At 66.2% G+C, this 57,671-nt stretch carries 43 protein-coding genes and 1 pseudogene (2 of these 44 only partly in view); 24 read left to right on the top strand and 20 right to left on the bottom strand.

The window, feature by feature from the left end; all coding sequences use genetic code 11:
* From ACOYYX_RS39280 to otsB, 7 genes are all read left to right on the top strand, one after another.
* Window positions 1–100: the final stretch of an aldo/keto reductase gene (locus ACOYYX_RS39280; protein WP_422931820.1), read on the top strand. It extends 1,112 nt beyond the left edge of the window; 100 of the gene's 1,212 nt are visible here — the last part of the coding sequence; its start codon lies beyond the left edge, outside the window; it ends in the stop codon at window positions 98–100.
* 427 nt (window positions 101–527) lie between these two features.
* Window positions 528–1,475 carry an IS1595 family transposase gene (locus ACOYYX_RS39275; RefSeq protein ID WP_422931819.1) on the top strand — a complete coding sequence of 316 codons (948 nt, stop codon included), beginning with the start codon at window positions 528–530 and terminating at the stop codon, window positions 1,473–1,475.
* Window positions 1,476–1,604: 129 nt separating this feature from the next.
* A complete protein-coding gene (locus ACOYYX_RS39270) occupies window positions 1,605–3,257 on the top strand; it encodes an ATP-binding protein (protein WP_422931818.1) in 1,653 nt (550 codons plus the stop codon).
* The gene (locus ACOYYX_RS39265) at window positions 3,250–3,903 is read left to right on the top strand and encodes a response regulator (RefSeq protein ID WP_422931817.1); all 654 of its coding nucleotides are present in this window, start codon (window positions 3,250–3,252) and stop codon (window positions 3,901–3,903) included. Before ACOYYX_RS39270 ends, ACOYYX_RS39265 begins: the two co-directional genes overlap by 8 nt.
* A gap of 607 nt (window positions 3,904–4,510) precedes the next feature.
* Window positions 4,511–5,011, top strand: a complete 501-nt coding sequence (locus ACOYYX_RS39260) for an FHA domain-containing protein (RefSeq protein WP_422931816.1) — start codon at window positions 4,511–4,513, stop codon at window positions 5,009–5,011.
* A gap of 129 nt (window positions 5,012–5,140) precedes the next feature.
* Entirely contained in the window at window positions 5,141–6,709 is a 1,569-nt protein-coding gene (locus ACOYYX_RS39255) for an alpha,alpha-trehalose-phosphate synthase (UDP-forming) (protein ID WP_422931815.1), read from the top strand.
* The gene (gene otsB / locus ACOYYX_RS39250) at window positions 6,672–7,517 is read left to right on the top strand and encodes a trehalose-phosphatase (protein ID WP_422931814.1); all 846 of its coding nucleotides are present in this window, start codon (window positions 6,672–6,674) and stop codon (window positions 7,515–7,517) included. The genes ACOYYX_RS39255 and otsB overlap by 38 nt, the downstream gene beginning before the upstream one ends.
* Window positions 7,518–7,849: 332 nt before the next feature.
* Here otsB and ACOYYX_RS39245 read toward each other — a convergent pair whose 3' ends face one another.
* Together ACOYYX_RS39245 and ACOYYX_RS39240 are read right to left on the bottom strand one after the other, a co-directional pair.
* A complete protein-coding gene (locus tag ACOYYX_RS39245; RefSeq protein WP_422931813.1) occupies window positions 7,850–8,317 on the bottom strand; it encodes a hypothetical protein in 468 nt (155 codons plus the stop codon).
* Window positions 8,318–8,512: 195 nt separating this feature from the next.
* On the bottom strand, window positions 8,513–9,340 hold the full coding sequence (locus ACOYYX_RS39240) for a spondin domain-containing protein (RefSeq protein ID WP_422931812.1): 828 nt from the start codon (window positions 9,338–9,340) through the stop codon (window positions 8,513–8,515).
* A gap of 477 nt (window positions 9,341–9,817) precedes the next feature.
* On the opposite strand from ACOYYX_RS39240, the gene ACOYYX_RS39235 reads away from it, so the two are divergent.
* The 4 genes from ACOYYX_RS39235 to ACOYYX_RS39220 all read left to right on the top strand — a co-directional run bounded on the left by ACOYYX_RS39235 (window position 9,818) and on the right by ACOYYX_RS39220 (window position 14,470).
* A complete protein-coding gene (locus ACOYYX_RS39235; protein WP_422931811.1) occupies window positions 9,818–10,462 on the top strand; it encodes a sigma-70 family RNA polymerase sigma factor in 645 nt (214 codons plus the stop codon).
* Window positions 10,463–10,466: 4 nt separating this feature from the next.
* Window positions 10,467–10,835 carry a hypothetical protein gene (locus tag ACOYYX_RS39230; RefSeq protein ID WP_422931810.1) on the top strand — a complete coding sequence of 123 codons (369 nt, stop codon included), beginning with the start codon at window positions 10,467–10,469 and terminating at the stop codon, window positions 10,833–10,835.
* Between the two features lie 281 nt (window positions 10,836–11,116).
* Window positions 11,117–12,766 (top strand): hypothetical protein, encoded by a 1,650-nt coding sequence (locus tag ACOYYX_RS39225; RefSeq protein WP_422931809.1) that lies wholly within the window; start codon window positions 11,117–11,119, stop codon window positions 12,764–12,766.
* Between the two features lie 93 nt (window positions 12,767–12,859).
* Entirely contained in the window at window positions 12,860–14,470 is a 1,611-nt protein-coding gene (locus ACOYYX_RS39220; protein WP_422931808.1) for a hypothetical protein, read from the top strand.
* Between the two features lie 211 nt (window positions 14,471–14,681).
* On the opposite strand, the gene ACOYYX_RS39215 is transcribed toward ACOYYX_RS39220, so the two are convergent.
* The 8 genes from ACOYYX_RS39215 to ACOYYX_RS39180 all read right to left on the bottom strand — a co-directional run bounded on the left by ACOYYX_RS39215 (window position 14,682) and on the right by ACOYYX_RS39180 (window position 23,637).
* Window positions 14,682–16,376, bottom strand: coding sequence for a ferric reductase-like transmembrane domain-containing protein (locus ACOYYX_RS39215; protein ID WP_422931807.1), 1,695 nt, complete (start codon window positions 16,374–16,376; stop codon window positions 14,682–14,684).
* A gap of 45 nt (window positions 16,377–16,421) precedes the next feature.
* Window positions 16,422–17,405, bottom strand: coding sequence for a protein-methionine-sulfoxide reductase catalytic subunit MsrP (gene msrP, locus ACOYYX_RS39210; RefSeq protein ID WP_422931806.1), 984 nt, complete (start codon window positions 17,403–17,405; stop codon window positions 16,422–16,424).
* Window positions 17,406–17,584: 179 nt separating this feature from the next.
* Entirely contained in the window at window positions 17,585–18,442 is an 858-nt protein-coding gene (locus ACOYYX_RS39205) for a DUF1223 domain-containing protein (RefSeq protein ID WP_422931805.1), read from the bottom strand.
* A gap of 97 nt (window positions 18,443–18,539) precedes the next feature.
* The gene (locus ACOYYX_RS39200) at window positions 18,540–19,301 is read right to left on the bottom strand and encodes a peroxiredoxin-like family protein (RefSeq protein ID WP_422931804.1); all 762 of its coding nucleotides are present in this window, start codon (window positions 19,299–19,301) and stop codon (window positions 18,540–18,542) included.
* Between the two features lie 109 nt (window positions 19,302–19,410).
* Entirely contained in the window at window positions 19,411–20,070 is a 660-nt protein-coding gene (locus tag ACOYYX_RS39195; protein ID WP_422931803.1) for a hypothetical protein, read from the bottom strand.
* 79 nt (window positions 20,071–20,149) lie between these two features.
* A complete protein-coding gene (locus ACOYYX_RS39190; protein WP_422931802.1) occupies window positions 20,150–20,413 on the bottom strand; it encodes a hypothetical protein in 264 nt (87 codons plus the stop codon).
* 220 nt (window positions 20,414–20,633) lie between these two features.
* Entirely contained in the window at window positions 20,634–22,541 is a 1,908-nt protein-coding gene (locus tag ACOYYX_RS39185; RefSeq protein ID WP_422931801.1) for a sigma 54-interacting transcriptional regulator, read from the bottom strand.
* A 259-nt stretch (window positions 22,542–22,800) separates the two neighbouring features.
* A complete protein-coding gene (locus tag ACOYYX_RS39180) occupies window positions 22,801–23,637 on the bottom strand; it encodes a transposase (protein ID WP_422931800.1) in 837 nt (278 codons plus the stop codon).
* A gap of 280 nt (window positions 23,638–23,917) precedes the next feature.
* Here ACOYYX_RS39180 and ACOYYX_RS39175 point away from each other — a divergent pair, with 280 nt between their 5' ends.
* Window positions 23,918–25,429 (top strand): RNA polymerase sigma factor, encoded by a 1,512-nt coding sequence (locus ACOYYX_RS39175; protein ID WP_422931799.1) that lies wholly within the window; start codon window positions 23,918–23,920, stop codon window positions 25,427–25,429.
* 221 nt (window positions 25,430–25,650) lie between these two features.
* Here the strand turns inward: ACOYYX_RS39175 and ACOYYX_RS39170 are convergent, their stop codons facing one another.
* The 3 genes from ACOYYX_RS39170 to ACOYYX_RS39160 are packed head-to-tail and all read right to left on the bottom strand — an operon-like array spanning window position 25,651 to window position 27,250.
* Window positions 25,651–26,625, bottom strand: coding sequence for a reverse transcriptase family protein (locus ACOYYX_RS39170; RefSeq protein ID WP_422931798.1), 975 nt, complete (start codon window positions 26,623–26,625; stop codon window positions 25,651–25,653).
* Entirely contained in the window at window positions 26,625–26,942 is a 318-nt protein-coding gene (locus ACOYYX_RS39165; RefSeq protein ID WP_422931797.1) for a helix-turn-helix domain-containing protein, read from the bottom strand. Before ACOYYX_RS39165 ends, ACOYYX_RS39170 begins: the two co-directional genes overlap by 1 nt.
* A 41-nt stretch (window positions 26,943–26,983) precedes the next feature.
* Entirely contained in the window at window positions 26,984–27,250 is a 267-nt protein-coding gene (locus tag ACOYYX_RS39160) for a hypothetical protein (protein WP_422931796.1), read from the bottom strand.
* Between the two features lie 571 nt (window positions 27,251–27,821).
* Here ACOYYX_RS39160 and ACOYYX_RS39155 point away from each other — a divergent pair.
* Complete coding sequence (locus ACOYYX_RS39155; RefSeq protein ID WP_422931795.1) at window positions 27,822–28,874, top strand: linear amide C-N hydrolase; 1,053 nt, start codon at window positions 27,822–27,824, stop codon at window positions 28,872–28,874.
* A gap of 216 nt (window positions 28,875–29,090) precedes the next feature.
* Here the strand turns inward: ACOYYX_RS39155 and ACOYYX_RS39150 are convergent, their stop codons facing one another.
* Together ACOYYX_RS39150 and ACOYYX_RS39145 are read right to left on the bottom strand one after the other, a co-directional pair.
* Complete coding sequence (locus ACOYYX_RS39150; protein ID WP_422931794.1) at window positions 29,091–31,025, bottom strand: Ig domain-containing protein; 1,935 nt, start codon at window positions 31,023–31,025, stop codon at window positions 29,091–29,093.
* Between the two features lie 370 nt (window positions 31,026–31,395).
* Window positions 31,396–32,010: pseudogene (locus tag ACOYYX_RS39145) on the bottom strand (FG-GAP repeat domain-containing protein); the annotation flags it as partial.
* Between the two features lie 666 nt (window positions 32,011–32,676).
* Between ACOYYX_RS39145 and ACOYYX_RS39140 the strand changes: the two are divergent.
* The 3 genes from ACOYYX_RS39140 to ACOYYX_RS39130 all read left to right on the top strand — a co-directional run bounded on the left by ACOYYX_RS39140 (window position 32,677) and on the right by ACOYYX_RS39130 (window position 37,500).
* Entirely contained in the window at window positions 32,677–34,263 is a 1,587-nt protein-coding gene (locus ACOYYX_RS39140; protein WP_422931793.1) for a TIGR02996 domain-containing protein, read from the top strand.
* Window positions 34,264–34,577: 314 nt separating this feature from the next.
* The gene (locus ACOYYX_RS39135) at window positions 34,578–36,371 is read left to right on the top strand and encodes a HEAT repeat domain-containing protein (protein WP_422931792.1); all 1,794 of its coding nucleotides are present in this window, start codon (window positions 34,578–34,580) and stop codon (window positions 36,369–36,371) included.
* Between the two features lie 160 nt (window positions 36,372–36,531).
* On the top strand, window positions 36,532–37,500 hold the full coding sequence (locus ACOYYX_RS39130; protein ID WP_422931791.1) for a threonine ammonia-lyase: 969 nt from the start codon (window positions 36,532–36,534) through the stop codon (window positions 37,498–37,500).
* 186 nt (window positions 37,501–37,686) lie between these two features.
* Here ACOYYX_RS39130 and ACOYYX_RS39125 read toward each other — a convergent pair whose 3' ends face one another.
* Window positions 37,687–41,625: a beta strand repeat-containing protein gene (locus tag ACOYYX_RS39125; protein ID WP_422931790.1), complete on the bottom strand. Its 3,939-nt coding sequence runs from the start codon at window positions 41,623–41,625 to the stop codon at window positions 37,687–37,689.
* A gap of 281 nt (window positions 41,626–41,906) precedes the next feature.
* Here ACOYYX_RS39125 and ACOYYX_RS39120 point away from each other — a divergent pair, with 281 nt between their 5' ends.
* Entirely contained in the window at window positions 41,907–42,524 is a 618-nt protein-coding gene (locus ACOYYX_RS39120; protein ID WP_422931789.1) for a TetR/AcrR family transcriptional regulator, read from the top strand.
* 155 nt (window positions 42,525–42,679) lie between these two features.
* Here the strand turns inward: ACOYYX_RS39120 and ACOYYX_RS39115 are convergent, their stop codons facing one another.
* Window positions 42,680–46,654 (bottom strand): Ig-like domain repeat protein, encoded by a 3,975-nt coding sequence (locus tag ACOYYX_RS39115; protein ID WP_422931788.1) that lies wholly within the window; start codon window positions 46,652–46,654, stop codon window positions 42,680–42,682.
* Between the two features lie 921 nt (window positions 46,655–47,575).
* On the opposite strand from ACOYYX_RS39115, the gene ACOYYX_RS39110 reads away from it, so the two are divergent.
* The 5 genes from ACOYYX_RS39110 to ACOYYX_RS39090 all read left to right on the top strand — a co-directional run bounded on the left by ACOYYX_RS39110 (window position 47,576) and on the right by ACOYYX_RS39090 (window position 53,321).
* Window positions 47,576–47,818: a hypothetical protein gene (locus ACOYYX_RS39110; RefSeq protein ID WP_422931787.1), complete on the top strand. Its 243-nt coding sequence runs from the start codon at window positions 47,576–47,578 to the stop codon at window positions 47,816–47,818.
* A 182-nt stretch (window positions 47,819–48,000) separates the two neighbouring features.
* Entirely contained in the window at window positions 48,001–49,545 is a 1,545-nt protein-coding gene (locus ACOYYX_RS39105; RefSeq protein WP_422931786.1) for an AAA family ATPase, read from the top strand.
* A 525-nt stretch (window positions 49,546–50,070) separates the two neighbouring features.
* Entirely contained in the window at window positions 50,071–50,574 is a 504-nt protein-coding gene (locus tag ACOYYX_RS39100; protein ID WP_422931785.1) for a hypothetical protein, read from the top strand.
* A 452-nt stretch (window positions 50,575–51,026) separates the two neighbouring features.
* Window positions 51,027–51,317 (top strand): hypothetical protein, encoded by a 291-nt coding sequence (locus ACOYYX_RS39095; protein WP_422931784.1) that lies wholly within the window; start codon window positions 51,027–51,029, stop codon window positions 51,315–51,317.
* An 81-nt stretch (window positions 51,318–51,398) separates the two neighbouring features.
* Entirely contained in the window at window positions 51,399–53,321 is a 1,923-nt protein-coding gene (locus ACOYYX_RS39090; protein ID WP_422931783.1) for a hypothetical protein, read from the top strand.
* A gap of 363 nt (window positions 53,322–53,684) precedes the next feature.
* Here the strand turns inward: ACOYYX_RS39090 and ACOYYX_RS39085 are convergent, their stop codons facing one another.
* The gene (locus ACOYYX_RS39085) at window positions 53,685–54,314 is read right to left on the bottom strand and encodes a hypothetical protein (protein ID WP_422931782.1); all 630 of its coding nucleotides are present in this window, start codon (window positions 54,312–54,314) and stop codon (window positions 53,685–53,687) included.
* A gap of 355 nt (window positions 54,315–54,669) precedes the next feature.
* Between ACOYYX_RS39085 and ACOYYX_RS39080 the strand changes: the two genes are divergently transcribed.
* A complete protein-coding gene (locus tag ACOYYX_RS39080; RefSeq protein WP_422931781.1) occupies window positions 54,670–54,900 on the top strand; it encodes a hypothetical protein in 231 nt (76 codons plus the stop codon).
* A gap of 234 nt (window positions 54,901–55,134) precedes the next feature.
* Here the strand turns inward: ACOYYX_RS39080 and ACOYYX_RS39075 are convergent, their stop codons facing one another.
* Window positions 55,135–55,821 (bottom strand): hypothetical protein, encoded by a 687-nt coding sequence (locus tag ACOYYX_RS39075; RefSeq protein WP_422931780.1) that lies wholly within the window; start codon window positions 55,819–55,821, stop codon window positions 55,135–55,137.
* 971 nt (window positions 55,822–56,792) lie between these two features.
* Window positions 56,793–57,104 carry a helix-turn-helix domain-containing protein gene (locus tag ACOYYX_RS39070; protein ID WP_422931779.1) on the bottom strand — a complete coding sequence of 104 codons (312 nt, stop codon included), beginning with the start codon at window positions 57,102–57,104 and terminating at the stop codon, window positions 56,793–56,795.
* Between the two features lie 547 nt (window positions 57,105–57,651).
* On the opposite strand from ACOYYX_RS39070, the gene ACOYYX_RS39065 reads away from it, so the two are divergent.
* A protein-coding gene (locus ACOYYX_RS39065) for an Hsp20/alpha crystallin family protein (protein ID WP_422931778.1) crosses the window boundary here: on the top strand, window positions 57,652–57,671 show its 5' portion. 415 nt of this gene lie beyond the right edge of the window; 20 of the gene's 435 nt are visible here — the first part of the coding sequence; its start codon is at window positions 57,652–57,654; its stop codon lies off the right edge, out of view.

The following is a 57,671-nucleotide window of genomic DNA, read 5'->3' as shown; positions in this document are numbered from 1 at the left end:
CGGCACGTCCTGCGTCGGCTGCGGCGATTGCCTGCCGGCCTGCTCGCAGGGGATCGATATCGCCGCGAAGCTGAGGGACGTGCACCGGCTCCTGGGCTAATGACCGTCGCGGCCCCCTCGCGGACGATCCCCCGACATCCCCCTCGCTCCCCTCGAGGAGCGAGGGGCCTCAAGGCCCGCCGCGCCGGGTCGTCGGCCGCCATCGATTCCGCCCGGCCCCGTCGGGCCGATCGAGGGCCATACTTCGCCAGGAGCCCGAGGATGGCGCCCTTGTCCGGGCTCGCGATGGCATCAATAGATATGCGAACAAGACCAGTTTCCGCGCCGGCCGCGAGGAAAACCGCGGTCGATTCCAGATTTGACGGGTATTTGAGTAGACTCTCGTGCAACGACGTGATGATTTCATCATTCTTCGATGGCTCAAGAGGGATTCCGGGGTGATGAGGAATTCGTCGTTCGGCTCTGCTAGGATCGAGGGCCTTGGACCTCTCTGACCGACATCGCGATCGGTACCGCGAGCCCCCATCATGGTGAACATCCGGGACCTCTTCGACGACGCCAAGTGCTTCCCGACCGTCCGCGATTTGCGGTGGCCCGATGGCGTCGCCTGCCCCTCGTGCGGTTCGGCCTCGGCCGTCAGGAATGGCCGCGACGACACCCAGCCCGACCGCCGGCGGTACGAGTGCCATGGCTTTCGCAAGCGGTTCGATGACCTCACCGGCACGAACTTCGCCGGCCACCATCAGCCGCTGCGGACCTGGGTCGCCTGCTTATATCTCATGGGCCTGAACCTCTCTGGTTTGCAGGTCGCCCGCGAGCTCGGCGTCGACAAGTCCGACGCCCGCGACATGATCACGACCCTCCGCCGGGGGATCGTCGCAGGCACTCCACCGGAGACGCTCTCCGGCGAGGTCGAATGCGACGAGGTCTACGTCGTGGCCGGGCACAAGGGCCATCCCGAGGCGGTCAGAAAAAAAGGGCGGCTTGGCCGACGGCGACGCCTGAGAGGGGCCCCGGGGCGGGGGACGCTCGAGGAGGTGAAGCCGCCGATCTTCGGCATGCTGCAGCGCGGCGGGCGGGTCGTGATCCGGATGCCGGAGGACGTGAAGCAGGCGACGATCCGGATGCTGATCGATGCGACGATCGCGCCGGGGACGCTGGTCCACACCGACGAGGACGACATCGACAGCCGGCTGGAGGGGTGGGGATATCGGCATAAGACGGTGTGTCACGGGAGGGGCAGATACGCCCGGGATGAGGACGGCGACGGCTTCCATGAGGTCCACGTGAACACGATGGAAGGGTTCTGGTCGCTCCTGCGGAGTTGGCTCCGCCCGCACCGCGGGATCCCGCAGGAATCGCTGCCGTTGTACCTGGCATTCTTCCAGTTCGTGCACAACGCCCGTGCCCGCGGGAGGGCACTCCTCGGTGCCCTCATCGCCCAATTGCTGGCACCACCCTGGAATCCATCTTGAGCCTCAAGCTTTTCGAGGTGGCTGGGTCCCTTTAGGGTCGTCCAGGGCGCCCGGGCCGGAGGCAAGCACCGGTCAGTCGCTTGATGGGCAAACCGACTGCATCAGCTTTGAATCCCTCATGAGCCGCCAATGATAGGGTTGAGCGAGATCCGGCTGCGTCAGAGGCCTATCGTGGTGCGATATGCGGCGTCGGCCGTCTTCGTCGGGCTGGCAGTGCTCGCCCGATGGGCCCTGGCGCCGATCCTGAGCGACCGGCAACCATTCCCCACATTCTACGTCTCCGTGACCGCGGCCGCCTGGTGGGGGGGCCTGCGTCCCACGCTCTTCGCCATCGTTTTGGGCTACCTCGCGGCCGACTGGTTCTTCATCTCGCCTCACAACGCATTCTCGGCATTGAATCTCGCCAACACAGGCATCTACTTCTTCGTGGGCCTATCCATCGCCTTCTTCACTCAGATGATGCACCTCGCCCAGGATCGGGCCGAGGTGAACGCGGCCAGGGCCAACGAGAGGCAGAGCGAGCTCGAACAGGAGATCGTCGAGCGGCGCAGGGTCGAACTGGAGAGGGAACGCCTCTTCGATGAGCTGAGGAACGCTCAAGAACGACTCGAGGCGGTGCTGCGTCAGATGCCGGCCGGCGTGATCATCGCGGAGGCTCCTTCCGGCGACATCATGCTCACCAACGAGCAGGCGGGGCAGATCTGGCGGGGGCCCCTCGCCATGACCGAGGGCGGGGGAGGTCACCTGATCGACGAGCTTCGCGCCAAGGACGGCCATCCCTATTTGCGGCACGAATGGCCGCTCTCCCGGACGTTAGCCACCGGCGAGGTCGTCAGCAACGAGGAAGTGCGGTTCCCGCAAGGCGACCGCGGGTGGGGAACCGTGCTCGTCAGTTCCTCCCCGATCCGTCATCCTGACGGCTCCATCGTGGCCGTCGTGGCGGTCCTCTACGACATCACGGCCCGGAAACGCTCCGAGGATGCCCTGAGAATCGCCCATGAGGAACTGGAGACCCGCGTGGCCGAACGGACCGCCGACTTGGCCAAGGCGAACGAATCGCTCAGGGCCGAGGTCATCGAGAGGCGGCTGGCCGAGCAGACGCGGAATGACCTGCTCCGCCGCCTCGTCACCGTGCAGGAGGAGGAACGCGGCCGGATCGCGCGCGAACTCCACGACCAGATGGGCCAGCAACTGACGGCCCTCAAGCTCGGGCTGGAAGCCCTCGGCCCGCTCGATGATCCGCCAGTTGATGCGCCGGATCGCCTGCGTAATCTGCTCGAGCTCACTCGCCAGCTCGGGCATGATATGCACAGGATCGCCTGGGAGTTGGGGCCGGCGGCCCTGGAAGAGCTCGACCTCCCGACGGCCCTCTCGATCTACGCGGATGAATGGTCGGGGCTCTCTCGGGTCGCGGTCCAGTTCCAATGCCTCGGCGAATGGGAGGGCCGCCTCTCCACCCAGGCCGAATCGACGCTATATCGGGTCGTCCAGGAGGCCCTGACCAACGTCGCCAAGCATGCTCACGCCGGCCGGCTCAGCCTCATCCTGGACCGACGCGACAATGAGGTCCTGGTCGTCGTCGAGGACGACGGGCTTGGTTTCGACGCCGAGGCCTTGAACGAACCCTCGGCATCGGAGAAGCGACTGGGCCTGATCGGGATGAAGCAGCGTGTGGACGCATTGGCCGGCGTCTTCCAACTCGAATCCGTGCCGGGCGGCGGCACAACGGTGTTCGCCCGAATTCCCCTCCTCGACGCGACCGGGAGAAGGCTCGGTGAATAAGCTGCGAATCCTGCTCGTCGACGATCATACCGTCGTGAGAGAAGGCTTGAGGTCCCTCATCAACGGGCAGGCCGATCTCGAGGTCGTGGGAGAGGCCGCCGACGGCCATGCCGCCTGCGCGAAGGCGATGGAGCTGTTGCCGGATGTCATCGTCATGGACGTCTCCATGCCCGGGTTGTCGGGCGACGAGGCGACGGAACGATTGAAGCGGGAGAGGCCGGAGGTCCGGATCCTCGCCCTGACCGTGTTCGAGGATAAGGGCCACCTCAGGAAGTTGCTCAGGGCGGGGGCCTCGGGCTATATACTCAAGCTCGCCACGAGCGAGGAGCTGATCCGCGCGATCCGCGTCGTCGCCTCGGGCTCCGTCTACCTCGACCCTGTCCTGGCCGGTAAGGTCGTCGACGACATCGTCCAGGATGGGCACGAGCCGAGGAAGGGCGACGCAACCCGGCTGACCGAGCGAGAATCGCAGGTCATCCTCCGGGTGGCCCAGGGCTTCAGCAACAAGGAAATCGGGGCACAACTCGAGATCAGCGTCAAGACCGTGGAGACCCACAAGCTCCGCTCCATGGAGAAGCTGGGGCTGAGGAGTCGCGCGGAAGTCGTCCAGCACGCCCTCCGCCAGGGTTGGTTGGGTAGCAGCTGATCCCTCGGGCGCATGATTGCCGCAATCGCGAGCCCCGGTTCCTCCGCGGGACATCAGGGAATTCCCTGAGTCGTGTAAGCCATCGGCCTACTCTTCGCCTCGCGGAATACTCAGGCATTTCTCGCATCCTGCCGATCGCCCCAACCTCGCCCCTCCCGGATACTTAATTGGAGAGCCCGAGGGCACCGAGGGTGGGCCGGCTCAAGGCGTACTTTTCGCCGCCCGGCCTTCCCGCTCGGGCCAGTGCCCTTCGACGCGCGTCCACTTCTTGATGAATGCAGGCCCCGGCCGCGTGCCATTCCGATCACCTTGCGGAGTGAATGACTTGCTTGATCACAAACTCCATGATCTTTGAATCTTAACCCGGCGGGCGATGCCGCCCGTCGGCCGGCCCCGTGTTCCCCTCTCGTCGGCTATCCGGCCCGCACCTTGAACGCGCCGGCGGAGGGGACACGGCGGCCATCGCCCGGTCATCGCGATCGGGACGAGCCGACCGCCCACATCCATTTCTAACGGGCGCCAACCGAGGAGGACTGGCATCGGCCATCTCACTTCGGATCGTTCCTCGGCGATGGCCCCGGTCTCCTCCAGGAGTCGAGCCAGTACCATGAAACTCATCATCAATCGCGGAAAGGCGAGCGGAAAGGCGATCACGATCACCTCGAGGAGCTTCCTCATCGGCCGCGACTCGGCATGCCAGCTCCGCCCCCTGAGCGAGGAAGTCAGCCCGCGTCATGCCGAACTCCGGATACGGCCCGGCCTCGCAATGATCGCAGACCTCGGCAGCGCGAACGGCACGCGGGTCAACGGGCGACGGCTCACCGGCCCGGTCTCGCTCCGGAGCGGCGATCGCATCGAGATCGGCCCCTTGTCGGTGACCGCGATGCTGGAGGAGCAGGGTCGGCCCTGGCGCAAGAGGGGACTCTCCGAGGATCAGATCGCGGCATGGCTATCCGACGAATCAGAAGGGGCCGAAGAAGACCCGGGCCTCGAACCCGGGGCTGAAGGGAGCCGGCCCCAATCCGCGCGCGGAGATCGCCGGGCCGCCGCCGAGGCCGACTCCGCCGCCTTCGACCTGCTCAAGGAAATGTCCGTTCGCCGAGGATAAAACGCCTCCCGCCCGAATACCGGCCTGTAGCAGAACGGCCCGTGCGGCCGAGCAGCCCCGCCTCGACGCGGCCGCCCCATGGCGGCCGCTCCGAACAAATGCCGGCCCAAATCTCCGGAGTCGAAATTCATGTGGAATCGGAGCCTCCTGCACGAGTTGATCGCCGGCGGCCTGAAGGGCCAGCGGCTCATCGTCGTTGCCAATCGCGAACCTTACATCCACCGATATGTCGGGGATGTCGTCGAATGCATGCGCCCGGCCAGCGGGATGGCGACCGCGCTCGACCCGATGATGCAGGCCTGCGGCGGGACCTGGGTGGCCCACGGCTCGGGGGACGCCGATCGGCTGACGGTGGACGCCGACGACCGCGTGAGGGTGCCCCCGGAGAGCCCTCGGTACACGCTGCGGCGGGTCTGGCTGACCAAGGAGCAGGAGGAAGGCTATTATCACGGCCTGGCCAATAGCGGCCTGTGGCCCTTGTGCCACGTCGTCTTCACGCGGCCGAGCTTCGATCCCGCGCACTGGCGGGCCTATCGGGAGGTCAATGAGGTCTTCGCGGAGGCCATCCTGCGCGAGGCGGACGGCGGCCCGGCCATCGTCTTCATCCAGGATTACCACTTCGGCCTGCTGCCCCGGATCCTCAAGCGGCGCAATCCGCAACTGACCGTGGCCCAGTTCTGGCACATCCCCTGGCCCAACCCCGAGACATTCCGGGCGTTCCCATGGAAGGAGGAACTGCTCGACGGGATGCTCGGCAATGATCTCCTGGGATTCCACCTCGGCTATCACTGCCAGAACTTCCTCGAGACCGTCGACAGGAACCTCGAGGCCAGGACGGACCGCGAGGTGATGGAAGTGCTGCGATCGGGGCACTCGACCAGGGTCCGGCCGTTCCCGATCAGCATCGACTTCGAGAGGCAGGAGGCCCTGGCGTCGAGCGCCGAGGTCGAACACGAGGCCATCCGCTGGCGTCATCGCCTGAAGCTCGAGAGGAAGGTCCTGGGACTCGGGATCGAACGCATCGACTACACCAAGGGGATCCCCGAGCGGCTCAGGGCCATCGACAGGTTCCTCGAGACCGCGCCGGAGTATCGCGGGCGGCTCGTCTACTTCCAGGCCGGGGTGCCCAGCCGCGGCCACATCCGCGCCTACCAAGACCTCGACGACGAGATCGATAGCCTCGTCGAGCAGATCAATTGGAAGTGGGGGGCGGGCGCCTGGCGGCCGATCGTCTACGAGAAGCGCCACTTCAATCAAACCGAGATGATCGCGCTCCATCGCCTGGCGCATTTCTGCATCGTGAGCTCCCTGCACGACGGGATGAATCTCGTGGCGAAGGAGTTCGTCTCCAGCCGCGTCGATGAGGATGGGGCCCTGATCCTCAGCCGGTTCACCGGGGCGGCCCGCGAGCTGACCGACGCCATACAGGTCAACCCATTCGCGATCGAGGAGATTACCGGCGCGATCCGAGATGCCCTGGACATGCCCCGGGCGGAGCGGGTCCGCCGCATCCGGCGCATGCGCGAGATCGTCGCGGAGAATAACGCCTACCGCTGGGCCGGGAAGATCGTCTCGACGCTCCTGCGCCTCGACGCGGACGAGGCCAGGCCCCCCGCCGCTCGTCGGGAGGTCGACTACTCATCTCTCAACGGGGAGCCCGATGTCAGGACCATCTCCTCTGTCCGAAGCCTTGGATGAGATCCGCGAGACGGTGCGCGCCTCGGATCGCATCTTCCTCTTCCTGGACTTCGATGGGACCCTCTCGCCCATCGCGCCGACGCCGGATGCCGCGCGCCTCCCGGAGGGGACTCGCACAATCCTGGAGGAATTATCCAGGCGACCCGACTATGTCATCGCCATCGTGAGCGGTCGCGGCCTCGACGACGTCCGAGACCGCGTCGGGATCGAGGGGCTCTTCTATGCCGGGAATCACGGGCTCGAGATCCGCGGGGGCGGGATGAGCTTCAACGAGCCGTCGGCGTCGGAGTTGCGTAGCCGGCTGGCGCTCATCCATCAAAAACTCAAGGGGCGCCTCAGCTCGATCCCGGGCATCCTGGTCGAGTCCAAGGGGCTATCGGCATCGGTCCATTATCGCCAGGCCTTCGCGATGCACTTCCGGGAGATCGAGGATTCGATCCGGGCCTTGGTCTCCGAAGGCCACCCGGATTTCGCGGTCTCGCCGGGGAAGATGGTCTGGGAGGTCCGCCCCCGGGTCGGATGGCACAAGGGTCGCGCCGTGCGATGGCTCCTCGAGCAGCTCTGGGCGGAAAAAAGCATCACGATTTACATCGGCGATGACGTCACGGACGAGGATGCGTTCAAGGAAGTAGGGCCTCGATTCAGCATCCGCGTCGGCGAGGACCGTTCAACCGAGGCCGCTTATTGCATCCGAGACACAAAGCGTGTGGCTAGCTTCCTTCTCTGGCTCTCGATCGTCTCGCGGAGGGAGGACGGTCGTGGACTACGACGATCCGGCCCCTCTGCAGATCCCGAGGCATTCGGATAGTCGAAGTGCGTTCGGTTTGGCGATGTCGCGACGCGGTGAATTTGCGGTCCCGCTCAAGACGATCGCGGAATCGGTCGTGCAAGAAGGCGTTCCTCCGCGGCGACCCATGCAACCCACCCTGTCCGAGCTCGCACAGGAGCGTGCAAGAATAGGAAGAGATCATGGAGCCTTTCCCCGAAGATCTCCTCGCATTCATGACTTTGAATATCGAGTCGGTCGAGCAGCTCGAGATCCTGCGACTCCTGGGAGAAGACCTGGCCAGGGACTGGGACGCTGCCTCATTGTCCATCCGGTTCCAGGCCACACCCTTTCTCGTAGGGCGTCATCTCACATCACTGACCGCGCGGGGGTTGATCCATCCCTCGACGAGGGTTGGATTGTAATACAATGATTTCTCCCATTAGATAGTCATCGCTCCAGCCGCATCCACGACGCTTCATCGCCACGCTCTCGCGCCCGGGGTGCCGGTTCAGCAGCAACAAGCTGAATCGGTTCAGCCACGCCAGGTTCTCGCGAAGGTGCCTCTCCCGCACTCGTGACTCATCCTCGCGGTACGTCACGTCCAGGGTCCAGTAGCAGCCGTTCTCCACGCCCCAATGCGATCGGACCTCATGCGAGAACGCCTTCGCGTCCGCGCCCACCGGCATGCCGTTGGGCAGCGGCAGGACGGAGACGAGGAGTCCCTCCTTGATCTCGGCCCACCTGGCGATGGCCATCGGCCCGGAGGCCCCGGCCAGGACGGCGATGCGAACGCAGAGTGGGGGGATGCGACCCGCATGGCGAACCTCCGGGGTGATCACTGGTCGAGTCCACCGGTCTCAACCAGGGATGCCGGGCGTCCAGAGAGCAGTCACTTCGGCCCGCTTCCCTCGGGCCGGGCGAGCAGGGGGCGTGCGGGTTCGCACTCGGGCCCGCACGAGGGCGCGGAGATGCCCTCGGGCCTTCGCTTGTGCCGCGAAGGCACGAGGGCTCCTTTCGAGATGAGGGGGGATCGATCAGGGGATCGACCGCCTCCCGGGGAGGGCCTTGCGCAGCATGGCCATGATCCCCAGGCCGAGCACGGCGAAGGTCGAGGGCTCGGGGACGGCGGAGATCTGGATCGTGGCGATCAGGTCGTCCGACGAGATCAGGTGGGAGATGTCGTAACCCTTCGGTGTGGCCTTACCGAGGATGCTATTCAGGTAGGCGCTCGGGTCGGTCGCCCCGCCGAAGACGGGCGAGATGACACCGTTCTGATCCACGTGATCCGCGGCGTTGTCGCCCACGACGAACGCGGCGCCGAACTGGATGTTGTTGACCTCGGTCCCCGCGTCCCAGACGTTGTGGCCGAAGATCTGGATCGTCGTGGGTCCGACGAAATGGCCGCCCGCGTCGAAGAGCTGGAAACCCTTCGCGTCGGAGTTGCCTAGGAAGAAGTCGTTCGACGGGACCACCATCGCGCCGAAATTCAGGTAGCGGTCGGTCGCCGGGTTGGCGACGTCGAGGACCGTCGAAGCCGACGACCCGGGCGTCAACTGCGTCGTGCCCGCGAGGGCCTGCGAACCCTGGCCGGCGAATGCGGCCGACAACTTTGAGGAGTCCCCCAACTCGGCGAGGGCTTGCAGGGAAGACGAGGCCGTCGACCCGGGGCTGAACGTCGCAACGCTCCCATCCTGGGCGGCGAGCCAGAGCGGCGACAGGGCGAACCCGCCCGGGGCCTGGTCGTTCGTCACCGTGATCTGGAGCGGGGCGGCGGACCCCGTGCGGGATGCGGCCAGGGTGACGACGAAAGAGGCCGAGAGGGCGGCCCATCGGGCTCGCCTGGTGCGGACGCTGTTGATCATGGCGTACTCCTTTCGAAAAGGCGGTGGCGGGAGATCCCATTTTCGAGGGGAAATCGCAGGTGCCGGCCGCTCCTCGGCCGACGACGGGCGATTAGTCGTCGGGACCTCGCCAATCTGTCCGAATAATCCCCGGAATCGTGAAAATCGGAACCCAGAGCTGAATCGAGTGGACATGGGTATCGTCCAGGCCCTCCCGAAGGCGTGAGGTGCCCACGAACATCCCACGGCTGTTCGTGGCCGCCACGAAGGGGCGTGGGAGATGGCCGGGGAGCAGGGGGGTGGCTCCCGGCCCGGGGCGGCGGTTTTCCTGTTATCCCGCGCCGGGCTCCGCGACTAACCGAGGAATCGCTCGAGATGTCCTCGAATGAAACGGCGAGGTCGGACGTCTAGAGTTCGTCGGGAGGCGAATAGGCGTTGAGACGTGAACGGATCTTCAAACAATCAATGCCTTGCGTTATCTGGGGTGGGCCACAAGCGATGGGGAATCGATCGGAACTCGAGCCCGAGACCTGGGTGGAGCGGCACGGCGACAGCCTCTACCGGTTCGCGATCCTGCGAGTCGGGGACCCGGAGGTCGCGGCCGACCTGGTGCAGGAGGCCTTCCTCGAGGCGCTCCGGACCCGGGACGCCTTCGGCGGCCGATCGTCGGTCCGAACGTGGCTCATCGCCATACTCAAGCATAAGATTCTGGATCACCATCGGAGGTCGGGCCGAGAGCGTCGCCGGGAGTCTCGCGAGCCGCCCGAGGGGGGAGCGACGGCATCCGGGCCCTTCGACCGCCGCGGCTCGTGGCGGCCGGCGCCGTCGGCCTGGAAGAGCGACCCGCTCCGGGAATACGAGCGGCTGGAATTCTGGGAGGTCCTGGGGGGATGCATCGCGGAGATGCCCCCCCACCTGGCCGACGTCTTCCTCGACCTCGAGGTCGAGGGGGCGAGCCGGGAATCGATCTGCGATGACATGAACATTTCCATGGAAAACCTGTCCGTGCGGCTCTACCGGGCCCGCCTCCTCCTCAGGCGCTGCCTGGAAATCCGCTGGTTCCAGGGACGGACGGAGGGTCGCGGGAGCCCCGCGCCCCTCGCCTGGTCCGCCCCCCCGCAACACGCGCCCGAAAGGATCTGAAGACGTGGAGAATCGCGACGATCGAGATCGCAAATCCGGGGCCCTCGAGGCCCTCTCCTGGATGTGGGCCTCCTGCGAACGCGTGGCGAAATCCGAGGCCGGGTCGCTGGACGGGCCACGACCCCTCTGGGAGACCTGGTCGGTGAATGCCCATCAACTCTATTGCCCGGGATGTCGGCGATTCCGGAAGCAGTCCCGGTCGTTGACGAGGGCTCTCCGCCTACTCCGCTCGAGGGGGGAGGGGGGCGAGAAGCTCGCGGCGTTCTCGCTGCCGGCGGATATCCGCCACCGCCTCGAGGTGGCACTCAAGGACGCGGACGATTCCTGCCACGGCCCCGACGCCTCGGGACCCCCCGCGACGCCCCCCTACTGAGGGCCTCGGGAATCGCACCGCGTTGACGACGCCGAGATTCGTCGAACGGGAATTTATCATATCTCTATCATAAAAGTCCGCTAGACGCGACGAAGCCTCGCCCCCGAGGCTTCGTCCCCGACCACCGCGCGCATTTCGCAAGCCGCTCGCCATGGGCGCGAGGCCGGCGAGGGGGGCGTCCGCCCGGGGATCAAGGCCGCCGTAAGACGGCCCGGGGAGACGCTGCGCCCCGGGGTTGCAGCCAGAGATCGGGATCATTATATGAGCAAGAGGATCATATCGTGAAGAAATCAGTGAAATTTTACGTGAAGAGGGGCCTCGGGCTCCTCTGCGGCCTGGGCCTCGCCGCCCCGGTCGCGGGGGCCGAAACACCCTCGCGACCTCTTTCGGCCCAGTTGACCGGGCTGGGGCGTCAGGCCCTGCTCGCCCGCAGCGACGAGGACGCCGAGCGGTTCTTCCGCAAGGCCCTGGAAATCGACCCGGGGAACGGAGAGGCCAGTCGGCAGCTTCAAGCCCTGGTTGGGACGCGGCTCGCCTCGTCCAAAACAGGGCAGGGGACCGAACCTGCCCAGGGCTCGGCCACCATCGAGGAAGCTGAGCGCACCGCCGAGGTGATGCGGCAGCAACTGGCGGCCGACATCCGCCAGCGCGAGCAGGCGGCCCGCGACCTCGTCGCGGCCGGCCAGCCCGAGGCCGCCCTCAACGCCCTCCGGCTCGCCCAGACGGTGGTCCGGTCCTCGACCGCCGTCGGCGAGCCGGATCGCCTCGCCCTCGACCGCGAGATCCAGGCCCAGCTCATCGCGACGGTACGGGCTGAGGAGCGGATCGTCCAGGATCGCGCCGAGAGGCTTCGAGTCGAAGCGGCGGCCGAGCAGCAGGTCCGAGCCCAGGACCTGCTGACCCGCAACCACGACACGGTCAGCACCATCATGATCCAGTTCGACAGCCTGATGGCCCAGGGCCAGTACAACGTCCTGTTCAACGGCGGCACCGGCGACATCGTCGCCACCACGGCGCCGTTTTACGAGGCCCGCCTGCTCGCCCAGAAGGCCCGCGCCCTCGTGCCGGACGACCCGACCCCCCGGGCCGGCGTCTTCGTCGCCTCGACGACCGGGTTCCTCGCCCAGGAATTGGCGTATGAACAGCTCAAGGAGTTCCGCTTCATGCTCTCGATGCAGGACGCGGAGCGAGCCGCCGTCCCGTTCCCGGACACGATCACGATCGAGTACTCCGACGCTGACATCTGGCGGACCCTCTCGGAGAAGCGGATCAGGCGCTACGGCAAGGCCGTCGACTTGCTCGACCGCGACCCGAAGACGAAGAACATCATCGAGAAGCTCAACGAGCCGATCACGATGTCCTTCCCGAACGAGACGCCGTTCGAGGAAGTCCTGAAGTACATCAAGACGGCCACGACAGGGGCCAATGACGCGGGAATCCCGGTCTATGTCGACCCCGTCGGCCTGCAGGAGGCTGAGAGGACGATGTCCTCGCCGGTCACCCTCGACCTCGAGGGCGTGCCGCTGAGGACGACGCTTCGCCTGATCCTCAAGCAGCTCAGCCTCACGTACACGGTCAAGGATGGCCTCCTGACCATCACCTCCGAGCGCGCCGAGGACACCCCGACGGAGATCCGGGTCTATCCGGTCGCCGACCTCGCCATCATCCCGATCTCCCTCATCCGTGGAGGCGGCGGCGGCGTGGGCGGGTTCGGCGGTGGCGGCGGCCTCGGCGGTGGCGGCGGCCTCGGGGGCGGCGGCGGCCTCGGCGGCGGTGGCGGCGGCGGGCTCGGAGGAGGAGGAGGCAACTTCGGCGGATTCCAGTCGGTGCCGCCCGGCGGACGAATCTCGCGTCGATCCCCGGCGCCGGCTGCTTCAGAGGGTGGGGGCCCAGGATCGGCCATCACGAGATCGGACCTCAAGGTCAATTGATCAATACCTACGTGCGAACGTGTTCGAAAACGACTTCGTTTCGGGTGAAGGTATGCCGTGCCTCTGATTCACGGCAAACGAAAGGGGGATGTTATGCGTCCGATGCTCGCGAGATTGCTCGGAGTGACCGGCCTGGGTTTCGCCCTGTCGGGTGTCATGCCGCCGAGTCCCGCGAAGGGCGTCGAGCCCGCGAGGGAAGCCGTCGCGAATCCTCCGGCGGCGGTGGACCTCTTCGACGGGGTCCGTCGCGGGGCGATCACCGTCAGCGCGGAGGGCTCGGGTGATGGCCAGATGACCCTCTCCGTCACGAACCGCTCGTCGCGATCGCTCCGCGTCGTCCTGCCTCCGGGCCTCATCGCCTCGGGGGCGAGCGGGCAGTTCGGCGGCGGCGGATTCGGAGGGGCCGGCGGCGGCGGCGTGGGCGGTGGAGGTGGCGGCGGCGGGTTCGGGGGTGGAGGCGGCGGCCTGGGAGGTGGCGGTGGCGGCCTGGGAGGTGGCGGTGGTGGAGTTGGAGGCGGTGGCGGCGGGTCTGGCGGCGGAGCGAGTACGCTTCCCGCGTCGACCGGCATGCTGATGCTCGGCCGCCTGATCATGAATCTCGTCGGCGATCGCGATAGCTGGGATATGCAATCGTTGAACTCATCGGGGGCGCTCGGGGGTGGTCTCGGCGGCGGCGGCCTCGGGGGCGGTGGGGTAGGAGGGGGAGGCGCAGGCGGCGGATTCGGCGGAGGGTTCCGCTCGTTGCCCCCCGCCGGCCCGGCCTCCGCGGTGATTCGACCGGGGCAATCCCGCAGGTTGCCGACGCGGCTTGTGAGCCTCACCGGCCCCGGTGCCGACGCTGGCCTCGTCTCGCCCAGGCGGGGGGAGCCCCTCCGGATCCTCGATGTCGACGCGGTGGAAGGGATCAACCCCAGCCTTCGCGAGGTCATCAAGCGCCTGGCCGAGGAGAAGACGCCCGAGACGGTCGCTCAACTCGTCCTCTGGCATCTCGGCCAGGGGCTCGACTGGTCCAGGTTGGAGGAACTCGCCGAGGGCTGGGCCAACCGGAATGAACTCACACTTGCGCGACAGATCGTGGATCGCCTGAAGTCTCGGGGAGGCCCGCGCCCGGACCTGGAAACGGCCGTGTCCTACTTCGAGATCGCCTCGAAGTTGCCGGGGGATCGACCGTCGGTCCTGGGGCTCCGGAAGGTCCTCCAGGGCAAGACCATCCTCGGGCTCGCGTCCCGCGAAGGGATTCCCGACAGGCCCGAAGGGCCGGCCCTGGCCAGCCGCGTCGAGGTCGATGGGTGCGCGGCGTCGGTGCGGATCCTCGCGGCCGATGAGGCGGGGAACGCCTGGGTCGAGATGGGCGAATTCTCCATGCCCCTCCTCGCGGAGGACGGGACCGCGCGAGGGGCCGCGGAACTGGCCGATGCCTGGGCCGAGCTTCTGCTCTCGCGGATGGTCCGGGCCCAGTTCGTGCGCGGGGCGAGTGGCAAGGATCATGATGTGATCCGGATCGAAAACCGGAGCCCGATGGTGCTCAAGGGGCTGACGCTAGACGGGCGGAAGGCCCCGCCCGGGGCCCGACCCTCGACCCTGATCGGGATCAGCCTGCCCCCCAGGAAAGGGATGAGCGTCTCCGTGAGTGCCGAGGTGGTGCGACGCCTCGGGCTCAGGCAGGGCGTCCACGTCTCGGCCGCGAACCTCAGCGGCCTCTGAGAGTCCTACGGGTGCGCCTCGCGGCTTCGAGGATCACGAGGATTCGGACGGGGTCGGCGAGGTGGGCCTCCGGGGACGGATCATGGTGAAAGTCATCATTCATGATCCGTTCACGGAGGCCTTCTTTGAGCCTTGCAGTCGTCCAGGGAAGATCCCGCCACAACTCATGAACCGAGCCGCGCTCGTCCGAGATCGGGGCGATCCCCGGCGGTCACGCATCGACCACGACGTCGTCGACGCGATGGGCCTGGCAGCTCAGGATCAGGCCGTTCGCCCGGTCGGAAGGGTCGAGGGCGTCCTCGGCGTCCATGACGACTCGGCCGGAGAGGAGCCGGATCTTGCACTGGCCGCAGATGCCGGCCCGGCAGTCGTAGTTGATGGCGACCCCGAGGGCCTCCGCGGCCTCGAGCACCGTCCGAGCGCCGGGCACCGGGGCCGATTTCCGCGAGCGGCTGAACGTGATCGTGGCGCCGGAGGAATCAACATCGAAGACCTCGCGGGCCTGGCTCTCCGGCTGGTCGTCGGCGACAACGCGGCCGGGGGACGCGAACGACTCCGTCCGGATCGAATCGTCGGGCACGCCCAGCTCGAGGAGCATCCGACGGGCCGGGTCGGTCATCTCGGCGGGGCCGCAGAGGTGGACCCTTCGCGAGGCGATCTCCGGCACGAGCCGGGCCAGCATGTCGGGATTGATCCGCCCTCGCTCGCCGGCCCAGGCCGGGCCCTCCTCGCGGGTCAGGGTGACGGCGACATGCAGGTTCGGGTGGCGGCGCCGGAGGGCGTCAAGCTCCTCGCGGAAGATGATGTCCCGCTCCGTCCTGGCGGAGAAGACCAGGTGGATCTCGCCCGGCCAGCAGAGGTCGGTCAGGTAGCGAATCTTGGACATCAAAGGGGTGATGCCGACGCCCCCGGCGATCAGCACGAGGCCGGCGGACTCGGCCCCCGTGAACGTGAACCGGCCGGCCGGGGCGATCACGTCCAGCAGGTCGCCCACGCGGACGGCGTCGTGCAGGTGGCGCGACGACAGCCCAAGGTCCTCCCGCTTGACCGTAAGCTCGCAGTAGCCGACCCGGGTCGGCGGCGAGGCGATCGTGTACGACCGGCGCACCTTGCGGCCGTCGATCGTCAGCGCGAGGTTCAGGTACTGACCCGGCAGGAAGTCGAACGGCAGCCGGGGCCCGTCGGGGGAGGTGAGCCGCAGCGTGCGGACACCGGGGGTCTCGTCGAACACCCCGGCGACGCGCAACGATCCCTCCCAGGGTTTCGACCGCGCGAGGGGAGCGACGGGCGGGGATGCGTCCCGATATTTGCGAGCGTCCGAGCGCAGTTGCCGGTAATGGGCGACCAGGCGATAGAGGAAGAGCAACCCCAGTACGACCCCGAACGCGGCGGGCCGGCTGAGGTCGGCCTTGACGAGCATGGCGAAGTGCAGGACACCGGCCGTCGCCGCGAGGTAGGCCAGCCGGTGGAGGGCCTTCCACCGCGAGGGCCCGAGGCGCCTGATCATCGCGTCGGTCGAGGTCGCCGCCAGCGGGATCATCAGGACGAGGCCGACCATCCCCACGAGGAGGTACGGCCGTTTGACGACCTCCGAGGCCGTGTCGGCGAGGCTCCCGTCGCGGTCGAGCGCGAAGAAGAGGAGGAAGTGAAGCGCGGCGTGGAAGAAGGCGTAGAGGCCGAGCATCCTCCGGAACTGGCCGAGCCACCCTTGGCCGGTGAGCCGGCTCACCGGAGTGACGGCCAGCGACAGCAGGAGGAAGATGAGCGAGAGGATCCCGGTCGTCCGGATCGCGAAGTTGACCGGATTGGCGCCAAGGTGTTTGTTCCAGGCGTCCCAGCCGAGGAGGATGACCGGCACGGAGCCGTTGAGCAGGACGACGGTCCTGGTGAATCGATCGACTTTCAAGGGCGGCGTCCCCTCCCGGCCCGGACGCATCCGGGTATTTTGATGCTAGAAGTCAGCCCGAAGGTCCATCCCGGCGTAGAGGTGGGCGACCTGTTTGGCATAGCCGTTGAAGAGGAGTGTCTTGCGCCGGCCCCACTCCCCGATCCGCTGCTCGGTCGCCTGGCTCCACCTCGGGTGGGGGACGGCCGGATTGACGTTGGAGTAGAACCCGTATTCGGACGGGGCGAGGGCGTTCCAGGTCGAGGGGGGCTGGTCCTCGGAGAGCGTGATCTTGACGATCGACTTGATCCCCTTGAAGCCATATTTCCAGGGGACCACCAGGCGCAAGGGGGCGCCGTTCTGCGCCGGAAGCTCCCGGCCGTAGAGGCCGGCCGCGAGGATGGTGAGCGGGTGCATCGCCTCGTCCAGCCGCAGGCCCTCCACGTACGGCCAGCTCAGCACCGAGCTCTTCTGCCCGGGGAAGCGGTCGGCGTCGACCAGGGTCTCGAACGCGACGTACCTGGCGTTGCCCATCGGCTCCACGCGGTCGAGGAGCCGGGAGAGCGAGAACCCGTCCCAGGGGATCACCATCGACCAGCCCTCGACGCAGCGCATCCGGTAGACCCGCTCCTCCAGCGCCCCGAGCTTGAGGATCTCGTCGAGGTCGAAGACCTTCGGCTTGCGGACGAGGCCGCCGACCTCGACCGTCCAGGGGCGCGAGACGAACCCGACGGCCGCCGCCGCGACCCCCTCCTTGTCGGTCGTGAACTCGTAGAAGTTGTTGTAATTACCGACGCGCTCCAGCGGCGTCTTCGCCTCCTCCGTGCGGAAGCCGCTGGCGAGATCGTCGGGCTTCCCGGTGCCGGCCGCCAGGTCGCGGAGGGGGGCCGTCTCGATGGACTCCGAACCCGGGCGGTTCAGCCTCCGGTAGACCGCGGCCGTCGTCGCCAGGCTGGCCGCGGCGGCTCCCGCCCGCATGAAGGCGCGGCGGTTGAAGTAGGCCTCGGGCGGGGTGATCTCGCTGGAAGGGATCCGGTCAGGTCCCGGCATGGATGGAACCTCGATTCGGGGATGGGCGGCGACCGACGGACCGATCGACGATATCAGGGGCGTTCGAGGGGCCACGCCCGCATCGCGCCCCCGCCGGGCCTTGCCGTGCGGCTCGTTGTTGGCATCCATCGGTCCGGAAATGGCGATGGGCCTTGCGTGAGGCGTCGGTGACCGGGATCTCAACGCGCCGGGGCCGCACGATCGGCACTCGAACCCGTCGTCTTCGCGGCGGTCGCGTTCGGCGCCCAGGGGAGGTCGGCCGCCTGATAGACTACGCCGGTTCGCTTGTCCTGGACGAACGCGGCCAGGCGGAGGTTCGAGGGCTTCCACGCGGGCTCGATCTCGAACGCGAACTTCTGGATCGAGGCCGCGTTCCCGTCCAGCTCGATGAACGCGTACTTCGTCCGACGCGCCGGGAATCGGGCGACGAGCGACTTGCCCTTGTTCTCGCCCGAGGGGATATCGGTGACCACCCCGTCCTCGCGGAGCACCGCGCAGACGAGGAGCGGCGCGTTCTCGACCCTGGGCGACTTGCTCGTCACCTTGATCGAGGCCGTCCCCGATCGCCCGTCCCCCTTGACGTCGAGCGTGACGTCGAGCCCGACGGCGGGCTTCTTCGACTGGGCCCGTCGGATCGCCGCCTGGGCCGCGGCCGGGTCTCGACCGTTTATGGTCTCGACGCCGTCGATCATGAGCATGGGCGTGTAATAAAGCCCGTACTCGGGATTCTTGGGCCCTTTGTAGATGTCGTTATAGGTCATCTGCCGCTGGCTGTAGAGCGGATCCGAGAAGACGTCGACCCAGGGGTCGTTGAAGTAGTCGACGTGGAACGCGATCGGCACGACGCGACGATCCTTCTCGGCCAGGGCCCCGAGGATTTTCTCGGCCGCGGGGCACATGTCGCACCCTTGCGACGTGTACAGCTCGACCAGGACCATGCGCCTCGGTTCGGCCCGGCCCGACTCCTGGCCGGAGACGCCCGTCCCGAAGACGACCAGCGATAGCATCGAGTAGAGCAGGGGGTTGGCGACCCTCACTTTGGCGTACTCCCGTGTTGGCGATGTCGGACCAGGGGGGGCGGCAGCCCGGGGCGCACGCCCCGGGCTGCATCGAGACTTCGACCCTCGAGCCGGGTCAGGGCTTCTTCTCGAGTCTTCGCAGGGCGGCCAGCACTTCGGCGGGCTCGGCCCTCTTCCGGTAGTCGGCGTCCACGAACGCGTAGCGGATGATACCCGAGCCGTCGACGATGTATGTCACGCCGAGGGGAAGCTCGCCCGAATCGTCGCCGTTGTGCTTCGCCAGGTCGAGCCGGCCTTTGAACTGATCGGCGACGACCTTGGGGAGCTTGTAGGCGATCCCGAAGGCGCGGGCGACCTTGTTCCCCCGGTCGCTCAGCACGTCGAAGTCGAGGTGGTTCTTCTCGGCCGTGCTCAGGCTGTTATCGGGGGTCTCCGGCGAGATGGCGACCAGGTTCGCGCCCGCCGCGCGGATCTCGGGCAATCGCTTGTGGAAACCTCGCAGGGCGATGTTGCAGTAGGGGCACCAGCCCCCCCGGTACCAGGTGATGATCACCGGGCCTCGGGCGAGCAGCTCCGAGAGCTTGACCTCCTTGCCCGTCGCGTCGGGAAGCTCGAACTCCGGGGCCCGGTCCCCGACCTTCAACGCCTTCTCGACGATACCCGCCTTGCGCAGCTCTTCGATCCCCTGCTCGTAAACCCGGATCCGTTCCGGCGGGGCGTTCTTGGCCGACTTCTCTCGAAACTCATCGAGTTCCTTCCGCACCGGGGCACCGCCAGGAGCCGCGCCCGGCTCCTGGGCGGCGAGGGTTGCGGCGGTCGCGAACGCGGCGACCGACGCGAAGAGGGTCATCAAGATCGTCGGGGTGCGACGGCTCATGTAGGTTATTCCTGGATATTTTCCTATATCGATTCTGGCGCGAGGTCATGGGCTCTCGCGCCAACGGTCTAGATTCGAGGCGGGAGGCCGCATCCTGCCGGCCACAGCATCAGGGGAGGAGTTTCCCGCGCTCGACCAGCAGGAAATGGCCCGGGAACACCCGCGCCTTCACCTCGACGTTCTTGAAGTGCGTCCCATCGCCGAGGAAGGCCTTCTTGCCGTCGCCCGTCTGGACGTAGTGGTAGAGCTTGCCGTCGTTCGCCTCCAGGTGATGGAGGTGGCCGAGGGTGCAGGAATGGGGGAGTTCGGCGACGTTCAGGCCGCACTGGCACTTGTTCACGCCGACAAGCGTGGCTGGCTTCCCGTCCTCGTCCCGGTATCGCAGCAGGTCGACCCCGACGTCACCCTTCGCCCCGGAGAGCGAGTCGATGTGCAGGAGCGAACCCGACACGAGCAAGCGTCCCTTGATGGACACCGGGGTCCCCGGCTTCACGTCCTTCAGGAACCGCTGGTTCTCGGGCGTCTCCAGGAACGCATAGACCCCGTCCCTGGTGACGAGCGCGCGGGCGGCGACCTCCTTGACGGTCGCCCTGGCACGCGCCTGATCGGCGAGTTTCTTATCCTTGAGGGCCCGAGGGAAGAGATCGAAGACGTCGGCGACCACCCCCTGTGCCTCGAAAGGCTTGACGAGCGGCCCATCGGCCGCGTTTGCGGACTTGAACGAGAGGGCGAGAGTCAGGGCGATCACTCCGCCGAGGAGGCGCTTCATTCGGCTTTCCTTCCGTCATTGATGTGCATCGAGAGTGGGGGAGAAACCTCTGGCGTTGCCGCGGGGCGACCCGCATCCGTTACTTCGCCCCGTCCATCTTGCCTTTCTCCATGGAGCCGCCTTCCATCTTGCCGTCGCCCATGCCGCCGTCCATCTTGCCCTTCTCCATGGAGCCGCCTTCCATCTTGCCCTTCTCCATGGAGCCGCCTTCCATCTTGCCTTTCTCCATGGGGCCGCCGTCCATCTTGCCTCCCTGCGGTTCGTCGGTGGAGCAGCCGGGCATGACGGCGAGAGCCAGCAGGAGCGTGGCGGCCAGGGGCTTGAGTCGAGAGGAGAAAAGCATCGGGTCATTCCTGTGGAAATGTGAGTCAGGGTGCGAGGATGCGACCTGTATCCAGAGTACGGGGAATTTTTTAAGGCGATTCCCATACCGCACGCCGCAGAGACGCTGACTCAAGCACGCAAACCCTTACCAGGACGAGGAATGGAGTTTCCTCGCCGGCCGAACGTCTCATCAGAGATTTGATGGGAAAGGGGGGCAGACCCACGAAGGTTCGTGGGTGCTACGAGGGTTCGTGGGGAGGCCGCGAGAGGCCGAGCTTCTTCAGCCGGCTCCGCAGGGTGTTGGGGTGGAGCCCGAGGACGGCGGCGGCTCCTCGAGGGCCTTCGATGACCCACCGGGCCTGGCGGAGCGCCTTGAGGATGTGACCGGTCTCGACCTCCTCGAGGGAACTGAGGGAGCCCGAGGTTTCCGCGACGGGTGCCGGATCGGGGAGGCCGAGGACCTCGGGATCGAGGTCGAGCGTCGGGCCTTGCGCGAGGATCACCCCCCGCTCGATGACGTTCTCCAGCTCCCGGATGTTCCCCGGCCAACGGTACGCCCCGAGCCTGGCGAGCGTGGCCGGCTCGATCCCCTCGAATCGCTTGCCGACCCGGCCGGCGTATTTCTCGAGGAGGAACCTGGCGAGGAGCGGGATGTCCGAGGCACGATCGCGGAGCGGCGGGAGCTGGATCGGGAAGACGCCGAGGCGGTAGTAGAGGTCCTCCCGGAACTTCTGCTCGCGGACCGCCTTCAGCAGGTCGCGGTTGGTCGCGGCGATGACCCGCACGTCCACCCGCCTCGGCTCGGCCCCGCCGACCGTGTCGAACTCGTGCTCCTGCAGGACGCGCAGGAGCTTGGCCTGCGTCTCCAGGGGCAGCTCGCCGACCTCGTCGAGGAAGATCGAGCCGCCGTCCGCCAGCTCGAACCGGCCGACCCTCCGGGCGATCGCGCCGGTGAACGCCCCCTTCTCGTGGCCGAACAGCTCGCTCTCCACCAGCCCGGCGGGAAGCGCCGCGCAGTTGATCTTGATCAGGGGCTTGTCCGCGCGCCGGCTTTCGGAATGGACCGCGCGGGCGATCAGCTCCTTGCCGGTGCCGGTCTCGCCATAGATCAGGACGGTCGCATCCGTGGGGGCGACGCGGCGGACCTTGTCGAGCACGGAGATCAGCGCGGGGCTCCGGCCGACGATCTCGTCGAAGTTGTGGGCCGCCTTGATCTCCTGCTGGAGGTACCGGTTCTCCTCGGCCAGGCGGGCGCGCTCGGCCTCGGCCAGCAGCCGGTCGGTGACGTCGATCCAGGTCGAGTGCACGGCGCGGATGGCCCCGTCGTCGCCCCGCATCGGCCGCATCCAGAGGTTGACCCAGAGCGGGGCCCCGTCCCGCCTCCGCATCTCCAGCTCCAGCCCCGAGATCTCCTCGCCGGCGAGCCCGTCCCGGAAGGCTTCCTCGGCCCTGATGCGGCCGCTGGGCGTGTCCGCGAAATGCTCCATGATGCCCGAGCCGAGCAGCGATTCGGCGGGATAGCCGAGCAGCTCCGTCGCGGGGCGGTTCACGCTGATCGTGCGGAGGTCCGTCCCGAGCGACATATAAGCATTCGGCGCCTCTTCGTACAGCTCGCGGTAGCGGCGTTCGCTCTCGACCAGCCGCCGCTCGACGCGCAACCGCTCCAGCTCGACGGCGGCCCGGGCGGCGAAGATCCTGAAGATGAAGAGGCGCCGGGGCTCGGGCGGCATGGGCCGCTCGTCGAACACGGCCAGGTGCCCGAGGACGTTCCCCTCGCCGTCGAGCAGCGGGACGCCGAGGTAGCTCTCGATCCCCAACTCGGTCAGCCCCCGATCCTCGGGGAACTTCCCCCGGACCCCGAGCGGATGGTGGCAGAGCCCCCCGCGCACCACGTCCTCGCAAGGCGTCCCCGCGAGCCCGAATTCGATGTTCGGGAGGATATCCCCCCGACCCCAGTACGCGAGGGTCCTGGCTCGCGTCGCGGACCCGGCGAACTCGGCGACGAAGGCGAAGCTGACTCCGATCGTGGACGCGAGGTGCTTGACGAGGGAGCCGAAGAAGTCCTCCCCCGTGCTCCGCGCCGTCCCCTCGACGATGGCCCGCAGCGCGGCGATCTCGTCGTCAATGGCCGGCGGAAGCGTCTTCATCCCGTCTTCCACCATCAGGCCGCCGGCGATCGCTCGGATGCGACCGACATCGCTCACGCAGGCGCCGACCCGTTACCGGCGAATCGTTCCCTGATCCGAAGACGAGTCGAGGCAGCCCTTTATTCGATCCGGGCGCGAAACACCCGCATGTTCCGCCTCGTGGACGACCTCCGCCACGTCAAGTTGGGCCGTTACGGTGAGGACTGCTGAGAGTCCCACCAACGCCCCGCGGCGACAGATTTGCGGTCGAGGGCACGCGTCAGCTCTGCTTCAACGACGAGGCCCCATGGACTCCGCGCGGCCTCCACCCCCTCGCGGGGCTTGGGCCGGCGGCCCCCTTGGCCCGCGGCCGGCCCAAGCCGCCGTAGGGAGGCGGGGGCTCGAAGAGGTTGGCCTCGGGGTGGAGCTCGCTCACCGGCGACAGCCGGGACCTATGGCGATGGCAGAGGCGCGCGACCTCGTGCGAGCCGTAGCCCGAGTCGCCGACGAAGACGGAGCGTCGGCCGGGGAACTCCATCATCAGGGCCCGCAGCAGCCGGCACATGAGCCGGGCCGGCGTGCGGTGCGGCCGGCCGCGTCGGCGGTCGTCCTCCTCGGAGCGATACAGGTCCACGATCACCGGCAACGCCCAGGGGCGGCTCGTGCCGGGCAATCGGACGAGGACCGCCAGGACGACCCGGCGGTGGCCGTATTCCCGGGCGGTATAGGCGTGGGAGGAGCGGACCGGGTCGCGGTGTCGGGCCTTGCCGTAGAGGCACCGGCCTGGGTGGCCGTCGACGGTGTCGTCGCCGACGAGGAATACGGGCCCGCGCGGGTGGAGGCGATCGAGGATCAGGCGGGCGAGGGTGCAGCCGGGCCTCAGGCCCGACCACGGTGCCCGCGAGAGGACGCGCTGATAATCGATGCGATGCCCCGGTGCGAGGTCGCCTACGGTCCGCAGCGGCTGGGTGAGGATGGCGGTCAGGAGCAGGACGACGAAGCGTCGATCGTCGTAAAGACCGAGCCCGAACCTGCTCGAGCGGTTGTGGTGACAGGGAGCCGTAACGGGGGAGGCGAACCTACGTCTGATAACGGCAAACTTCTGTAGTAGACACAATACCTTTAGGAGCCAGGGTTTCTTGGCATCTCAAGGTCTGGTAATGGCGCTTATGTTCGGTTGTGGTTGAAAATTTACAGATCGTGCAAGGTTTAAGCTTCGCAACTACCCTGGAGATCGTCCGGAGGGATAGACTCGGGGCTTCACCTGAATGTTGCGAATGAGGCGGGCGATGAGGCGGGCGGCGCTTCCCGAGAATTTTTTCGAATGAGTCAGATTGGCCGGCCATCCTCGCGCCACTACTCGCAGAATTCGCGGTTCGACTGGGGAGCGACAACCCGTGGCGAGAGGAAGCAAGATCGTCGTGGAGGCGGAGCTTCGGACGCTGTTCGAGGCCGGGAGCGTCGCGGGGCTCTCGGATGGCGAATTGCTCGATCGATTCCTCGCGCAAGGGGATCCGGCCGCCGAGTTGGCTTTCGCGGCGCTGGTGGAGAGGCATGGGCCGATGGTCTGGCGGGTCTGTCGCGAGGTGCTCCGCGAGTCGAACGACGCCGACGACGCCTTCCAGGCGACATTCCTGATCCTCGTGCGTCGGGCAAGGGCGATCCGCAAGCAGGCGTCGGTGGGCCCCTGGCTCTATGGCGTGGCGCTCCGGGTCGCCCGCTCGGCCAGGAGACGCGCGGCGAGGCTGCGGGATCGGGGGCACGTCGCCGACGGGCAGGCTCGGGAGTCGGGGGGATCGATGGCGGAGGTCGATCGCCTCGACGCGGCGCCGATCGTCCATGAGGAGGTCGGTCGACTGCCGGAGAAGTATCGGGCGCCGCTGGTCCTCTGCTACTTCGAGGGCCTGACGCACGACCAGGCCGCGAGCCAGCTCGGCTGGCCGGTCGGCACGGTGCGGAGCCGCCTGGCGGGGGCCCGGGACAGGCTCCGGCCTCGTCTCTTGCGGCGAGGCGTGGCCCCGTCGGTCGCGATCCTCGCGGCCTCGGGGCTCGCGGAAGCCACGGTCGCCGTGCCGACGGCCCTGGCCTCGGCGACGGTCGGCATGGCGATCCGGGCGGGAGTGGCCGGGACGGTCCCGGTCGCCGTCGCCGCCCTGGTCGGGAAGACACTCGGGGAGATGACCGCGATGAAAACGACGATGATTGCCGCCTCCTTGATCGCCGCCGCGCTCGTCGGCACCGCCGGCGTGGGGTACGTCTCGACGAAGGCGCAGACGGACGAGCCGAAGCCGGTGGCTGCGCCGGAGTCCAAGGTGCAAACGTCCGAGCCTGGCGTGTCGGCCGTCGCACCGGCAGGCGCGTCGGGTCGCGGTCGGGACGACCTGCCAAGGTTGAACGGCCGATCGGGCGTGAGCACGTCGCGCGTCTTGTTGATCAGGCTGAAGACTGCGGCGACGAATCTGCAATCGCTCACGAAGAAATACGGCGCGGCCTTGATCGATTTCGAGCCGATCGCCATGGCACGAGGCGAGGTGGACGGTCTCGCGGCCGAGCTGGATGCCTTCGCGGATGACCTCCGGGATGAGCTCGACCTGCTCCGAATCCAGATCCGGATCAAGCAGGCCGAGGTCAAGGCGGCGGGAGCCCAGCTCGCGAAGGTCACGCAACTCCACGAATCCACCGCGAGGAACGTCGCGAACAAGGTGGTCAGTCCGAACGAACTCAGCCTCTCGCAGAAGGACGTCGACGTCCGCGCGGCGGAACTGGACAGGAAGCGGGCCGAGTTGGAAGAGGTCGAGCTTCGCACCAGGCAGGCCGCCCGCCGCTCCAGCGAGGCGACAGCCTTCGCCGCCGAGGGCAAGAGGCTCCTGTCGAGCCTCGAGCCGCCCACCCCCGACGCGAAGCCTTAACCTTACTACATCGCGAAGGTAGCTAGAACGATTGCGGTTGAACTTGGTGAATGGCTGATAGGCGTCGATCAATCGCTGGGGCTGATGCCATCACGATGTTTGATGACCAATCAACGAAAACACTCATACCCACTCTCCGGCCCCATGCCTTTTCGACGACTTTTATTGGCAGTTATTTGGATCTAATTTTATTATATCAACATACGAATCGTGTGAGCCTGCTACGCCATGCTAGGATTAGAGACTAATCCAAGTCGCTCGGCTTCTCGATCTACAGCCCTCCAATCGATTGCTCGAAATCGTCGCCAGAGCACGGCCAAATGACCACGATTTATCCATCGCACGAAGCTGATTTTGCCGCCGATTTGATCTTTCGTAGCATATTCTCCAACGGGTATTTCACCTTGCGCCAGCCGCTCACAGTCCGATAGCAAGCCCTGTAGGTTCTCGACATACTGCTTTTGGACATCAAGTCGTCCTCCCTTATTGCGCAATCCTGTCATTCCAGTGCCTTCGTCGGAGAACCGCCTCACCTCGTTCTTAGATTCACTTAGCGAAAAGCCGTGGCATTGCAGGATCTCCCCAACAATCCGCTGTGTGGCTCCCGACTTGATGTCGTAAATGCCCGAGATTGTGAGGTCGTCGACAAACCTGGTGTAGACCAGATTGTGCTTGTGGCACATGCCCTCGACTCTTCGGTCCACTTTGTCAAGCATGCAGTCGGCGAGGATGGGACTGGTGATAAGACCAATAGCTAGGTGATGGTCGAAGGTGCAGAGTCTGGTCAGGATGCGGGCAACATCGGGGGCACACTCAAATTGGTTGGCAAACAGGTCGTAGACGCGACTATAGTGGATACTTGGATAAAAGTTTGCGATGTCCGCACAGTAAACGAACACGGAGCTAAGATGTGGCTCAGCGTTAGTTTTGATATTACGCCCCTTGATGCCACCATGGCTATGCACTGAGGGACGGTGACGAGGGCGAAGTATACGGGTGTGAAGGTTGAACTGCAACTGGCGAAGTGGGCCAGCGACGCAGATAACCTCTCGATCACGCTTGCCGGGCCTTTTCCCAAGTATCGTCTTTCTCTTGACGTATTTCTCCGTTGAGCCGGCAACTTCCTGAAGTTTCTTTGGTGGTGTGCCCAGTGCGGAGGCAAGGCTATCAACGGTTCGAAACCGCAGACGCAACATTAGACCGCCCTGACGTTGCGGTGACGCGCAATAACCTCGCCGAGTTTCTCTTTCCAGGCTTGGGCAAGCCGGTCAGCAGACTCTCGCACCGCCTTCGGGAGCGAGGCCGTGTCTCCGTATAGACACCATGCCACGACATAAAGGTCGATTTCAAAAAGTTCCTGGAATCGAGCCAGCAAGGCCGGAGATGGATACGCCTTATTGTTTTCAATGTGGGAGAGATGGACGTTCGTGATTCCGAGGCGCTCTGCCAACTCATGCTGGGTCAAGCCAAGCGATTCGCGGACTTGCCGGGCTGTCTTGCCAACATATATCATGACCACCATCCATTGATGCTGGCAGTAAAGGAGAAGGGGAGTCAATAGTCAGAGTTGGATTGGATGAGCAGGAAAACCCGTGCAGTAATCGATTCCACCAGAGCAATGTTAGGTGGCGATTCCGCCAGAGCCTCCGTCACTTGCTCCCGCAGAGACGTAATGACTCCCCTATCGGCCGCACCGAAATCTTCCTCAAGATCGAGCAGGTTCCATGCCTCGATGAGCCACTGAAGCTGTCGTTCCAGATGAGACTTCGGGAACAATTCCTCACGAGAAAAATCCTCACGACCTTGGTCAGTAAGGTTCATTTCGAATCCCCCAATGGTAGCGGCCGAGGTCACCATGGCACGCTGCCATGGGTCGACCCGTCCACTCCCTAACCTCTGCTTTGCTGTTGCAGAAGTTCCTTCGAACCTCTCCTCGCAGTTCTAGTGCGGCTCGAGGTCCCAAGGGGAGGCGTTCCAGTCGGCTCGCGTGTCAAACATCGTGCAACACGTTCTACCGACCGGACCGGTTCAGGCCCATGCGTTTCGCGACACCTAGGCGTCGAGCCGCAAGGGCAACATGCGACAAAGTCACATGTGCTTGGGAGATATCGGATTGTTCAAGCAATTTATACCACGAGTTTAAATGGAGGTCAACAAGGGCTCTGCAAAATCTCATCGTGATTATACTGTACATTTGAATCAGGTCAATCCATTTCACGTGACGAATAACAGGAATTTCCCGATGCCCGAGACGGTCTTCGAGGTGAGGAACAATCGTTGAAGCGATTACCCTAATCTTTTCGCCGGAGCCCCATGAGAGATTTTGTTGTCCTATACTCCGCTTCGGTGGCCTTCGCGAATTTCTCAGGAACCTGCGGGGAATAGCTCAACCATGTGGAAGACGATCCTCTCGGCCTTCTTGGCCGCGACCTCGATGCTGGGCTTCGCGATGCGCGAGGCGGACGCCTGCACCCGATGCGTGTATCTCGGGCCGGAGGGCGAGGTGATCGTGGCCCGGTCGATGGACTGGATGGAGGACACGCGGTCGAACCTCTACGCCTTCCCTCGCGGCATGAAGCGCGACGGCGCGGCGGGGTCGAAGTCGATCGCCTGGACCAGCAAGTATGGCAGCGTGGCCGGGACGATCTACGACGTCGCCAGCGTCGACGGCATGAATGAGAAGGGGCTCGTCGCCAACGTCCTCTATCTGGCCGAGTCCGACTACGGCACGCCCGACGGCTCCAGGCCCCTGCTCTGCATCAGCCAGTGGTGCCAGTATGCCCTCGACCGGTTCGCGACCGTCGCCGAGGCCGTGGAGGAACTCCGCAAGGAGCCGTTCGCGATCGTCGCGCCCACCCTGCCCAACGGGAGCCCGGCGCAGGGGCACCTGGCCCTCACGGATCCGACCGGCGACACCGCCGTCTTCGAGTACGTCGGCGGCAAGCTGAAGATCCACCACGGGCGGCAGTACCAGGTGATGACGAACTCGCCGACGTTCGACAAGCAGCTCGCCATCAACGAGTATTGGGACGAGGTCGGCGGCGATGTCATGCTCCCCGGCACCTACCGCGCCGCGGACCGCTTCGTCAGGGCCTCCTACTTCATCAAGTCGATCCCCCAGATCAAGGGGAATACCCGGGCGGTCGCGACGCTCTTCAGCATCATCCGCGGCGTCTCGGTCCCGCTGGGCATCACCACGCCGGGCAAGCCGAACATCGCGAGCACGATCTGGCGGTCGGTCATCGACGCCAAGAACCGGGTCATCTACTTCGACTCGGCCATGAGCCCGACCGTCTGCTGGGTGACGCTCTCTTCCCTGGACTTCTCCGAGGGCGCCCCGGTGAAGAAACTGGCCCTCTCCAAGGGCGAGACGTACAGCGGCGACGCCTCGTCCTCGTTCCGGCCGAGCGAGCCCTTCGAGCCGCTCTCCGGCGAGTCGAAGTGACCGATCCGACCCCGCCGGCGCGGGCGGCCTGACCGGCCTCTGGGAAGCCTGCCCCGTTCAGCCCGCCGCGGACGGGCTCTCGCGTCGTCAATCGCCGTGCTCGGCGAAGAGGCGTTCCAGCGCCTCTTCGCCCCCGATCATGCCGAAAGAGAGGCCGAAGACCCCGACCCGGCATGTTGGGGCCGCGGCGTGAGTCGTGATGAAGCTCCGACGCGATCAACGGCCTCGGCCGAGGTGCCGGCGAGGCGTCGGCGTGCGGCCCGGGGGGGTGATCGTCGGCGGGGTCTTGCCGCGGAGGATCTCGGCGCCGAAGGTCCGGGTGTAGCTCGTTCCGGGAACCCCGCTGCCGTTGCCGTCGAGCCGGACGCCCGTGGCGCTCATGACCGAGGAGCTGATCACGAGCTGATATCGATGGTTGCCGAGCTGCAGGCGGCCTCGAGGCGCCAGGGTGACGGAGTGGTTGGCAGAGGCATAGGTCGCCGTGACGAGGGGGATGATCCGGTCGTCGCGCGTCCCGGCGATGCCGTCGCGGCCGAGGTTGCGGAGGGTGTAGTTGCCCGTCCAGCCGGCCGACGTCGAATCCATCTCCCGGTCGTACGTGACCACCAGGTATGACTTGCCCCCGTTGGACCCGTAGCGAGCCAGGTCGATGACCGACGGAGGGACGACGATCGGCACCGCCGCGGGCTGCACGTCCAGCGTGTAGAACTGGGAGCCGCTCGAGCCGTTGGCCCGGCTCACGCCGACGGTGAAGTCGAATGATCCGGCGATCGTCGGCGTGCCCACGATCACGCCGTCCTGCGTCAGGATCAGGCCCGCCGGCAAGGCCCCCGCGATGATGGCGAACGTCGGGGCCCCTGCCCCGGACTTCACCGACAAGATCTGCGAGTAATCCTCGCCGACCTGGCCGGCGTCCAGGGTCGTCGGCGCGATCGAGAGCGGCTCGGCCGTCTTGACCACGAGGCTGTACGCGATCGACCCCGTCTTTCCGGTCGAGTCCTTCGCGGTCAGGGAGATCGGGAACGTCCCGCTGACCAGCGGCAGGCCCGCGATCGTGCCGTTCTGGGAGAGCGTCAGGCCCGCCGGCAGCTTCCCGGTGGTCAGGGCGAAGGTGACGGAACCCGTGCCCCCCGTCGCCTTGATCTTCTGGCTGTAGGCCTCCCCTTGCCTCGCGGCGTTGATCTCGGCCGGCGAGAGCGTGAGCGAGCCGACCGGGTCGGCCGGGAGCACGGCCAGGGTGAACGCCTTCGTCGTCAAGGCGCCTGCGGCATCCGTGGCCGTCACCGAGAACGGGAAGGAGCCCGAGGCGGTCGGGGTCCCGCCGATCTTCCCGGCCACGCTCAGCGTGAGCCCCGTCGGAAGCGCACCGTCGGTCAGGGCGTAAGTGATGTCCCCGGTGCCGCCGCTCGCGGTGAACTGCTGACTGTAGGCACTCCCTTGCTGCGCTGACTGGATCGTATCCGGAGTGATCGTCAGGTCCCCGGCCTGCACCTGCGGGATGTCGAGCGTGTAGGCGATCGAGGCCGTGCGCCCGAGGCTATCCTGGGCCGCGATCACGAAGTGATACGTCCCGGTGACCTGCGGCACCCCGCCGATCTGCCCGTTGATCGAGACCGTGATACCTTCGGGAAGTTCGCCGCTCGCGAGCCTGTACCAGACGTCCCCGGTCGAGCCGACCGGCGTCAGCAACTGGAGGTATGGGGTGTATCGCTCGGCGGATTCGAGGGTCGCCGGCAGGATCGTGAACGTCTCGTCGGGCGGCGGGAGGACTTCGAGCGTGACGGGCGTATCCCCGATCAGATGGACGGAGTTGGGCGCGAGAACCTGTTCATATCGCAGGACGAAATGATAAGTACCGGGCTTCGTCGCCGTGCCGGTGATCTGACCGTAGTCGATTCTGAGGCCGTCGGGCAGCGGGGGACTGTCCGGGCTGAGCGAGATGGTCGCCGAGAGGATGTCGCTCTCGGCGCCGCCGGTGGCGCTCAGGTACGCCTGGTAAGGGACCCCCGCGACGGGCTTCGTGAAGGTCGATGTCTCCACCTGGAGCGGCGGGTACGTGGTGTTCAGGCTCAGGCCGACCGCGTAGCTCGTGGCCGGGGCCAACACGCCCTGGGCGTTGATCAGCCGGCCCCCCTGGGCGATGTCGGGCATGTTGTCGCCGTTGAAGTCCCCCACCGCCAGGCCCGCCGAGCCGATGGGGCTCGCGAAGCCCGCGGGAGCCCGGACGCCGACGAACTCCGTCGCCGTCGCGAAACCCCGGACGGGAGCCCCGGGCGACCGCGAAGTGCTTGAGCGAGCCCGCGTCGCCGATCGCCAGGTCGAGCCGGCCGTCGAGGTCGAAGTTGCCGACCGCCAGGGAGCCCGGCACGAAGCTCGAGCCGCCGGGAACCAGGCTCGACGCGTTGAACGTCGGCGCACCGCCGGCCGTGGCCGTCGTGTTGAGATAGACGTTGACCGGACCCCGGACGAGCGACGAGGTCCCCGCCAGGCCCGAGGATCCCACGGTGCTGACGAGGTCGACCTTGCCGTCGTTGTTGAGGTCGGCCGCGAGGATCGAGTAGCCGGGATTCCCGTCGGCCGAGGCCAGCGTCGCGGTCGGGGTCGTCGGGAATCCGCCGTGGCCGTCGTTGAGGAAGAAGCCGATGCCCGTTGCGGTCGTCGCCACGACGTCGGGGTGCCCGTCCCGGTTCAGGTCCGCGACGACAAGCGACGAGTCCGTGAGGCCGGAGAACCCGGTGTCGAGGCTCGCGTAAGGCGTGGCCTGGAAGCCGCCGAGGACGCCGCCGACGACGCCCCGATACACGTCGAGCCCCTGCCCACCGACCGCCGAACGCCCCACGACGTCGAGCAGGCCGTCGCCGTTGAAGTCGCCCGCCGCGAACCCGCCGGCGAATCCGAGGCTCTTGAATTCGGGAGCCGTCGAGGAGTCGAACAGGAGGGTGAACGAGCCGTCGCCGACGCCGTGGTAGGCCGTCATGCCCCCGCCGTCTCGGGAGAGGAGCAAGTCCTGCGTCCCGTCCCCGTCGAGGTCCGCGACCACCGCGCCCGTGGCGGCCCTGCCGAAAGTGCCCGGGCTGCCGGTGAGCGCGACCGGCTGGAGCTTGCCGTCGGAGAGGGTCACGAGCGGCGTCGCCATCGCCTGGCCGGGCGTGGAGCTAGCCTTCCCGGCGGTGCTGGTGCCGAGGTACTCCACGCCGAGGGCGACCTGATCCGTCCGACCGTCCTTGTTGAAGTCGATCGGCGAGCCGTCGACGGCCGTCGTCAGCAGGGAACGGCCGTCGAAGATGCGGACTTGCCCCGGACCGGCCTGCCCGGCATCCGGCAGGACGGTCTGGTTCTCGCCCCCCGCGAGGAAGTTGATCGCGAGGAGTTGTCGGGTCTCGAGCGGCTCGGTCGTCGGGACTTCCCTGCGGGACGATTGCGGGCGAATCCGCGCTGAGAGGCCGATTCGTCGGCGAGAGGTCGACATATTGGAACCTATTTAGGGGGGGAGATTCGAGTGCCCGTGGAACGGGATCCCTACCGTCACCTGGCGAGTCGTCATCGAATCGCAGTTTGCACGACTATAACACTTGGGATTTTCAGGGATCGCTCATCCACGAAGGATTCCGGGGGCGGGCGGGCCGCTTGATTGGGTCGTTCGGCCTCTCCCGATCCGATCGCGAGATCCTGTTGCGCCGGGCGAGATCGGGTCGTATCGACAAAAGGGCCGAGTCCCTTCGCCCCGGATGGCCTTCACGTTTCCTTGAATGGAGCACATGATGGGACGAGACCTAGCCCTCACATGGCCTTCGGAGAGTTCATGAGCGACGCCGAACCCGCCCTGAAGTCGGTGCTCGAACGGCCCGGCGACCTCGCGGCTCGCCTCGCCTACGCGGATGCCCTGTCGGCCCGGCAAGACCCGCTCGGCGAGTTCATCCGGCTCGACTGCGGCCTGTCCGACACGCCCTGGGTGAGCGACGACAACCTCGGGGCCTGGGATCGTCGGTACGCCCTTCTGGAGGCCCACGCGGGCTCGTGGCTCGGTCCCCTCAAGGGGGTCGTCGACTGCAGGCGTATCGAGCGCGGGCTCGTCGACTGGGTGATGCTCGACCTCGACGCCTTCCTCGAGCATGGGGCCGAGATCTTCGGCCGATACCCGGTGCAGTCGCTGGCGATCCGGGGGATTCACGGGCGCGTGGCCGAGTTCCTGGCGAGCCCCTGGGTCGACCGCATCAAGGAACTGACGCTGTACGGGCCTGGGGCCTTTGGCTACGGGCGGCGAGCGGAGTCGTTATCCGCCTTCGAGCCCCTGGACGATGACGACGTCGCGGAGCTGGCCGCGAGCGACCGACTCCGCTCGCTCCAAGGCCTCGACCTGGAACACCATGAGGGACTCGGCCCTCGGAGCGTCGAGCGGATCCTCGACTCGCCCTGGTGTGACCGGCTCGAGATGCTCAGGCTGAAATGGACGGCGGTCGGCGACGAGGGGGCCAGGCTCATCGCCTCCAGCGACCGGCTCGAGAGCCTCAGGCGGCTGGAGCTCACGAGGTGCGGCCTCGGCGAGGCCGGAATCCGGGCCCTAGCCGACTCCCCGACGCTCGCCCGCCTGGGGCTCACCGAGTTCATCTGTTACTTGAATGACGACGTCGACACGGATGGGTATGTCCGCCTGCTGCGTTCTCCCGTGCTCGCGCACGTCGAGTCCATTTGCATGGAGGGGCATGTCGGGGCCGAGATGGTCGACGCACTCATGACGTCGGATTCTCTCGGCTGCATGAAGTCGCTCCACATGAATGTCAGCATCGACACGATCGCGTTCCGCCGCCTGATGCGTTCGACCGCCCTGGCGGGCCTGGAGAGCCTGACGTTCGTCCTGAGCAGGTTGACCGACGAGCACCTCGGGATGCTCGGGGCCTCGCGCTCGCTCTCGAATTTGAAGGCGCTCAGCCTCTCCGAGACGCGGGTGACGGAGGCCGGCATCGAGCGCTTCTGCCGCTCCCCGGTCTGGGGCGGACTCGAGGAGCTCGGCATCGATCGACATGCCCTGACGGAGCGTTCCGTCCGGGCGATCCTCGACGCCCACTGGTTCCCGCGACTCAAGAGCCTCGACCTCCACGCCTCGTACGAGATCGGCGACGCCGGCGCGCAGGCCCTCGCCTCCTACCGCGGAGAGACGAGCCTGCGGCGGCTCGTCCTGAGCCTGGGCGGCCTGGGAGACGCCGGTGCCTTATCCCTCGCCGAGGCCCCATTCGCCCCGCAACTCTGGACCCTCTGGCTCCTCGGCAACGAGGAGATCTCGCCCGAGGCTGTCGACATCCTGAAGGCCCGCTTCGGAGGCCGGGTCACGATCCACGAGCCGGCGGGATATGAGGATGACTGGCGCTTCCAGCCCAGCGATCGCTGCTGACGCGAGCCGCCCCGCACCGGCTGGTTCTTACCCCGAAGCCTCCCCTGGTCTCGCCACGACGCGATGAGGCCAACCGCCGCCCGGGCCCAAGCCTTTCGTCGTGAATAGTTGGGCGGCGGGTTGGCAGCCATAAGAGGTGTTTTACTCGACAAGACACTCGACATGCGACAGAGCAGCGGTCAAATCGTGGGTAACCAACGTACCATTACGTTTTAAGGACTCGCGTGTGGAAGTGCTGGTGATGTTGCATGGATCCATGCCGGATGTATCATGGAGCCCCAAGACCCCCCAAGATCCCACGGACGGACTCGACGATGGCCATCTCGTTCGCGTGCCCGAATTGCCGGAAGTCGTACGACGTCGACGACAAGCTGGCCGGCAAGAAGGGGCGTTGCAAGGCTTGCGGGACCATCATGCTGATCCCCGCGAAGCCCGCTCCCCGGGCGAACGAGCCGACGTTCCTCGACGACTATGACGAGGACGACGAGGGGGGCTCGGCGCCCGCGCCGACGTCCCTGGCCGGCCCGTCGCGGGCGCGATCCTCATCATCCTCGGGCGGGTCGAACCTGCCGATCCTGATCATCGCGGGGGTCGGCCTGCTGCTGGTGCTGGTCGTCTCGCTGGTGTTCCTCCTGCCGGGCAACAAGGGGCCCCAGGTCGGGCCCGTGGCGGAGGAGGAAGCCGAAGGCGGCCCCGCGTCGGAGCCCATAGCCAGGGTCGCCGAGACGGCCGCGCTGGACGTGGCGAAGTACCCCGCCCTTCCCCCCGTGCCCGAGATCCTGCTGCCGTACAACCCGAATGCCCCGATGCGGGACCTCTCGCAGCACGAGGCCGTCGGGCGGGACGTGGTGGCGGGCCTCAACGAGATGGCGAACATCCTGGGAACGATCAACGACCCGCAATCGGCCGCCGCCGCCAAGCCCAGGCTCGAGGAAGCCGGCATGCGGATCATCGACGTCGGCGTCCGAGCCCGGGGATTATTCCGCCCGACCAGGAGGGAGGACAAGGCCCTCAAGGACAAGCTGGGGAACCAGGCCGAGCTCGCGGCCAAGCGGCTCAACGACCAGGCCAGCCGGCTCGTGGCCATCCCCAGCATCGGAATCAACTTCGTCCAGATGATCGCCCGCACCCAGCAGCTCGTCACCCAGATGAAGGCCGACCGCGGCGACGACCTGACGGCCGCCCCCCCGCCCTATGTCGAGGTCTTCGTCGACGGCGTCACCGAGCCCGGCTCCTTCACGGTCGTCGGCAACAAGCTCCGCGAGTGCATCGTCGACAAGGGCCCCGCCGCCCAGTTCTTCGGAGGCAAGGGAAAACTCTCCGGACGGCTCTGGCCGGTGGCTGACCCGCAGGAATTCGCCGGTCGGATCAAGTTCGGCCACGCGAAGGTCTCGGGCCGCCGCATCCACGTCACCAACGTCGAGCTCGACCCCGAGGAGCTCGCCCAGGCCGAGAAGCCCCAGCACAAGACCCCCTCCCCCGCTCCGAAGGCCCCCGAGCGCCCGCCGCTCCCGGCCAACGCCGACGCCACGACCAGGGCCATCTACGAACTCAAGTCGACCGATTCCAACGCCCGCAGTAAGGCCCTCAAGGATCTCGCCGGATCCGCCGCGCCGAAGGACGACGCGAAGCGGGCGGAGGCTATCAAGGAGGTCGCCGGCGTCGTCGCCGACTCGAACCCGTTCACCGGGGCCGAGGCCATCAGGCTCCTCGCCACCTGGGGCGACCCCGCGGCGGTGAAGGCCATCATCGGGGCCATCAAGGAAGGCTCGAACCACGTCGTCGGCAACGAGGCGATCGTGCAGGTCGGTCTGCTCCGCGAGCCGAAGGCGATCCCCGCGCTCGTCTCCAGGATCGAGGAGGACTGGGTCGAGGCCCCCAAGGCGCTGAAGGCCATCGGCGAGCCCGCCGAGCCGGCCCTCATCAAGCTGCTGACCGATGGCGACTCCAGGCGTCGCAAGGCGGCGGTGGAGGTCCTCGGCGAGATCGGCGGCAAGGCGACGCTCGACGCGATGAAGCGGCTCCCGGCCGACTCCGACTTCTCCGTGCAGGTCGCCGCCCGCCAGGCGATGCAGGCCATCTCCGCGAGGGTCCGCGCCGGCCGTTGAGTTGAAGGCCCGAGGCTGGCGGCCGATCGGCCGGCTCACTACACTGGCCCGTCGAAAAGGGTTCCGAGTCTCGGCCGCGTCGTCGCGAGGACGGCCGTGCCGGCGGGGTTCGCCGGGCTCGACCCCAGGAAGTCACCAGCGCCTCGAGGGGGCCGTCCCGATGCTGCCAATCGACCTCATCCGCCAGGCCCAGGAGCGGCTCCGGGGCCGCGTCCACCGCACGCCGCTCGTCTCGTCGGCGGCGCTGGGCGAACGGCTCGGCGTCCCCGTCTGGCTCAAGCTGGAGAACCTCCAGAAGACCGGCTCGTTCAAGGCCCGGGGCGCCTTCAACAAGATGCTCTCGCTGACCCCGGCCGAGCGGTCCCTCGGGGTCGTCGCCGTCAGCGGCGGCAATCACGCGCAGGCGGTCGCTTATGCCGCCCGGGAGCTCGGTGTCAACGCGGTGATCGTCATGCCGGCGACCACGCCCAGGAACTACCTGGACGCGACCCGGGGCTACGGCGCCCAGGTCGTCCTGACCCCGAACATCCGCGCGGCGTTCGACGAGGCCCACCGGCTCCGCGACGACGGCCGGGTCCTCGTCCACCCTTTCGACGACCCGATCCTGGCCGCCGGCCAGGGGACGATCGGCCTGGAAATCCTGGAAGACCTGCCCGGGGTCACGCATACTTACATCAGCATTGGAGGAGGCGGCCTGATCGCCGGGATCGCCTCGGCGATGAAGGCCCTCAAGCCGAGCACGGCCATCATCGGCGTCGAGACGCGCGGGGCCGACGCCATGGCCCAGGCCCTCGCCGCCGGCCGCCCCGTCGAGCTACCCGCGATCACGTCGATCGCCAGGACCCTGGGGGCTCCCGCCGTCTCCGACTTCACCCTCTCGAACGTCCGTGAGCTCGTCCGGGACGTCGAGGTCGTCGACGACGCCGCCACGGTGGAGGCCCTGATCTTCCTCCTCGAGCGCACCAAGTACCTGACCGAGCCCGCCGCCTCCTGCTGCCTCGTCGCGGCCGACCGCGACCGAGCCCGCGGCGTCTTCCGCCCCGGCGATCAGGTCGTCCTCCTCCTCTGCGGCGGCAACGTCTCCATCGCCGACGTCTGCACCTTCCGCTCCAACTTCCCGCCGGGGTAAGTACCCTGTCGTCCAGTCCTCGAGGTGTCATCCACCCCTGACGCGGCCGGAGAAGGCCCCGTGTCCGACGGCGCCGATGAGCCTGGCTTGGATGGATGAGAAAAAGGCCCGCGGGCATGATAACGCCGCGGGCCCGGGGTCAAGTTATGAACATGGCAGGAGGCGGTTCGCCGCCGCCTCGATGGCTCAACGACGGCCGAAACGGAAGCGGGAGGGCCGGGGAGTCGCCTCGGCGGCGAGTTGCTGCAGTTGGGGGACGAACCCGGGGCGGACGGGGCTCGGGTCCGGCGTCGGGGTCGTCGGGATGGGGGCGTTGGGGATCCTCGAACCGGAGGTGAAGCGGACGGTGTTGCTGACGCTGCCGGCGTAGTTGGAGCCGCCGTCGAAGATGGCGGTCAGGGCGTGTCGGCCGGCGAGCAAGGGGCGCCGGGTCAGCAGGGTGGCGGTCGAGCCGGTGATCGTGCCGGTGCCGATGGCCCGGTTGCCGTCGTAGAACGTCACGGAGCCCTCGGCCCCGGGCGTCACGTCGGCCGTGAGCAGGACGGCCCGGCCTCGGCCGATCGAGGAGAGCGAGGCGGTCAGGCTCGTCGCCGAGTCGGCCGGGGCGACGACCTGGGTGAACGCGGGGCTCGTGCTGGCGAAGTAATTGCCGTCGCCGACGTAGATCGCCCGGATGTCGTGGGAGCCGACATCCAGGGCACTCGAGGTCGTGAATACGGCGGTCGAGCCGGCGATCGTGGCCAGGCCGAGCAAGGAACCCCCGTCGAAGAAGAGGACGGAACCCGTCGCCCCGGCGTTGACGCTGGCGGTGAAGGTCAGGGCCTGGCCGTAGGTGCTCGGGCTCGGCGAGGCGGTCAGCGTCGTGACGGAATCGGCCCGGATGACGAACTGGGCGAGGACGGCGCTGGTGCTGTCGAGGTAATTGGCGTCGCCGGTGTAGGTCGCGGTGATGGGGTGGCCGCCGACGGCCAGGGTCGTGGCGATCGAGGCCTTGCCGTCGACGATCGCCGCGTTGCCGAAGATCACGCCGTTGTCGTAGAAATTCACGATCCCCGTCGCCCCCGGGGTCACGGCGGCCGTCAGGTTGACCGTCTGCTGGTAGATCCCGGGGTTCGGCGAGGAGGTCAGCGTGGTGGTCGTCGCGGCCTGGTTGACGAGCTGCGTCAGGGGGAGGCTCGTGCTCGATGCGTGGTTGTCATCCCCGCTGTAGACGGCCTTGATGGAGTGCTCGGCGGTCGTCAGGGCGGCCGTGACGAACGAGGCGGTTTCCCCGGTGAGCGGGACCTCGCCAAGCTTGATGCCGCGATCATAGAACGATACGGAGCCCGTCAGGCCGAGGCTGATCGTGGCGGTGAAGGTCACCGATTGCCCGAAGGTGCTCGGGTTTGACGAGGTGACGAGGGTCGTCACCGTCGGCGCGGGATCGATGCTGGCCGTCGTGGGGATGACGGAGTCGAGGACGTAATTCAAGGCCCCCGGGCCTTCCAGCGTCGCCCCGACGAGCCTCACGGTCTTGCCGGGGGCGGCGTTGGGGTCGTCGAACATCGCGATGCCGCCGACGAGGCTCACGCCGCCGAGGTCCCCCACGGTCGATCGGGAGGTGACGAACGTGGCCATGGTGCCGTCGTACGTCTTGCCGCTCGCGGAGAACGCCCCCTGGATGTGCTTCGGCAGGACGGTGAGGATGCCGTTGATGTAAGTGATCGCGTAGTTGCTCAGGCCGGTCCCCGTCGCATCCGAGGGGATGACGGCGTAGGGCGTGGGCATCACGTCCGCGTCGGCGGCGGCGCCCTGGCTGACGAGCGAGACCCCGGTCACGGTGTCCTGGTTGATCAGGCCGACCGCCAGGAATTCGTCGCCGACGTAGGTCACCGTGTCGCCGTAGGTCTTGTACCCGGTGTCCCCGGAGATGGTCAAAGCCTTACGCCCGACGACCAAGCTCGTGCTCGTGTCGCTCGCGGCGGCGAAGTTCGCGCTCTCGGCGAGCTCGTAGTCGATGACGTAAGGCGTGGTCGACGCGGGGATGGTCGACGTGTCGAAGACGGTGGTGAAGTCGCCGTTCGCATCGATGGTGGCCTGCGCGACCACAGCGCCGATCGTGATGGTGATGGTCTCGCCGGCCGGGATATTATCGCCCGCGTCGATGTGCCCGCTCAGCGTGATCGAGGCATCCCCATAGATAATGGATGTCGACTCGAGGCCGCTGAAGCTCGGGGCGAACTTCTCGTTGTAGAGGATGAAGGTGACGGACGGATCGCCCCCCGCGGCGGCGGCCGAGACCCCGTAGCCGCCGGCGACGTCGTTGCCGGTAAACGTCGGGGCGGTGGCGATGCCATCGGCGCCGGTCGTCGCCTCGACGGCGGCGGTCCCCCCCTCAAAGAGGCCGGTGGCGCCGACGGCCGGGGACGAGAAGGCGACGGGGGCCCCCTGCACCGGGTTGCCCGCGGCGTTCAGGACGAGGACGCTCAGGTTGGTGGCGAAGGTCCCGCCGAGCTGGACGGACTGCTGGTCCCCCGCCACGATCGAGATCGAGGCCGGGGCGTCGTCGTCGAGGATTGTGCCGGTGGCCGTCGCGACGGTGATCGTCACCGGCGGCGGCGACGTATTCAGGAAGACCGAGACGTTGTTGGAATAGAAGTTCTGCACCGCGAGGTCGGGCTTGCCGTCGCCGTTGAGGTCGCCGATCGCCAGGACCTGCGGGGTCGAGTTCGTGGCGAAGTCGAGCCGGTCGGCGAAGCTCGCCGTCATCGACCCGGGGACCGTCGTGTTCGGGAGCACCGAGAGGGAGCTGTTCGTGCCGTTGACGAAGCCGATGTCGGGCACGCCGTCGCCGTTGAGGTCCCGGATCTGCACCGACGTGGGATGGGTCCCCGTGGCGTACTCGACCTTGTCGGCGAAGGTCGGCGTGGTCGCCCCCGGCTCCGTCGTGTTGAGCAGGACCCAGAGGGTCGAGGCGAAGACGTTGGACACGGCGAGGTCGGGCTTGCCGTCGCCGTTGAGGTCACCGATCGCCACCGAGACGGGCCCGGTCTGGCTCGGCGTGGTGAAGTCGATCCTGGGGCCGAAGGTCGCCGTCGTCGCCCCCGGCTCCGTCGTGCTCAGGAAGATCGAGTAGTAGTCGGAGTCGGGCACGCCGACCGCGAGGTCGGGCTTGCCGTCGCCATTGAGGTCGCCGATCGCGATCGAGTTCGGGCCTCCCCCGATGGCGAGGTCGACCTTAGGAGCGAACGTGGGCGTCGTCGCGCCCGGCTCGGTCGTGTTCAGCAGCACCGAGACGGTGTTGGAATTCACGTTGGCGACGGTGAGGTCGGGCTTGCCGTCCTGGTTGATGTCGCCGACCGTCACGGTGAAGGGCGAGGCCCCCGTGGCGAACTCGGTGTAGGGGGAGAAGCTGGGGGTCGTCGCGCCCGGCTCGGTCGTGTTGAGCAGGATCGAGACGGTTCCCACCCAGTCGTTCGCCATCGCGAGGTCGGGCTTGCCGTCGCCGTTGAAGTCGGCCACGGAGACGGCGAAGACGTTCCGGCCCGACCCGGCGTTGAAGTCGACGCTGGGGGCGAACGTCGGCGTGGTCGCCCCGTCCGGCGTCGTGTTCGTGAGGATCGAGACCGAGTCGGACGTGGTGATGGCCGCGGCGATGTCCGGCTTGCCGTCGCCGTTGAAGTCGCCGATCGCGACGCCCAGCGGCAGGTTGCTGACGTCGAAGTCGGTCTTCTCGGTGAAGGTCGTCGGCGTGAGGTCCACGACCGAGCTCACCTTGACGGTGAAGGACCGATCCCCTTGCAGCAGGAGGTTCCCCGTCACCGGCACCGAGATCGTCGCGGTCGTCGCCCCCGCCGGGATGACGAGCATCCCGGAGGTCGCCGTGTAGTCGACCCCCGCCTTGGCGGTCCCGTCCGCCGTGCTGTACGCGACCGCCACCAGCGAGTCGAGGTCGCCGCTCCGGGTCACGGTGAAGTTCATCATTGAGGAGCCCGAGTCCCCCTCGGCGAGGCTCGCATCCCCGATCGAGACCAGGCTCGACGGATTGACCCGCCCCTCCAGCTCGAAGAGGCTCGGCCGCAGGGTGTGGCGAAGTCGCGCGATGCGGGACGTACGGTGGCGGCGGAGGGGAGTGAAGGCGCTCAAGTCGGGAATCCCTCGGTGATGGGCTTCGATGGAGCCGCGAACTGCGGGCCTCTCTCGTCTTCGAGCGATCGGGCCGCGGCAAGGTCGACGGAGACGGTACATTTTACCAGGACGACATCGCATTCATCAATGGATTAAATCTCGATCGGCTCTACGCGTCGGCGATGGACGTGCATCCCCTCATTTCGAGGGGCCGAGGTAGTCGCCGGGGCCGGCTTGCACTACATTGGAAAATGCGGAACGACGCTCCCATTGATCCGAGACGCGGGGTGCTTCGAGTCATGGGCAGGAAGGTGGGCAAGCCGGACATCGAAGGAGAGGGGGGCGACGAGGAGAAGTCGCGGCCCTTGCGCTCCGACGCGCAACGCAATCTGGATGCGTTGCTGGAGGCGGCCCTGGCGGTGTTCGCGGCCTCCGGGGTCGACGCGCCTGTCCGCGAGATCGCGGACAGGGCGGGTGTGGGGATCGGCACGGTCTACCGGCACTTCCCGCATCGTGCGTCGCTGGTGGCGGCGGTCTTCCGGCGCGAGATCGACGCCTGCGCCGACGCGGCGGCGGCCTTCGCGAAGGATCACGAGCCGGTCGAGGCGTTGTCGCGCTGGATGCATCGCTACGCGGCGTTCATCGCGACCAAGCGGGGCCTGGCCTCGGCGCTGCACTCGGGCAACCCGGCCTTCGACCCGCTGCCGGCCTACTTCCGCGAGCGGCTCCTGCCCGCGTTCGGCTCCTTGCTGGCCAGTGCCGCCGCCTCGGGCGAGGTCCGGACCGACTACGACGCGGAGGACCTGCTCGGCGCCGTGGCGAGCCTCTGCATGAACGCGTACGGCCAGGGCCCCGAGCACGCCGGGCGGATGATCTCCCTGCTGGTCGACGGGCTCCGCTTCGGCGCGAAGCCGTAAGCGGGCGAAGGCCTCGATGTCGTTCGTCCGCGTCTCGCTGCCCTGCCCCTCGCCCGCGGACGCGCGCTGAGCCGGGGCTCGCGGGGTTGTTGCGCCGCGGGCCCCGGATCAATCCATCGGCATTGCGTTCGGAGGTCGTTCGCCGCCTCGAGGGCTCAACTTCGGCCGAAGGGGAAGCGGGAGGGCCGGGGGGGCGCGCCGGCGGCGAGCTCCTGCAATTGGGGGAAGAACCCGGGGCGGCCGGGACGAGTCGTCGGTGGCGCCGGGTTGGCGATGACGGGAGGCCTCGAGTTCAACGGGAGGCGGACGGCGTTGCTCACGCTGCCGGCGTAGAGGGCGTTTCCGTCGAAGGCCGCCGTGAGGGTGTGCCGACCGACGAGGAGCGGGCGACGGACCAGAAGGGTCGCGGTCGAGCCGGAGAGCGTGCCGGTGCCGAGGACTCGCGCGCCGTCGTAGAAGGTCACGCCCCCTTCGACGCCCGGCGTCACGCTGGCCGTGAGCAGGAATGCCCTGCCTCGCCCGAAGGAAGTGAGCCCGGCGGTCAGGGTCGTCGAGGTGCTGAAGCGGTCGACGACCTGTGTGACGGCGGGGCTCGTGCTGGCGAGGTAGTTGCCGTCGCCGATGTAGACCGCGCGGAAGTCGTGGGAGCCGACCGAGAGGGCACTCGAGGTCGTCAGCACGGCGGTCGAGCCATTGAGCGGCGACTGGCCGATCAGGGTCGAGCCGTCGAAGATGAGGACGGAGCCCGTCGCCCCGGCGTTGACGACGGCGGTGAGCGTCAAGGGCTGGCCGATCTTGCCGGCGCCCGGCGAGGCGGTCAGCGTCGTGACGGATCCGGCCCGGTTCACCTGGAGGCCGATCCGCTGGGTGCTCCAGGCCGAGTCGAAGTTCCGGTCGCCGGGGTAGAAGGCCCGGATGTCGTGCCCGATGACGGGCAGGCTCAGGGTCAGGGTGGCCCGGCCGTCGGAGATCGGCACGATCTCCAGGACGGTCTCGCCGTCCATGAAGTAAACCGAGCCCGTCGCTCGTGGGTCGACGGTGGAGACGATCGTGACCGGCTGCCCGTAGGTCGCGGGGTTCTGCGAGACCGTCAGCGAGTGGGCGGTGGGGATCGTCTTGAGGAAGATATCCTGGGAGTCGCTGGAGCTCCAGGAGTGATTCTTGTCGGCCACATATGTTGCCGTGATCCGGTGTCCTGCGCCCTCCAGGTTGGAGACGGTCAGCGTGGCCGTGTTGCCGACGACCGGGGCGGTCCCGATCTCCCTGGAGAAGTCGAAGAAGATCACCGAGCTACTCCCCAGCGCAGGGCTGACGGTGGCCGTCAGGGTCACCGACTCCCCGAAGGAGATGACGTCCTTCGACAAGTGAAGGCTCGTCCGGGTCGGGGCCTGGGTGATGGTGGCCTGCGTCTGAGGTTCCCCGTCGAGGATATAGTTACCGGCGAGCGGGCCGCTCAACTGGGCCCCCACCAGGGTCACCTTGAGGTTCTTGGCGACATCCGGGGACACGAACGTCGCGGTCCCGCCGACCAGGCTCACCCCGCCGAGATCCCCGCTCAGCGTGCGAGTCAGGACGGTCGCGTTGGTGTTGCCGTCATAGGTCTTATCGGCGACCGTGATATGACCCGTGACCGGCCTCGGCAAAATATTTAGATTGCCGGGTAAATAATTGATGATGTAGTTGCTCAGGCCGGTCCCGACGGCGCCCGAGACATTGATGGCATAAGGGGTCATGTCCACGCCCGCATCCGCCGCCGCGCCGAGGGTGGAGAGTGTGACGGAGGTCACGGTGTCCTGATTGGCGAGCCCGAATATGGTGAATTCATCACCCTTGAAGGTGATCACATCTCCGTAAGTTTTGTCCAAGGATTTCGCCGAGATGAACAGGTAGCCGCGAGAGACGGTCAGCGTCGTGCTCGTGTCGATCGAAGCGTTATACATCGAGTTGCCGGCGAACTCGTAAGTGACCGTGTAGGGCGTGCTCGACAGGGGGAGGATCCCCGTGTGCAGACCGCTGCTGAAGTCACCATTGGCGTCGATGGGGGCTTGCGCGACCACCGAGCCGACTCTGATCGTCACGGTCTCGCCCGCCGGGAAGTTCGCCCCCGCATCGAGATGCCCGCCCAGTAACAAATCCTGGCCGTAGTTGATGTTCAGCGGGACGAGCCCGCTGAAGGACGTCGCGATCTTCTGATTGGTCAGGTCGAAGTTGATGGTCTCGTCGAGCCCTGAGGTCCTCGCCGAGATGACATAGGAGCCGGCCAAGCCGTTGGCGGTGAAGGCCGGGGCGACGGCCCTGCCATAGAAATCGGTCTCCACCACGACGCTGGTGGCGCCCCCCGCGAAGGTCCCGCCCGCGCCCGAGGCCGGGGCGGTTAAGGTGACGGGCGTATACCGAAGCGGGCTGCCGTTCGCGTTATTGACTTGGACGACCAGGTTCGTGCCGAAGGTCGAGCCGATGGTGGCCGACTGCCCGTCGCCGTCGATGAGCTCGATCGTCGCCGGGTCGTCGTCGTCGATGATCGTGCCGGTGGCGATCGCCCTGCCGAGCGTCGGGGTCTCGGGGGTGTTGTTCACATCGATCACCAGGGGGAAGCTATAGGCTCCCACCAGGGCGATGTCGGGCTTGCCGTCTCCGTTGAAGTCGCCGATCACCTGATCCCGGACTGAACCCCTGGAGTTGCCGCCGCTGGCCTCGACGAAGGTTGCCATCGCCTCCCCCGGCAGGGTGGTGTTGCGCTGCACCAGGGGGCGGGCGCCATTGCTGTAGACGAGGTCGGCCAGGCCGTCGCCATTCATGTCCCTGATAGTGGCGTAGGCGAATCCGCTGCCCTGATCCACCACCCTGTCGGCGAGCGTCACCTTCGTCGCCCCGGGCGCCGTGGTGTTCATGTAGATGCGGACGGTGGATTTCTCGAGCCCGTACAGGTAGTTTTCCGCAACGATGTCGGGCTTGCCGTCGCCGTTGAGGTCGCCAACAGCGATCGACTGGGGCGACGAGCCGTCGGGGGTCGGATAGTCGGCCCTGGCGCCGAAGGATGCGGCCTGCGCCCCCGGCTCCGTCGTATTCAGGAGGACCGAGATGTACATGCCGTCGGGCCCCGACGCGGTCGCCTCGGGGGGGACCGCCACGGCGAGATCCGGCTTGCCGTCGCCGTTGAGGTCGCCGATCGCGACCGAATAGGGGAGCCCCCCCACGGCGAAGTCGACCTGGGGGGCGAAGGCCGGCGAGGTCGCCCCCGGCTCGGTGGTGTTGAGGAAGATCGAGATGCTCCTCGTGCCCAGGCTGGCCACGATGAGGTCGGGCTTGCCGTCCTGATTGATATCTCCGACCCTGATATCTCGCGGGTTCGAGCCCCTCGTGACCTCCGAGTATGGCGAGAACGACGGCGTCGTCGCGCCTGCCGGGGTGGTATTCAGCAGGACCATGACCTGGTGGGTGTAGAGGTCGGTCGCGGCGATGTCGAGCTTGCCGTCGCCGTTGAAGTCGCCGACCGCCACCGCGCGGCCGGACCGGCTGCCCCCCGCCTCGAAGTCGACGCCGGGCGCGAACGTCGCCGTGCTCGAGCCGGGCTCGGTCGTATTCAGGAGGACCGAGACGGTGTTCGGAGACTCGTTCCCGGTGACGATGTCGAGCTTGCCGTCGCCATTGAAGTCGCCGACCGCGGCCCTGATGATCGACCCATTGGCCTGGAAGTTCGCCTGCAGGTCGAACGTGATGTCGGCGAGGTTCCTGACCGAGGTCAACTCGACCGAGAAGGTCAGGTCATCCTGGGTGATCCGGTTTGCGGCGAAGTGTACGGAGATCGTCGCGGTCGCCTGCCCCGCCGCGAACTCGACCATCCCGGACTTCGCCAGGAAGTCCTCGCCGGCCTTCGCGGTGCCATCCACCGTATGATACGCGACCGCCACGGGCGCCGACGTATCCCCGCTCCGGGTGACGGTGAAATTCATCTCCGTCGAGCCCCGATCCCTCTCCACGGCGCTCGTATCCGCGATCGAGAACACGGACGAGAGATTCACCCGCCCTTCCAGTTCGAGTAGTCCCGGCCGCAAGGCCTGGCGGAGTCGCTCGCCGCGATACCTACGGAGGGGGAGCCAGGGCCGACGCGAGGGGGAATGAGCGCCCAAGGTGTTCTATCCTATGATTGATGATAAGGTCGATTAAGCCGCGTCGGTGGGCCTCTCGTCGGCGACTGCCGGACTGCGGCAACCTCGAAGCTGGCCGCACAGCTTACCAGGCCGACCTTTCATTCATCAATGGATCATGTTTCCATTGCTGGGATATCCCAAAGCCGCTTGACGGCTGAACTTGCGGCATCGGCCAACCCGCCTTGCCCCTCTATTGCCCCACAAATCATCCCGATCGATCTCGCCACGGCGGGCGGCGGGATCGTGCTCCCGTCGGATGACCCCAGGCTTCGAGAAGTGGTCGAGGCCTGGGACGACCTGCCGGAACCGGTACGCGCCGGGCTTGTCGCGATGGTGAAAGCGGCGTCCGGGGAGCAGCAGTCGAGGAAGGCGACGAAGGTGAGAGGGGAAAGGCGGGGGAGTCGAGGGAAAGGCCGGGATGGGTAGCCGGGTGGACTGCCGGCGGACGCCGCTCGCGTGGGCGGCCTCCCCTGCCCTGCACCCCGTTATCCCACGCTTCGTTACCTGGGTCTCGTAGTCCACCGTCGTTGCCCCGCACATCCGACGCTTGACAGGCCGGGGGCAGTTCGTCGGGCGAGGGCCGGGAGGGATTGCCGCCCACGTGGATGCCGCGTTGCGGCTAACGTGATGGGAGCATTCGATTTGCGTGAATATGTTTCATTGATCGGCTAAAAATCCGCGAATTACCCTAATGCAACCACCGTTATAGCGGAGGCCCACGTTTTACCGGACAGCGAAGAATCCGCGAATTAGAGAGTATTGCCCACCGGTATGTTGAGGGGCTTGCTTTTTCGGTTCGTAGAAGAAACCGCGAAAAACAGCAACCGAACCACCGTGTATTTAGAGGGCGTGTTTTTTCCATCCGACCAATCGACGGCAAATCTGGAATTGAGGCGATCGATGAAGGGCTCGAGAACTACCAGCCTTGATCCGTCCGAATTCTGTCTCGGTACGCAGCTCGCCAAGCTCACGAAGCTCAGCTATTACCGGGCGTTGAAGCTGGCGGCCCTTGGCCAACTCCGCGTCATGCAAACCGGGGGCGACCGCACGCTATTCCACATCGAAGACGCGAAGCGGCACGCCGAAGAGATCCGGGCGAAGAAGGCCGCCCACGGTGGCCCGCAGGCCGCAGCCACCGCGTAACGGCCGCCGCCACGCTCGGCAGAACGGACGAACCATCATTCACACGAGAACAAGCGACCCACGGCATCCGCCGGACGGGTCCAACGATCAACGTACGCGCCTAGAAATGGCAAAGCCCCGGGCGGCCACCCAGGGCTTGCGGCGGACAACAGTTTCATCGGCAGAAGGCAGGAGTATCAACTATGTATGATTATATCGGCGAGAACAGAATTAGTCAACATTATTCAGACGACGAAGAGGGAAGTCGAATCGTCGCGATGCCCGACCCCGCGAAGGTGGCGGAACTTGCCAGCAGGGAGTGGAATCGCTTGCTTCGGAGCGATCCGGAACTCGCCGAGATGGCCAGGAACGGAGCTCGGCTCATCAATCGGGCCATCGCGGGGTATCGGGACTTCGATTACCAGCTGTCCAAGCTTTCGGACATATGGCGGGATGCAGCAAGAGCCGCACGGGAGGTCGCCTTACCGTTGCTCGACACTGCTTCCGAAGATGTCCGGAGGAGCTTGGTGTATGAGGCCATCCGAAGACTCAAGCTCAACGGGATACCAAAGCTAGCGGATGGCATGATCCAGGAGGCCGAGCTTTGGAAGCACTGTTCCCTGGACCTGCCCTCTGAATTCCTGGATGACCGCCTTGGGCAGATTTTGGACATGGATGAGTTCCTGAGTGAACCGTACCAGGCGGATTGGCTCGTGGATGGCGTTTTGCAGCGGGACCAAGCCTTGGTCATCGGCGGACAGCAAAAGTCGCTTAAAACGAGTACCGCGAATGACCTGGCGGTTTCCCTGGCGTCCGAGACGCCGTTCCTCGGGCATTTCCCCGTGCCTCACCGCGTGAGGGTCGGCATGCTCTCGGCGGAAGATGAAATCTCGACACTGCAAACGAGCGTGCGTCAGATCTGCCGGGCCAAGCAGGTCGATCCTCGTGGCCTGGGGATCGTCTTCGGCCGGAAGTTGCCCGACCTGAGCGACCCGAATCAGCTCGACGCCTTGGGATGTCTAATCCAGGCGAAAGAGCTCGAAGTCATCATCATCGATCCGCTTTACTTGGCCATCATGGGAGGCAAAAAATCCAAGAATGTCAATGTGAATTCGATGTTCGAGATGGGCCGAGTGCTCGGAAACCTGACCGACGTCTGCCGGGAAACCGGCTGCACGCCGATCATCTGCCATCATTTTCGCAAGGCCACCGGCCGCTTTGGTGCGGTGCCTGAACTCAGCAACCTCGCCCATGCCGGGCTCGCCCAATTCGCCCGAAGCTGGCTTCTGCTGGGCAGGCGAGAGCGTTTCAAGCCGGGCGAGGACGTCCATCGTCTGCATCTCGTGGCAGGCGGATCATCCGGCTATTCGAGCTTGCATTCCCTGACGATCGATCGGACGCCAACAACCGACGAGCCCGACGGCCGGTGGCATGTAACTTTGGAGGAGCCAGCCACCCACAAGGAGGGCGCGCAGGGCACGCAAGGCTCATCCACGGCCGTCCAGGACTCGGCTGACGAAGCCGACAGCATCAAGCTCCTGGAAACGATCCTGACGAATCCTGAGGGCATGTCCGCCAGGAAGCTTCACGAGGCCCACAAGTGGTACCGGCCGAAATTCGACCGAATCCTCGCCCAACTCGTCAAGGATGGGCTTGTCGGCCAAAATGTGAGCGGGGCGGGAACTCGCAAGTCGACCAAGTACACCCTCACCGCCAATGGCCAAGCGAAAATCGGCCAGAAGTCCTGAGCCTTCCGGGTGGGCTTGGGTCCCAAGTGTGATGTGTATGGTATGCCCCCTTCTAGTATAGAAGGGCATTACCATACACACACACCTTGACGCCTCGCCCGGCCCGATTGGGTATGCGTGCCCGCAGTCCATACCCATCCCCATGACGGTCGGTTTGGGTGGCGTCTCAGGGGTTTGGGCTCACCCTTCGTCGCCCGTGGACATCGGCGACCGCCCCCCCCGGGCGGCTATCCCTCGACCCCACGGCATCCAACCTGCCCCCACTGGTCCGACCAGTCCGGCCCCCCATTTGTGGCCCGACTCCAGTCCATCCGGCCTCCACGTCCGCCGCAGGCACCTCGTGGGTGGCCGACCTTCGCCCACTTCTCGGGTCCGATCGCGCAAATCATACCCATTCGTGAATACTGATTCCACTAGCACATCATAAGTGCACCGAACGAACGCACATTCGTCCATCGCCGGTCGCAACGTGAGCGTCCGGTATGCCTTGAGACCCTGTTCGAACTCAACCGAGGAACGCATCCCATGTCGACCGCTACCCTTGACCGCCAGGCCACCCACACCGCCCGTTCTGACCACGCCGAATCCCGCGGCATCCGCCTGGCCGATTCCAACCGCCACGCCGTCCACGCCGGATGCACGTCCGCCACGGTGGGTGGCGAGGATTTCCCCGTCGAGCTCGCCCGGGCCGATGAACTGTTTCAGCTTGGTTACGTATCGGGCCGCATGTGGGCGGCTGACGTTGCCTCCCGGGATCAGCTCGAGAACCTGGTCCACCTTGCCGACCAGCTCGGGGACGAGGCCGCATCGTTCTTCGTGTTCGCCGACAAATCCCCCGCCCGCAGTTGCGACCTGTTCGCCGACACCGCCGGCCCGGCCCTGGGTGGCGATGCCGTGGGACGCCGGAAGCTGTGGAAGGCAATCGCGGTGAACGTGGACCAAGCCCGCGTGTGGACGCGGCCGGAGTTCGTGGCGGGGACATTCGCGGGGGCGGTTGACGCCTGGCGGTCTATCCGGTCAGAACTGTAACCCGGCACGCCCGGCCCTGCGGTGGGCGGCGATCCCCCTCCCACCGTTCTCGTCCGCCGGTCGTCACACCCGTGGGCGGCTAATTCCCTGACCTTCCGCCCATCACATCATTCACATCAGTACCAATCGTGATTACTGGTCTGACCAGTTCGGTTGACCCTCGGTAAACGGCCACCCACTTTCACTTGCCTCCCACCCCATAACCCCTCCGGGAAGCCACCTATCCGCCCGTCCACGCGACCTCGGCCCCTTGCACGCCTTCCTGTCCACCCGGGCATGCGGGACGCCCTACTGGGCAGCCAGGGGCCTTGGTTGTGAGTGGAGGTGGGACGGGTTGAGACCGGGTAGAACCGACGGGTCACGTGTTACCAGCGGCACCGCCGCCCATCGTGGGTGGCATGTCCCGCACGCCTTCACAACCTTCCCCCTTTACTCCACCTCCCGATTTACCCATGAACACCGACATGAACAACTCTCCCGACACCCCCCACGAGTCCGGCATCGGCGAGGACATCGCCCGCCAGATGGGCGAATCCATCCGCAAGATCGTCCGTAACCGCCGATCCCAGGGCCATTCGGATAGCTCGATCGAGTCCGAAATCCTCGACGGGCTCAACCTTGTCGCGGTGTTCAACGGTTGGCCTGCGAACGACCCGGGACGCCTGGGAGTCCTGGCCGTCGCTGGACGGTTAACCCGCGAAGCGTTAGGCACCGCCGGACCCGCGTTCCGCGTGGTCGGGTGACCGGTCGTCCGTCAGGCCACCCCCACCTTACCTCCCCACCTCTCTTTTACTCATCAATTCCACGATTGGAGATATTTCGACATGGCAGACTCGATTAACGTCGGCGGCATCCACGCGGACCTACAGCTCGACAGCGGGCACATGGAACGGGGCTTGGCCAACGCCCGGAAGGCGATGGACGCGTTCGAACGGGAGCTGAAGACCCTCGATGACGAGGTCACGCGGGGATCAATCTCCGTGCAGGACTGGGGCACTCGGATCGCCGTGGTCCGGGATGAGATGAACAAGCTGAGTGCCGCGATGCACCTGGCCAACTCCGCGGTCAGCCAGTCGACCGGGGCCCTGGGCGTGATGAACGCCGGCATGTCCAAGGCCACGAGCGGATCGGGGGCACTGGCCCGCGGGCTCATGCAGGTCGGGTATGCCGTCGACGACTTGCAGTACGGATTCAACGGGGTCGTCAACAACATCAGCCCGCTCGTCTACTCGTTCACCGCCGCGGCGGGTGCGAGCACGGCGATGGCGTCGGGGATCGCGGCCGGGGCACAGCTCGCGGCCGTCGCCGCTTACCAGGTCTACAGCCACTGGCATGACGTCCAGGATCTGTTCGGGGTCGGGGCTACTCGCACCGAAGCCGAAGAAATGGAGGATCTCGCCAAGGCCACGAAGCTCACGGCCGACGAGCAGAAGCGGCTGAACGATTACAAGAAGGAGCAGAAGGAGTTGGAGAAGCTCCGGGACACCCCGAACAAGGAAACCCGGGAGAGCGAGAAGGCGGTCAAGAAGGCGGTCGAAGACATCGGGTTCAACGAGCTCAAGGTGGGGCTCATGAAGGGGTTCATCGGGGACAACACGAACGCCAAGATATCGCCCGATGAGCAGGCCGAGCTCGACGCGGCGAGCGACTTGGTCGCGAGGAGCGAGAAGGTAACCCCGGAGATGCGTCAGGACCGGATCAATAAGCGGGACGAGGTTCAGGAACGCATCAACAAAAGGTTGAGCGATGCGGACTCCGAGAAGGCCGAAGATCTCCTCATGAGGGCCATGAACGACAACGAGGGCAAGGACTCCAAGAACCCCGGGGCGATGGCCGCCCTGAAGAACCGGGTCATGCTCAATGAGAGCCTGTTCCCCGAGGGCACCCTCGAGAATCTGGACAAGACGAGCCCGGAGGCCCGCAAGAAGGCCAAGGACGAGAAGAAGGCGAAGAAAGAGGCCAAGGATCTCAGCGACCAGATCGATTCCCAGTTCGCCGCGTTCGACGCGGACAACGCCGAGTGGAAGAAATACCGGGCGAAGCGAGAGAAATGGGTCAAAGAGCAGGCCGACGCCCTCAAGGGGGGCGACCTCGGCCAAGCCGCCATCGCAGGCACGCTCACCGAGGACATGGTCCGCGACCGCCTGACCAAGATGGGCGTCGACAAGGGCAAGGTCGACGCCGCTTCGGACGACGTGTTCAGGAAGCTCGAGATTGAGGGAGGGAAAGCCATCTCCGGCCGGGTCGCACTGACCGGCGAGGATCGCGATGTGGCCGCCGCTAACCTCGCGAGGGAGGATCAGGAGAAGCGTCGCAAGAAGGATGCGGACCTGGCGGCCAAGACAATCCCCGGGTTGGACAAGGCGATCGAGCAGCGTTTGACCATCGGCACCGCGATGACCGGCAACGGGGCCGTGATCGCGGCCGGTCTACAGGAGCAGATCCGGCAACTCCTGATCGATGCCGGGATCGACCCGAAGGCCGCGGCCTGGCAGGCGGATGCTGCGGTGGAGGAAGGCGGCCAGAGGGTGAACAAGAAGGTGGTCGAGGAGGCGATGGACGAGCAAACCAAGAGCCAGCAAACCCGCTCGGTGGACGTCTTCGACGCGTCGAGCCTGGCCGCCAAGCTTCAAAGCTCGGTGGGTGACTCGGAGGCGAAGAAGCAGACCGATATCCTTTCGCAGTCGAGAGAGCTCCTCGCCAAGATGGCGAACCAGACGGGGACGACCATCAAGTTCAAGAAGTGAGGCGTCAGGTCACGCACCGTCCGGGCCGCCTGCGGCATCCACGTGGGTGGCCCGGACGAGTCGTTGGGTTACCTCGTCACCGTCGCCCACAGGTCACCCACCGCCGCAGCCACCGGAACACCGCCCGGGGACACCCCTTCCGCCCGCCGGTCACACCGTACAGGTTCACCGCCAACCCTTCCGCCAACCCGTCTCGCCGCCCACAGGGTTCACGTGGTCCATGCATTCACGCCACGTTCACGCCGCCCGCTGTTGCCGGCGGCACGCTCGTGGGTGGCGTGGGGTAACGGCCTAACCAGTCGAAGGGACAGCTGCCCGGGGAAGCTCCTGGCGTGAATCACAAGCAAGCCATACCCGCTGCCATCAAGCAGATCGGCGAACCGAGCGGGAACGTCGTCGGTCCACGACGATAGCGGCAACCCCGAGAACGCCCCACGTCGTGATGGTCAGCGGCTCTGGGACAGGGTTCGGCACGATGTCCAAGTTCACGAAGAAGCGGTTCATGTTGTTAAAATCAAATCGTGGAACGAAATGGCTAGTCCCCGCGGCTATGGCGTTCAATTCGGGTGGAAGATTCTGGAAATAAACATCCGTCAGGGTGATATCCAGCTTGCCGGTACGCGTAGCGCCATCGCGTGTCCCATTGATGACCCCATCCACCTGAATGAACGAGATGTCTTGATCGATGCCCATGTGCTGTATCCCGCCCGCCGTCGGGAACCCGTATTTTGGATCATACGGAGAAAACGCCATTCGAAGACTGAAATGCTGGTCCGAGTAAGATACCCACATCGTGCTGCCATCGGGGTGCGTGGGGATCACATAGCCGAAATTGAGTTGACTGGACCAGAAGTGGCTGTATCCGTCATATCGGGTAGCGGATCCCAGGCCCTCAATCGTCGATCCCCACGGCTCGTACGGATACAAAGGAGCGGCCACTGCGACCGAGGACGGGGCAACTAATAGGACAAGGGCCATCCATAACCGTGGCATGTTCGCAGTCCCTTGGGAGCTAATCTCTCGAGTACATCCTTAGCGCGGCCTCCGGGCCAAGAGGCCAGGGAGTTTAGCCGATCAAGGCTTCAAAGGGAAGGGAGGCATGTTTCCTGAAATGAGAGGGGTGTCCCAACACAAAGGAGTGGTGAACCGGGGCCTCATTGCGAACGTTCGGCTTCGGCCCATGCTTCGCCCCGGGTGGATGACAGGAGCTCTCGCGGATGGAGCGGATCACATCACCCCCGAAAGTCCACTAGCCACGTCCCCCCCCCTACGCGGCCTCCCAATTGCATACCTTCCCCGTCTACACCCCATACGACGGATCAGCCACCCACGGGAGGGCTCGCCACCGATGGCCCACTCCGACAGTCGGCCCGAACCATCCGGCCCACGCGAGTGGACGGCCGAGATCACGAAGGATGGTTTCACCCTCCGGGCGTGGGTGGCGTACAACCCCAAGTTCGACACGTTCGCCACCGACCGTCGTGAGCACGCCAGGCTGTTCCGCTCCGCGGAGGAAGTCGAGGCGTGGGCGGCAAGGCTGGGCGTGGCGAACGCGAGGCCCGTGAGGGTCCGTGGCTAGCGGTGGGCGAAGGTGGACGCGAGCGAGAGAACGTCCGCACGCTCGACAAGTCTCACCTTCCGCCACCGTCGCCGAACTATCCTTCCCGTCGCCACTGCCCACCGTGGGCGGCAAGGATTGACCTGCCCGGCGATGACACCTATCCGGGAACTCCTTGGGCATGCCCCGCCAATGCCCCATGGCATCCCTCGCCCACGCGGCCTAGCTACTGACCGCTTCTCCTCGCTCACGCCGTCAGCCGGCACCCGGCGTCCCACGCCCTTGCAGCCCCTTCCGCCGGCGGTGGACTCCCACCAGCCCGCCGGCCGCCAGGCAGGCCAAAGTCACATGTGCCGGCTCCGGGACGGCCGTCAGGCTCGTGATTGTCCCCGTGAACAGTACCTCTGCGGTGTTCGAGTTCGTCGCCTCGAGATTCGCCCCCGAGAAGTGGCTCAGGTCGAGCGAGGAGATCGGCCCGAACATGCCGTACTGGATTCCGACGGGATCCAGCAGATCCAGGGCCCCGCGGAATAGGGCCCCATTGATGAGTCCGGAGGCCGAGACCTGGACTTCGGGCGACGTCCGGGTGTTGCTGGCGACGGCAAGATCGGTCGCGTCTATGAGAGTCTGGCCCCCCACCGTGAGGGTCATCCCGGGGGCGATGGCGTACGGCGGGCCATTGGTCCGCGTGTACGAGGCCGTGTCCATGCCCGAGGGCGCGGGCGTCCGCATGATGTCCGTCGGCTGGGCGGCGGGATCGAACGAGAACGTCCCGTGGAACTGAGTGCCGGCGGCGATCCCCGTCGACGGGTCCGCCGTCGCGATCGTGCCGGAAAAGGAATACATGCCGCCGGCGTGGGCGGGCTGGTGGGTTAAGGCGATTAAGCAGGCCACCCATGCGAGTGGGCGGGCGGGCAAGAGACGGGCATACATTATCGACATCTGGTTCTCCTTAACCGAGATCGACTCCGAACGGGATGGGATCATCTCAGACATCGGTCGGAGTTGCAATCCCGCACGGAGTACGAGCGGTGGGCGACCGAGCGGCGAACGAAGGCCCCTCGCAGCCGTCGAATCGGCCACCCACGTGGGGCGGGAAGGTGTCCATGCACTACATCCCACGGGCGTTGTCGAGGGGCGGACGACGCATGCCGCAACGCGGCGGCCGGTGGGCGGCAACATCGTCCGTCACGCGATCGCATCCCGTTGAACCGGGCGGGTTGGAACGAGCGAGGCAGGATGCCGGGGTGGAGCCCGCCTCGGGTCGCATGGGGGTGGAGATTCGTCATCCCCGTTACTTCTCGTGCGCCAGATGTCCAAGGTAAACCATAGGGCTCCCGTCAGGCCGACATGCCTCGCTGGCAACCGTCCTTGGCTTTGGCTTGTACGTCTTCCTCACGATCGGGCCGTCATCAACCAGGACTTCGCACGAATTGAGGAAATTCTCGATCGCTTGTTCGCTGATCGTGATCCGGCCCGATCCCCTCTTCTCGCCAACCCTCCGGTGTGTCAGGCGTCGGCCCGAACACAGGCGGTAGGTCGCTCCGACCGACAGGCCGATCTTCTCGGCCGCCTTCTTGACCGTGTACCACTCCATCGAATGAACCCTCGTCAGATGTGAGTCGGGATGTTCGCCCGCCGACGCAGCCGGGGCCTGGTGAGCTGGAGCCACGGGCGGTTCGACGGGATCAAGGTACGGACGACGAACGCGGCGACGGGGCAAAGCGACCCCGCCGTTGATCTCTCGTGCGAGTTCCATGTGCGAGGCCGCGGCCGCCCACGGTGGGTGGCTGCAGATGTTCAGCCCAACCGAGCTGCCGGCACAACGATTGGCGCGGACTCCGCAATAACAAGTGAGCGTGGAGGCGTCATCGCCGCCCATCTCCGGGCCCGCGCTCGGCCCGATAGGCTCGTCAGCGTTGCTCGGGCTTCCTCTTGAAGAATACCAACGGAGTGCCATCGGGATAGCAGTCCGCCGGCACAGCGATTGGTTTCCTAGGCCGCCCACGCCTGGCCGGCGGCGGGAACACCTGTTCCATCCCGGTCCTGACGTCCACCTCGCAGGATTTGAGGTAGGCGTCAATCTGGGCCTGGCTGATCCGGATGAGCCCCTTCTTCGGCCCGATCCGCGAATGCGGGATCAGCTTGTCTTTGCAGAGGCCATACAGGGACTCGACGGACAGGCCCAGAATCTTGGCGGCCTGCAGAACGCTGAACCATTCCATCGCTGAAACCCCCTCGAAAGTCGTGCCGGCGTCCTGCCTTTTAGTTCACTCCTGTACAAAGTGGTAGCAAATGCGAAATCCCCATGCAAGTTCGAATTTTTCCATCTTATAAACGATAGATATGAAAATTTCACGGAATTCACGGAAATTCAAACGTCGATTGTTCATGCCCTGATCGGTATTTCGGGCGTTTCACCGCACCGAACGACTCTTGAAACCCGGGCCAGGCGATGTTTCGCTCGCGGATGCATCGCGTTGCTCGCGGCCAATCGACGCCAACTCTCCTGTCAAAATTGCGGAGAGAGCAAAGGGGTGGCTGCCAACTTGGCACTCGACATGAGGGGCTTCCGGGGGGGCGAAATGTCGTAAATTCCAGAGTGAATTCGTGTTACTCGGGCCACCCACCAATCGGCATGCGTGTTGCTTGTCTATTGATCTCCGGAAGTAAGGACACGGGCGGCAATGCACGGGCTGTCGCCCCTCCCTTCCTCATGTTCGATGACCTCCCTTTCAAAGGTTGCCCGTGAACTCTTGAGAGGTGCTTGCCATGCTTCCGAACGTCAAGAA

Source organism: Singulisphaera chitinilytica (assembly GCF_049331405.1).
In the GTDB taxonomy this organism is placed as follows: Bacteria; Planctomycetota; Planctomycetia; order Isosphaerales; family Isosphaeraceae; genus PoT.
The sequence above is the reverse complement of the archived record's forward strand: the minus strand, read 5'-3'. Positions and strand labels throughout refer to the sequence as shown.

What these genes read in the sequence shown, in the direction of transcription:
- ACOYYX_RS39275 (WP_422931819.1), top strand. Translation starts at nt 528, where the DNA reads ATGGTGAACATCCGGGACCTCTTCGACGACGCCAAGTGCTTCCCGACC.
- ACOYYX_RS39270 (WP_422931818.1), top strand. Translation starts at nt 1,605, where the DNA reads ATGATAGGGTTGAGCGAGATCCGGCTGCGTCAGAGGCCTATCGTGGTG.
- ACOYYX_RS39260 (WP_422931816.1), top strand. Translation starts at nt 4,511, where the DNA reads ATGAAACTCATCATCAATCGCGGAAAGGCGAGCGGAAAGGCGATCACG.
- ACOYYX_RS39255 (WP_422931815.1), top strand. Translation starts at nt 5,141, where the DNA reads ATGTGGAATCGGAGCCTCCTGCACGAGTTGATCGCCGGCGGCCTGAAG.
- otsB (WP_422931814.1), top strand. Translation starts at nt 6,672, where the DNA reads ATGTCAGGACCATCTCCTCTGTCCGAAGCCTTGGATGAGATCCGCGAG.
- ACOYYX_RS39240 (WP_422931812.1), bottom strand. Translation starts at nt 9,340, where the DNA reads ATGATCAACAGCGTCCGCACCAGGCGAGCCCGATGGGCCGCCCTCTCG.
- ACOYYX_RS39235 (WP_422931811.1), top strand. Translation starts at nt 9,818, where the DNA reads ATGGGGAATCGATCGGAACTCGAGCCCGAGACCTGGGTGGAGCGGCAC.
- ACOYYX_RS39220 (WP_422931808.1), top strand. Translation starts at nt 12,860, where the DNA reads ATGCGTCCGATGCTCGCGAGATTGCTCGGAGTGACCGGCCTGGGTTTC.
- msrP (WP_422931806.1), bottom strand. Translation starts at nt 17,405, where the DNA reads ATGCCGGGACCTGACCGGATCCCTTCCAGCGAGATCACCCCGCCCGAG.
- ACOYYX_RS39200 (WP_422931804.1), bottom strand. Translation starts at nt 19,301, where the DNA reads ATGAGCCGTCGCACCCCGACGATCTTGATGACCCTCTTCGCGTCGGTC.
- ACOYYX_RS39195 (WP_422931803.1), bottom strand. Translation starts at nt 20,070, where the DNA reads ATGAAGCGCCTCCTCGGCGGAGTGATCGCCCTGACTCTCGCCCTCTCG.
- ACOYYX_RS39190 (WP_422931802.1), bottom strand. Translation starts at nt 20,413, where the DNA reads ATGCTTTTCTCCTCTCGACTCAAGCCCCTGGCCGCCACGCTCCTGCTG.
- ACOYYX_RS39185 (WP_422931801.1), bottom strand. Translation starts at nt 22,541, where the DNA reads ATGAAGACGCTTCCGCCGGCCATTGACGACGAGATCGCCGCGCTGCGG.
- ACOYYX_RS39170 (WP_422931798.1), bottom strand. Translation starts at nt 26,625, where the DNA reads ATGTTGCGTCTGCGGTTTCGAACCGTTGATAGCCTTGCCTCCGCACTG.
- ACOYYX_RS39165 (WP_422931797.1), bottom strand. Translation starts at nt 26,942, where the DNA reads ATGATATATGTTGGCAAGACAGCCCGGCAAGTCCGCGAATCGCTTGGC.
- ACOYYX_RS39160 (WP_422931796.1), bottom strand. Translation starts at nt 27,250, where the DNA reads ATGAACCTTACTGACCAAGGTCGTGAGGATTTTTCTCGTGAGGAATTG.
- ACOYYX_RS39155 (WP_422931795.1), top strand. Translation starts at nt 27,822, where the DNA reads ATGTGGAAGACGATCCTCTCGGCCTTCTTGGCCGCGACCTCGATGCTG.
- ACOYYX_RS39150 (WP_422931794.1), bottom strand. Translation starts at nt 31,025, where the DNA reads ATGCCCGACATCGCCCAGGGGGGCCGGCTGATCAACGCCCAGGGCGTG.
- ACOYYX_RS39140 (WP_422931793.1), top strand. Translation starts at nt 32,677, where the DNA reads ATGAGCGACGCCGAACCCGCCCTGAAGTCGGTGCTCGAACGGCCCGGC.
- ACOYYX_RS39135 (WP_422931792.1), top strand. Translation starts at nt 34,578, where the DNA reads ATGGCCATCTCGTTCGCGTGCCCGAATTGCCGGAAGTCGTACGACGTC.
- ACOYYX_RS39130 (WP_422931791.1), top strand. Translation starts at nt 36,532, where the DNA reads ATGCTGCCAATCGACCTCATCCGCCAGGCCCAGGAGCGGCTCCGGGGC.
- ACOYYX_RS39120 (WP_422931789.1), top strand. Translation starts at nt 41,907, where the DNA reads ATGGGCAGGAAGGTGGGCAAGCCGGACATCGAAGGAGAGGGGGGCGAC.
- ACOYYX_RS39110 (WP_422931787.1), top strand. Translation starts at nt 47,576, where the DNA reads ATGAAGGGCTCGAGAACTACCAGCCTTGATCCGTCCGAATTCTGTCTC.
- ACOYYX_RS39105 (WP_422931786.1), top strand. Translation starts at nt 48,001, where the DNA reads ATGTATGATTATATCGGCGAGAACAGAATTAGTCAACATTATTCAGAC.
- ACOYYX_RS39100 (WP_422931785.1), top strand. Translation starts at nt 50,071, where the DNA reads ATGTCGACCGCTACCCTTGACCGCCAGGCCACCCACACCGCCCGTTCT.
- ACOYYX_RS39095 (WP_422931784.1), top strand. Translation starts at nt 51,027, where the DNA reads ATGAACACCGACATGAACAACTCTCCCGACACCCCCCACGAGTCCGGC.
- ACOYYX_RS39090 (WP_422931783.1), top strand. Translation starts at nt 51,399, where the DNA reads ATGGCAGACTCGATTAACGTCGGCGGCATCCACGCGGACCTACAGCTC.
- ACOYYX_RS39085 (WP_422931782.1), bottom strand. Translation starts at nt 54,314, where the DNA reads ATGCCACGGTTATGGATGGCCCTTGTCCTATTAGTTGCCCCGTCCTCG.
- ACOYYX_RS39080 (WP_422931781.1), top strand. Translation starts at nt 54,670, where the DNA reads ATGGCCCACTCCGACAGTCGGCCCGAACCATCCGGCCCACGCGAGTGG.
- ACOYYX_RS39075 (WP_422931780.1), bottom strand. Translation starts at nt 55,821, where the DNA reads ATGTCGATAATGTATGCCCGTCTCTTGCCCGCCCGCCCACTCGCATGG.
- ACOYYX_RS39070 (WP_422931779.1), bottom strand. Translation starts at nt 57,104, where the DNA reads ATGGAATGGTTCAGCGTTCTGCAGGCCGCCAAGATTCTGGGCCTGTCC.